Raw genomic sequence first — 54333 nt, forward strand, 5'->3', positions numbered from 1 at the left:
CGGAAAAGATCGGCGGGTCCAAAAAACCGTTCGGCGAGCCGGCAACGCCGATTGCCTTCGAGGCAGCCCTTGTCGTCTCGGCCCTGTCGCTGCTTGCGCCAGGTGCCGCCGAACGGCTGAAGATTTGCCCCAATTGCGGATGGCTGTTCATGGATCGGAGCCGCAACTCAAGCCGCCTCTGGTGCGACATGGCGGTTTGCGGAAATCGGCGCAAAGCCAGCCGCCATTACAAGCGCCGCATCGCGCAAAGGGAGGTCGACAATGTCTAGAAAATACGCAAATTCGCTCGCTCTGGCTGTAGGCGTGGTTGCCGCACTTACGCTTGGCGCCTGCCGCGATACCGGCAAGGAGGCGCTTTTCCAGGTGACCGGCCGGCTGGTCGTCTTCAACTACCGCGAAGCCATGCTCACCTATCTGGTGACCCTCAAGCCGCTGAAGCCGATCGAGGCGGGCCAGACGGCGGTGACGACCATGGACAATCCGGCGGGCGGCGCGCCCTTGGTGTTCAGCCAGAAACTGTTTGTCGGCCATACCAAGGTGACGATTGAAAGCCCGTCGCTGGAATGCGTGGTGAAGGACCATCCCTACAAGGTCTCCATCCGCATCAACGGGGCCGACGGGACCGTGCTTCAGGACATCGAAACCACCATGGTATCGGCCCAGGACGAGGCCATGCTGCCGGATCGCAAGCTTGTCGTCGGCCCCGGCTACGATCCCAATCCCGAACTCAAGGGCCACCCGGACGGCAAGCTTCCCGGTGGCCGTGGCGTTGCCTGTCCTGCCTCGACCTGATCGTCGCAGCGCGCTTTGTCGCCTCGATTTTGTTTGACCTGTCCGGTAAGGGGATGAAGACTGGCTTCGACGTTGACCGTGACTCGAAGTCCGGTCTTCGCAGGAAGTTGCCCGATGACGCTGCACGATGTCGCGCTCGACGACAAGTTCGACCTTGCCAGGGAGCACGTCTTTCTTTCCGGCGCGCAGGCGCTTGTGCGCATGCTGCTCATGCAGCGCGAGCGCGACCGGCGCGCGGGGCTGAACACGGCCGGCTTCGTTTCCGGCTATCGCGGCTCGCCGCTCGGTGGGCTGGATCTGCAGCTGTGGAAAGCCAAGGCCCAGCTCGCCGCCTCCGATATCGTCTTCGAACCCGGCCTCAATGAAGAACTTGCCGCCACCGCCTGCTGGGGCTCGCAGCAGGCCGAGTTGATGGGCGAAGGCAAGTATGACGGCGTGTTTTCGGTCTGGTACGGCAAGGGGCCGGGCGTCGACCGCTCCGGCGACGTGTTTCGCCACGCAAATCTCGCCGGGTCGTCCAAACATGGCGGCGCGCTGGCCCTGATGGGCGACGACCATATGGCGGAATCGTCCACCAACGCGCACGCAACCGAATTCGCCTTTGTCGACGCGATGATCCCGATCCTCAATCCGGCCGGCGTTCAGGAAATGATCGATTACGGGCTCTACGGCTTTGCGCTGTCGCGCTTCGCCGGCACCTGGGGGGCAATCAAATGCGTCAAGGACAATGTCGAATCCACCGCCAGCGTCGACGCCTCGCTCGAACGCCTGAACATCGTCCTGCCCGAATTCGACATGCCGCCGGGTGGCCTCAACATCCGCAACGAGATTAATTTCCTCGGCCAGGAAGAGCGCCTGCATGAATACAAGCGCGACGCCGCCAGCGCCTTCATCCGCGCCAACGGGTTGAACCGGCTGATCTATTCGGGCGGGCGCAATCCGAAGATCGGCATCATTACCGTCGGCAAGAGCTACCTCGATGTGCGGCAGGCGCTGGAGGATATCGGCATCGACGAGGCGGAGGCCAACCGCCTCGGCATCTCCCTGTTCAAGGTCGGCTGTCCGTGGCCGCTCGATTTCCAGCACATAGCCGATTTTGCGCGCGGCCTCGACACCATCGTCGTGGTCGAGGAAAAGCGCTCGCTGATCGAGGTTCAACTGCGCGAAAATCTCTATGGAACGGCCGTGCAGCCGACCATCGTCGGCAAGAAGGACGAGCGCGGCGACTGGCTGTTCCCCGCCAAGGGCGCGCTCGATCCAAACGACATCGCCATCGCGCTTGGCGAGCGCATCCTGAAAACCATTGGCCATTCCGAAGAGATCGCTGGCCGCGTCGCGAACCTGAAGCAGTTCCAGGCGATGCTGGCCGACACGGTCGATGTCGGCTCGCGCACGCCCTTCTTCTGCTCGGGCTGCCCGCATAATTCATCGACCAAGGTGCCGGAAGGCTCGATTGCGGGTGCCGGCATCGGCTGTCACTTCATGGCGCTGTGGATGGACCGTTCGACGGTCGGCTTTACCCAGATGGGCGGGGAGGGCGCGCAATGGGTCGGGCAAGCGCCGTTCTCGACCCGCGATCATATTTTCCAGAATCTCGGCGACGGCACCTACAACCACTCCGGTGCGCTCGCTATCCGCTTCGCTGTGTCGGCCGGCGTCAACATCACCTACAAGATCCTCTACAACGATGCCGTCGCCATGACCGGCGGGCAACCGCATGAGGGCGGGCTGACCGTCGACATGATCGCGCGGCAGGTGCGCGCCGAGGGTATCGAGCGCATTGCCATCGTCACCGACGAGCCGGACAAATATGCCGGCCGTGTCGAATTTCCGGCCCGCTCCACCATCCATCACCGCGAGGAACTGGACTTCGTGCAGCGCGAATTGCGCGGCGTGAAGGGCGTGTCGGTGCTACTCTACGACCAGACCTGCGCCGCCGAAAAGCGCCGCCGCCGCAAGCGCGGAACCTATCCCGATCCCGACAAGCGCATCTTCATCAACGAACTGGTCTGCGAAGGCTGCGGCGATTGCGGCGTCAAATCCAACTGCGTCTCGATCCAGCCGGTCGAGACCGAATTCGGCCGCAAGCGCCGCATCGACCAGTCGTCCTGCAACAAGGATTTTTCCTGCGTCGACGGGTTCTGCCCGTCCTTCGTCACCGTGCATGGCGCGAAAATCAGGAAGGCCGACGGCATCGCCGGCAAGGCCGATCCGCTTGACGGCGTGCCGGAGCCGGTCCGGTTTGCGCTAGGGCGCGACGGCTGGGCGGGCATCATCGATGGCGTCGGCGGCACCGGCGTCGTCACGGTGGGCGCGATCATCGGCATGGCGGCGCACCTCGAAGGCAAGGGCTGCGGCATGATCGACATGGCCGGTCTCGCCCAGAAGGGCGGCTCGGTCTTCACCCATGTGCGCGTGGCGAACACGCCCGACGACATCCACGCCATCCGCGTCTCCGCCGGCAAGGCCGATCTCGTGCTGGGCTGTGACCTCGTCGTATCCGGCGCGAAGAAGGTGCTGGCGGCGGTGCGTGAAAACCACACGATCTTCCTGGCCAACACCGCCGAGATCATGCCCGGAGAATTTACCCGCTCGGCCGATTTCTCGCTGCCGACCGAACGCCTGAAGAAAGCGATCCGCACGGCTGCCGGCGAGGACAAGGCGCATTTCTTCGACGCCACGCATACGGCGACCGCTTTGTTCGGCAATTCGCTCGGCGCCAACATGTTCATGCTCGGCTTTGCCTATCAGCATGGCGGCCTGCCGCTGTCGGCGGAGGCGGTCGAGAAGGCTATCGACCTCAACGGGCAGGCGGTCGCCATGAATATCTCGGCCTTCCGCTGGGGCCGCCGCGCCGCGCACCAGCCGGAATTCGTCGAAAATCTGGTCGAGGGACCCGGCATGGCCACCGCGCCGGCACCGATCGCCGAGACGCTGGACGCCATCATCGCGCGCCGTGTCGCCTTCCTCACCGCCTACCAGAATGCGGCTTACGCCAAGCGCTATGCGGAGCGGATCGCGACGCTGCGCGCGGCCGAAGCCACCCTCGGCTCGACAACCGTCACCGAAATGGCCGCCAAGAACCTGTTCAAGCTGATGGCGATCAAGGACGAGTACGAGGTCGCGCGCCTCTACACCGACGGGTCCTTCGCCCGCGAACTGGCGAAGCAGTTTCAGGGCTATGACAGCATCGAATTCCACCTCGCGCCACCGATCCTGGGGCGCAAGGGCGCCGACGGCATGCCGAAGAAGTCCAGTTTCGGCCCCTGGATGATGAAGGCGTTTCGGGCTCTCGCGGCGTTGAAAGGCCTGCGCGGCACCGTCTTCGACATCTTCGGCTATCACGCCGAGCGCCGGCTGGAACGGGCGGTTCTGGCGCGTTATGAGGGCGACCTTGCCCTCATTGGCCGCCGGCTTGCCCCGCCTTCCATCGAAGCGGCGGCGGCGCTGGCCTCGGTGCCGTTGCTCATTCGCGGCTTCGGCCATGTCAGGCGAGCCTCCATCGAAAAGGCAGCGGCAGAGCGCGCGCGGCTGACCGAACGGCTGGAAGCCGCCTCGGCAGCGACGGAACTTCAGGCGGCCGAATAAATATACCCGTTGTTCACGCTATGGCGGTTTGCCCCGCTCTCCTTAGAGCGCCGTGCGTCCAATTGGACGCACAAAGGACGCTCTGACACTTTGATTGAGCATCGGGATAACCCGAAAACCGATTTCACTTTTCGGCCCGATGCTCTTGCCGGTTGCAACGCTTGCCGGGCGGGACCGCGCGGAGCTCTAAGTCTTTCTTAAGGCGGATGTGCCAGTTCTAGGCTCCCGGAGTGGGAACTGACGTGGCAGTATCGCGAAAAAAAGAACTTCCTGACGACGTCTATATCCCGTTCGTGGAAACCCTTTTTCGCGACGGGTTTACGCTCGCGATTGGAATTTCCGCTCAGGTTGCGCTGATCACGCTGGTTTGGATAAAGACCGGCAATCCGGCCTATCTGGCGGTTGTGCTCTGCTTGATGGTCGTGGGCGTCGTGCGCGTGCTGGACATGCGCAATTTCGCCTCGTTGCCGCCCTTGGCGACGCGCGCCGAAGCGCGCAGGCGCGAAAACGTCTACATCGTCTATGGCGGCATGCACGGTATCGTCCTGGGCTTGTTCTGCCTTGTCGCCATCATTTCGGCCGAGGACAGTTTCTCCGAAACCGCGGCCGTTTGCATAGCCTTGGCGACGGCGGCGGGCATTGCCGGGCGCAATTACGGCTCCCCGCGCATGGTCATCATCCTGATCGTCACGCTGACATGCCCTATGGCGCTCGCCTTCATTCTGCGCGGTGATTTCTACCACGTCACGCTTGGGCTTTTGTCCGCCACCTTCCTGCTCAGCATTCATCGCTATGCCGACATCGTCCGCGACGTGCTGTTTACCGCCATTTCGGCCGAAAAGCGCGCCAACCGGATCGCCGAGCGCTTCAATCGGGCGCTGAACACCATGCCGCACGGGCTGATCATGCTCGATCCCGACGGCTGCGTCGTGGTTGCCAATGCGGAAGCCGCGCACCTGTTGTCGCTGAAAATGCCCGATGCGCTGTTGGGCCGTTCGGTCCATTCGCTGCTCAAGCGTGGCATCGCCGGCAAGATGCTGACGCCGAAGGACAGCCGGTATGTCGAGGCGCAACTGACGCGTGCGCTTCGCGAGGGCAGGGACCGCAAGGTCGTCGTCGGTTTCGGCAACGGCCAGCACTATGAGTTCTCGGCGCGCGAGGGCAGCCAGGAACTCGGCGTCATCACATTCGAGGATGTGACCGCGCGCGTCGAAGCAGAGGAAAAAATCCGCTTCATGGCCCGCTACGACAGCCTTACCGGCCTGTCCAACCGCGCCTTCTTCCACGAGGCCGTCAGCGAAAGCATGGCGGCGGGCGACCAGAGCCGCCAGGTCGGCCTCGCAGCCTTCGACCTCGATGATTTCAAGAGCGTCAACGACACGCTCGGCCATCCCATCGGCGACGGCTTGATCTACGCCGTGGCGGAACGGCTGGCCACCTTCTCCGCTCCCGGTGTTTTTGTCAGCCGGTTCGGCGGCGACGAATTCATGATCTTTTTCGACCGCATCGAAAATGCCAGCCACATGACGGCATTGATGCAGGACATCTTCGCCACGCTTCAGGGTGAAATCGACGTGGCGGGGCATCTGCTGCGCATCCAGGCTAGCGCAGGCGTAGTTTTGTCGTCCGTGGCCAACACCAGCGTGGGCGAGATGATCGTCAAGGCGGACCTCGCGCTTTACCAGGCCAAGGAACTCGGCAAGAACGGCTGGCGGATGTTCGAGGCGTCGATGGATGCGGCCTTCCGCGACAAGCAGGCGATGAAGGCCGATTTGCGCAGCGCCGTCGAAGCCAAGGGGCTGCGCGTCGTCTACCAGCCGATCGTTTCCATGGCCACGATGCGCATAGTCAGTTGCGAGGCGCTGTGCCGCTGGGACCACCCGGACCTCGGCCCCGTCTCGCCCGCCGTCTTCATTCCGCTGGCCGAAGAGATGGGCATCGTTTCCGATATCAGCACATTCATGCTTCACGCGGCTTGCGCGGAATGCGTCGGCTGGCCGGAGCAGATCAGCGTTTCGGTCAACCTTTCCGCCAAGGACTTCCGCAACCGCGATGTGATCCAGAAAATTCGCGACGCGCTTGGCGTGTCGGGCCTGGCGCCGCACCGGCTGGAAGTCGAGGTTACCGAGACGGCCATTCTGGACGACAAGGTGGCTACGAGCGGCCTGATTAGCGAGATCAAGGCGCTTGGCGTGAAGATCGCCCTCGACGATTTCGGCACCGGCTATTCCAGCCTGAGCTACCTGCACAAGCTGCCGCTCGACAAGATCAAGATCGACCGAAGCTTCCTGATGGATGTTACCCGCAACCCGCGCTCGCTCCAACTGCTCAAGGGTATCGTGGACATGTCGCGTCCGCTCGGCCTTTCCGTCACTATCGAGGGCGTCGAAACCTTCGAGCAGCTCGAGATTCTCAGCCGGGACATCCGCCCCGACCTGCTTCAGGGCTTCCTGTTCGGGTCGCCGCTCAGCGCTCTGGGCATTGATACGATGTCGAGCACGGTCTGGCCGTTCGCCGAAGAGATGAAAGCTGCAAAGCGTAGCGGCAGTTCTTGAGAGACCGCGCTGCCGATTGCCGAGCGATTATTAAGGTTAATATTCGGTAAACGGCGTCTCTTTCATTTAAATCTTTACATGCGCGCCTCGCTGCCTACCCTTTCATTGCGGTGGAATACGGGGTGCGAAATGGATATTCGGCAGATGGTGCCCGACCCGGGCGCCGGCGATGCGGCGGCGCGTGATTTCGGAACATCCAGCTTTGCGAGCAAGGTGTTCTCGCTGTTGGAAAAGGTCGAGTATCGCCGGTGCGACAAGGGCGAGGATCTCGAGGACATCTACCGGCTTCGTTACAAGGCCTATCGGTCCAACGACATGGTTCCGGACGACGAGCGCCATTCGATCAGCGACGAACTGGACGAAACCGCGAACGTGCATCGCTTCGGCATCTATATCGACCAGCGCCTTCTCAGCACCATGCGCATCCATCATGTGACGAAGATCGAGCCGGCGTCGCCCTCGACCAAGGCGTTTGGCGATATCGTCCTGCCCATGCTCGATGCCGGTGACACCTTTGTCTGCATGAGCAGGTTCGCATCCGATCCCGAATGGACGCGCGTTTACCCGCAACTGGCCTATGTCACGCTACGGCTGGCCGGCATGGCCTGCTTCTACTTCGAGGCCTCCTATGGCCTTTCGACGGTGCGTGATGATCACGCAGGGTTCTACCGGCGCATCTACTATTCCGAACAGATCAGCGAGGCACGATCCTATCCCGGCGTCTTCAACAAGGTTGTCCTGTTCCGTACAAATCCCTACGCCAACAAGGAGCGCTATTATGCGCGCTTTCCGTTCTTTCGCTCGACGCCGATGGAGCGGCGCATGCTGTTCGAAACGCCGGGCAGGGGCGAGCTTGCGCCATTGACGATCCTGCCCACGGCCAAATATTTCCGCGAAGCGGCCTGATTTTTGCAAACCGGCCCGATTTTTGCAAACCGGCTCGGAGCTTTCGGCGGCCTTCAACGTTGTTGGACCGCGCAAACGAAACGCGGAGCTGAAAATGACCTTTTCCATCTTGACGCTGACGCCGTTGATCTCGCTGGTCGCGGGTGTCCTTATCCTGGTGATGCCACGGCTTTTGAACTACATCGTCGCCATTTACCTGATCGTTGTCGGCCTGCTCGGGCTGTTTCCCAATCTCGCACACTGAGCCGGCTTCGGCTGGCGTATTGATCTTGAAATTCGCCTCGGTGCCGATGCAACAAGTGTCGATTGGCCTGCAAGAAGTCTGTAACCAATCGGCTGGTGCGGCATCACACCCATTGCCCTACGCCCGGCTTTTCGCTATGTGCGCTTAAGACGATTTCGGAGGGTATTCTCATGGCTGATCACACACCGACCGGCCCGGTCGAATTGGGCGCGAATATGGACTACCCGGAGCATGAGCGCACCTATCACGGGTTTATGATGCTGGCCAAATACGGCTCGCTCTTCTGCGCCGCCGTTCTCATCGCCATGGCGTTCGGCTTCTTCACCTCGGCCGGGTTCTTTTCGGCGACAATCCTCTTCATCCTGATCCTGATCGTCGGCGGCTACATTCTCCGCTAGGCCTTTCGATCCGCTTCCAGCGCGCTGTTGCGGGCGCAGCCGGCGCCCTGCCGGACATTGAATGTCAGCCGAAAGGAACTTGCGGTGGGACAGACGGTATTTATCCCTCGTGAAGTCGATGCGACGGAAACACGTGTCGCGGCTTCGCCGGATACGGTAAAGCGGCTCGCAGCGCTTGGGCTCACCGTGATCGTTGAAGCTGGCGCCGGCACACTCTCGCGCATTACGGACGACGAGTATTCGAAAGCTGGCGCCGTCATTGGCAAAGCCTCGGATGTGGCCAAGGCGGATGTCGTGTTGAAGGTGCGCCGTCCCACCGATGGCGAGTTGAAGAACTACAGACAAGGCGCGGCGGTTCTCGCCACCATGGACCCTTACGGCAACGACGCGGCGGTTGCCGCTCTCGCCAAGGCCGGCGTCACCGCATTTTCTATGGAATTCATGCCGCGCATTACCCGCGCGCAGTCGATGGACGTTTTGTCCTCGCAGGCCAACCTGGCCGGCTATCAGGCGGTGATCGACGGAGCGGCCGAATACGACCGCGCGCTGCCGATGATGATGACGGCGGCGGGCACGGTGCCTGCCGCGAAGATCTTCATTATGGGTGTCGGCGTTGCCGGCCTTCAGGCCATCGCCACGGCGCGGCGTCTTGGTGCGGTCGTCACCGCGACCGACGTTCGCCCCGCCGCCAAGGAGCAGGTCGCCTCGCTCGGCGCAAAGTTCCTCGCGGTCGAGGACGAGGAATTCAAGGCGGCCGAGACGGCGGGCGGCTACGCCAAGGAAATGTCGAAGGAATACCAGGCCAAGCAGGCGGCACTGACCGCCGAGCATATCGCCAAGCAGGACATCGTCATCACCACGGCGCTGATCCCCGGCCGGCCCGCGCCGAAGCTGATCTCGGCGGCGATGGTGGCCTCGATGAAGCCGGGTTCGGTCATCATCGACCTGGCGGTCGAGCGCGGCGGCAATGTCGAGGGTGCGCAAGCCGGCAAGGTCGTGACCACCGCCAACGACGTCAAGATCGTCGGCCATCTCAATGTGTCGGGCCGTATCGCCGCTTCAGCCTCGCTGCTTTACGCCCGGAACCTTTATGCCTTCCTCGAGACGCTGGTCGACAAGACGACCAAGCAGCTTGCCATCAACCGCGAGGACGATCTGGTCAAGGCGACCATGCTGACCGATGGCGGCAAGATTGTGCATCCAGCCTTCGCCAAGGCCGAACAGCCGCGCGTCGAGCCGGCAGCCATTCCCGCAACGACCATGGTCGCCGACGCCTCCGCGCCGCGTGCCAAGGCAGCGTCTAAAAAGACTGCCGCCGCGAAGAAGCCGATGCCAAGCAAATCGAAGGGGACCGCATGATGGAAGCCTTGCAAAAAGCGCTTGACCAGCTCGACCAGGCGTCCGCCGCCGTGCGCATGGCCATCCAGGATCTGGCCACCGCCGGCCCCGGCGATGCGGCGGCCAATACGGCGCATGCGCTGTCGGGCGGCGCGATCGACCCGTTCGTGTTTCGCTTCGCCATTTTCGTGCTGGCGATCTTCGTCGGCTATTACGTGGTGTGGTCGGTGACGCCGGCCCTGCACACCCCGTTGATGGCCGTCACCAACGCCATTTCCTCGGTCATCGTGGTGGGCGCGCTTCTGGCGGTTGGCGTATCGGCGGCGGGGGCGGCCACCGGCTTCGGCTTCGTGGCGCTGCTGCTGGTCTCGGTCAACATCTTCGGCGGCTTCCTGGTCACCCAGCGCATGCTCGCCATGTACAAGAAGAAGGAAAAGTGAAGTGAACGCGAACTTCGCCTCTTTCCTCTACCTCGTTTCGGGCATCCTGTTCATCCTGGCGCTGCGCGGCCTGTCGCATCCGACCACCAGCCGCAAGGGCAATACCTACGGCATGGTCGGCATGGGTATCGCCATCGTCACCACGCTGGCGCTGGCGGTTCCGTCGCCAAGCGGCTTCGGCCTGATCGTGCTTGGGTTGGCCATAGGCGGCGGTGTCGGTGCCTATATCGCGCGCCGCATCGCCATGACGGCCATGCCGCAATTGATCGCGGCCTTCCATTCGCTGGTCGGTTTTGCCGCCGTCATGGTGGCGGCTGCCGCCATCTATGCGCCGCACAGCTTCGGCATCGGCGAGGTCGGCTCGATCCACGCGCAGGCGCTGGTCGAAATGAGCCTTGGCGTGGCCATCGGCGCGATCACCTTCACCGGCTCGATCATCGCCTTTTTGAAGCTCGACGGGCGCATGTCGGGCAAGCCGATCATGCTGCCGGCGCGACACGTCATCAATATCCTGCTGGCGCTGGCGCTGGTCGTGTTGATCGTGCTGCTGGTCGCCACGGAAGCCAAGCTCGTGTTCTGGCTGATCGTCGCCGTCTCGCTGGTGCTTGGCGTGCTGCTGATCGTGCCGATCGGCGGCGCGGACATGCCGGTCGTCATCTCGATGCTCAATTCCTACTCCGGCTGGGCAGCGGCGGCACTGGGCTTCACGCTCGGCAATCTGGCGCTCATCATCACCGGCGCTCTGGTCGGCTCGTCCGGCGCGATCCTGTCCTACATCATGTGCAAGGGCATGAACCGCTCCTTCATCTCGGTCATTCTCGGCGGCTTCGGCGGCGATGCGGCTGCCGCGAAAAGCGACGACGGCATCGAGCGCACCGTCAAGCAGGGATCGGCCGACGACGCCGCCTACCTGATGATGAACGCCCAGAAAGTTATCATCGTGCCGGGTTACGGCATGGCGGTGGCGCAGGCGCAGCACGCGCTGCGCGAAATGGCCGACAAGCTCAAGGCCAACGGCGTCGAGGTCAAATACGCTATCCATCCGGTCGCCGGCCGTATGCCCGGCCATATGAACGTGCTTCTGGCCGAAGCCAATGTGCCCTATGACGAGGTGTTCGAACTGGAGGACATCAACTCCGAATTCGCGCAGGCCGACGTCGCCTATGTCATCGGCGCCAACGACGTCACCAACCCATCGGCGCGCGACGACAAGTCCTCGCCGATCTACGGCATGCCGATCCTCGACGTCGACAAGGCGCGCACCTGCCTTTTCGTCAAGCGCTCGCTCGGCTCCGGCTATGCCGGCATCGACAACACGCTGTTCTACAAGGACGGCACCATGATGCTGCTCGGCGACGCCAAGAAGATGACCGAGGAAATCGTCAAGGCGATGGATCACTAGGCAACGCGAATTGCGACCATGAAAAAAGCCCGGCTTCGCGCCGGGCTTTTTCGTTGCGCAGCGGTGTCAGCGTTGGGCGAGGTAAAGCGTCTCCTCGTCGTCGCGCTGCTGGCCGCCGAGGACTGCGGCGGCACTGGCGATAAACGCGCCGATGACCAGCGAAAGAGCAGCGATCAGCGCGAAGGTAGCCGCCGCCTTGCGGGCCGTATCGGCGGCCTGCTGTGTCTTAACCTTGGTGTCCTCCACCTTGGCGAGCATGGCGTCGACGCGCGCCTTGGCGTCCGCTTCGGAAAGACCCGTGCGTGCCGCCACCAGTTGCGACAGATAGGTCTTGTCTTCGTCGGAAACCGTACCCTCGGCAGCACTGGCGATGAGGATGCGGGAGGCTTGCGCGGTGGCTGCCGCGTCGCCTTCGCTACCTGGAGCCGTCAGTTTGGCAGGGTCGGATGGCCGGAACAGCGAATCGACGAAATAGGACGTTGCATTACCAGCATTGTCGCCAGCGCCGCTTGACGAGGCCACGGTCGAAGCGCCCTGGGCAACGCCCGAGACGACGGTCGAAGCCGCTTGCACGCCGCCGCCGATGAGGGATGTGAGCGCCGACCCCAGGATGCCCACGACGAGAAGCGTGGCAAGCGCCCATGCCAGGAAGCCGTGCGCGGTGTCGCGAAAATAGGTCTCGTCGGTATGGACGCCGACCCATCGGGTACGAAGCCGCCCGGTCAGGTAGCCGCCAACGCCCGACGAAAGCCATTGCACGACCACCAGCCAGACGGCCGTGGACGCGGCAAAGGTGGTGATGCTGGCGCCTGAACCCGACCATGGCGATACCATGGTGAGGCCAAGGCCGGAGCCGAGCAGCATCAGGATGAAGGTCAGTGTGGAGGCCGCGAATGCGCCCGCGATAATCGGCCCCCAGCTGACGGCGGAGGATGACGATTCGACGGGTCCGGCGACTTCCACGGCGGAAACGGTGGCTTGCATGGCGCCCACCTATCGCAGGAACAGAAGGATAAGGATGATGATCGGAATAGGAATACCGAGCAACCAGAGCAGAATACCGCGACCCATGACAATCTCCTGTTACGATGGTGAGGTGCATGCTCACAATGTGACAGGCGACTTTCCGTTCCGATCGGCCGGTTGAAATTTACACCGAATCTGATCGCCAGAGCGCGGCACAGCCTGCCGCGCGCCGTTACGCTGCGCGGTCAGATGTCGAGATTGGCGACCGACAGGGCGTTGTCCTGAATGAATTCGCGGCGCGGCTCCACCTCGTCGCCCATCAGGCGCGTAAACAGCGAATCGGCGCCGGCCGCATCGTTGACCCTGACCTGCAGCAACGAGCGCACATTTGGATCGAGCGTGGTTTCCCAAAGCTGCTCGGCGTTCATTTCGCCCAGCCCCTTGTAGCGCTGCATGGTCAGGCCCTTGCGGCCGGTGGCGAAAATGGCGTTGAGCAGCGCCAGCGGCCCGGCGATCGTCTCCGACACTTCCTTACGCCGCAGCACGGGCGGCTGGTCGTAGATTTCGCCGAGGCGTGGCGCATAGCGGTCGAGCTGGCGCGCATCGGCCGAGTTGATCAGCGCCAGGTCGAGATGCGCGTATTCCTTGACGCTGCGCACGGTGCGCTCGAACACATAACCGCCGACGCCCTCATTGGAGGTCGACATGCGGCCGGTCCAGCCGCGTTCGGTCTCCTCGGCGATGATGTCGAGGCGCTTTGCAATCCGTTCGGCCATCTGGTTTGCATGGGCGAGATCGACAAAGGTTTCCGGGTTGAGACCCCCGGCAATCGCCGCCTGCTCGACCACCGCATGGCTGTAGCGCGTGTGCAGGCCGTTGATGAGATGGCGAACGGCCAGCGCGTCGTCGATGACGGAACGCAGATCCTGACCGATGCGCACTTCGCCCGAGCCCAGCGTCAGCGAGGCTTCTTCCAGACCGGAGCCGATCAAAAATTCCTCGAAGGCGGCTTCGTCCTTGATGTATTGCGAACTCTTGCCGCGCGTCACCTTGTAGAGCGGCGGCTGGGCTATGTAGAGGTGGCCGCGCTCGATCAGTTCCGGCATCTGCCGGAAGAAGAAGGTCAAGAGCAGGGTGCGGATATGCGCGCCGTCGACGTCGGCGTCGGTCATGAGGATGATCTTGTGGTAGCGCAGCTTGTCGGCGTTGAACTCGTCCTTGCCGATCGAGGTGCCAAGCGCCGTAATCAGCGTGCCGATCATCTCGGAGCCGAGCATGCGGTCGAAGCGCGCCCGCTCGACATTGAGGATCTTTCCGCGTAGCGGCAGGATCGCCTGGTTCTGGCGCGAGCGCCCGCCCTTGGCCGAGCCGCCGGCCGAGTCACCCTCGACGATGAACAGTTCGGACTTCGCCGGGTCTTTCTCCTGGCAGTCGGCCAGCTTGCCCGGCAGCGAACTGACGCTGAGCGAGCTTTTGCGGGTGATGTCGCGCGCCTTGCGCGCCGCCTCGCGCGCCGCCGCCGCCTGGATGACCTTCTCGATCACGATCTTGCCTTCGCTCGGATGCTCTTCCAGCCAGGTGCCGAGCGCCTCGTTGACGAGGCCTTCGACCACCGGGCGGACTTCCGAGGAAACCAGCTTGTCCTTGGTCTGCGAAGAGAATTTCGGATCGGGAACTTTTACCGAAAGCACGGCCGTCAGCCCCTCGCGGCAATCATCGCCGATCAGCCCGACCTTTTCCTTCTTGGTCAGGCCCGAGCTTTCGCCATAACCGGTGATCTGGCGTGTCAGCGCGCCACGAAAGCCGGCCAGATGGGTGCCGCCGTCGCGCTGCGGAATGTTGTTGGTGAAGGCCAGCACGTTCTCGTGGTAGCTGTCGTTCCACCACATCGCGACTTCGACGGTGATGCCGTCGCGCTCGGCGCGGATGGCGACGGGCTTGTCGAGCAGCGGCTTCTTGGCGCGGTCGAGATATTTGACGAACTCTTCCAGCCCTCCGTCATAGTGCAGTTCCTTGTGCACCACGTCGGCGTGCCGCTTGTCGGTCAGCAGGATACGCACGCCCGAGTTCAGGAAGGCCAGTTCGCGCAACCGGTGTTCCAGCGTTTCGAAGTCGAAATCGATCATGGTGAACGTGTCGGTCGAGGGGAAGAACGAAATCTCCGTCCCGCTGCGGCCCTCATAGGTGCCGGGCAGATTGTTTTCCTCATAGTCCCCGGTGACTTTAAGCGGCGCATCGGCATTCCCGTGCGTAAAACTCATTTCGTGGATATGACCATGGCGGCGGATCTTCATCTTCAGCCACGAAGAGAGCGCATTGACCACAGAGACGCCGACGCCGTGCAGGCCGCCCGAAACCTTGTAGGAATTCTGGTCGAATTTGCCGCCGGCATGCAGCTGCGTCATGATCACTTCGGCCGCCGAAATACCTTCGCCGGTGTGGATGGCGGTCGGAATGCCGCGCCCGTTGTCCGCCACGCTGACCGAACCGTCAGGGTTGAGCGCCACTGAAACAAGATCTGCGTGACCGGCCAATGCCTCGTCGATGGCGTTGTCGACCACCTCATAGACCATGTGGTGCAGGCCCGAACCGTCGTCGGTGTCGCCGATATACATGCCGGGCCGCTTGCGGACGGCATCCAACCCCTTCAAAACCTTGATGGAATCGGCGCCGTACTCATCTGGCACGCCAGTGGCGGTGTCGGTCTGGTCGCTCATGAAAATCCGTTCGATTGCTGCAGCTTAAAGCGCTCGGAAAAAGGGCCGCGAATCGCGGCCCGATGCTCACCCAGATATAGGCCTTTGCGGCCGATTTTCCAAGGTTTGCAGGCATTTGAGCACAGATTGCGAGCCGGCTGGAACCGCCGCTCGAAATCACGCCGCGAACGGTCGATGAACTATGCGGCGCTCCGCAGCGGCTTCAGCGCTTCGCTCCAGCGCAGAAGCTCGTCCAGCATGATCTTTGCGCCCGAAAGCACTTGCGCGCCCGGATTGAAAACGCCGCTGTCGTCCCGCAAATTCGAATGCATCGGCAGCACCACAGCCTCCGGGATCGGCATCACCTTGACCGTGGTCAGCAGCGGCTTGACCGCCTGCACCGAGCGCATGCCGCCCGAGACGCCGCCATAGGAGAGGAAGCCGGCCGGCTTGTAGGCCCATTCGTTCGACAGATAGTCGACGGCGTTTACGATCGCGGGGGCGGCGAAATAATTATACTCCGGCGTCACGAACACGAAGGCATCGGCGGCGTCGATCGCCTTCGCCCACGCTTTGGTGTGCTCATGCTCGTATTTGCCGAGGCGCGGATGATGCGGCTCGTCCAGGATCGGCAGGTTGAAGGCCGCGATATCCGTCAGCACCGGCTCGAACCCGCCATGCGCGCGCGCTAAACCCTCCAGCCATTCGGCGTAGACCGGGCCGACGCGGCCGGGGCGGGTGCTGCCGACGATGATGCTCAATTGGTGCTTCAAGGTAAACTCCTGATTGTAGGTGGTATCCGTTGGTGACTGTCATTTATGACGGATGATCCTATCGGGCAAGCAGGCACCTTTTGGTAACTCATCGGTCACGTGGACGTTGCCTCGCCTCCTCCCTACATTGGTTGCATATCGGAGAACGCCATGGACGCCCGGCCCGCCCCCTTCGTTCCGCCAGCACCGAAGCCGCGCACCTCGCCGCCCTCGGCGCTGGAGATGATCCGCATCGTCCACCGCAACCCGCTCGAATTGTGGGGCGAGGCGACCTACAACGAACCGTGGATTTCGGTGAACGGCATCGGCGGTCCGCTGGTCATTGCCAACGATCCCGGCCTCATCCGCCATGTGTTGGTCGACAACGCCAAAAACTACAAGATGGCGACGGTGCGCCAGAAAATCCTGCGCCCGATCCTGCGCGACGGCCTGCTGACGGCCGAGGGCGAGGTGTGGAAGCGCTCGCGCAAGGCGATGGCCCCAGTGTTCACGCCGCGCCACATCTTTGGGTTCGCGCAGCCGATGCTGAAGCGCACGCTGGAGTTCGTGGAGCGCTACGAGGACGGCACGGTCTCGGAAATCGCCCACGACATGACCATGCTGACCTACGAAATCCTCTCCGAGACGCTGTTTTCGGGCGAGATCGCGGGCGAGAAGGGCACGTTCGCGCAGGATATCGACCGCCTGCTGGAAACCATGGGCCGGGTCGATCCGCTGGATCTTCTGCGCGCGCCGGACTGGCTGCCGCGCCTGACCCGCATCCGCGGCCGCAAGACCATGGCCTATTTCCGAAAAATCGTTACCGACACGGTTTCGCTGCGCGAGGATCGGCTGAAGCGGGATCCAAATGGTGCACCGGAGGATTTTCTCACCCTGCTTCTGCGCGCCGAGGGGCCGGACGGGCTGACCCGCGCCGAGGTCGAGGACAACATCATCACCTTCATCGGTGCCGGGCATGAAACGACGGCGCGCGCGCTCGGCTGGACGCTCTACTGCCTGGCCGAGGCGCCGTGGGAGCGCGAGCCGATCGAGCGCGAGATCGACGCCGTGCTGGCTACTGAGCCGGACCCGGCCAAATGGCTGGACTTGATGCCGCTGACCCGCGCGGCCTTCGACGAGGCGCTGCGGCTCTACCCGCCGGCTCCCTCGATCAACCGCGAGCCGATCGAACCGGAACACTACAAGGATTTGTACATTCCGCCGAAAGCCGCTGTGCTGGTGATGCCGTGGGTCATCCATCGCCACCGCAAGCTGTGGGACCAGCCGGACGCCTTCATGCCGGAGCGCTTCCATCCCGGAAACCGTGAAAAGATCGACCGCTTCCAGTATCTGCCGTTCGGGGCAGGGCCGCGTGTCTGCATCGGTGCGGCGTTCGCCATGCAAGAGGCGATCATCGCGCTGGCGGTGCTGCTTTCGCGCTTCCGCTTCGACGCGACACCGGAGACGAAGCCATGGCCGGTCCAGAAACTGACCACGCAGCCGCAGGGAGGCTTGCCAATGCAAGTAACACGACGATGACCAGGGCCTATAAGGTGCATATTACCGGGCGCGTGCAGGGCGTAAGCTTCCGCTTCTGGGCGCGCGAAGAAGCCGAGCGGCTTGGCCTAAAAGGCTGGGTGCGCAACGAGCCGGACGGCTCGGTCGCAGCCCTCGTCGCCGGGCCGGACGGCGCTGTCACACTCATGCTGGAGCGGTTCTGGCAAGGGCCGGCCGGAGCCGTCGTGGCCGATGTCAGGACGGAAGCGGCCGACAGCACCGATGCGCCGACCGGGTTCCGCATCGCCGGCTAACGCGCGGTTGTAGGCTCGAAAATCTATTCCTTGACGAAGGGCTTTACCTCGCCCTTCAGCTTGATGGTCAGCGGCTGGCCGTAGCGGTCCTTGGATTTCGGCGTGGCGACGCGTATCCAGCCTTCGCTCACGCAATATTCGCTGACGTCTTCGCGCTCCTTGCCGTTGAAGAGGATGCCGACGCCGCGCTCAAGCGCTTCGGCATTGTAGAACGGGCTGCGCTCATCGATGCTCATTCTGTCGGGCAGGGTCATCTTCAATCTCCGGTAGGCCGGCTAAGACCGGCAAGCCGGCGATAACCGGCAGCGGTGACGGTTTCAAGTCCGAAAGGGTCTATTTCAGCTGCGTCCGTGGAAAACATTCTCCACATGCACCGGCCAGCGCCACGGCAACACCGCCACCATGTCGAAGCGCACCGACAGCCTGCCATAGTCCGGTTGGCGCGACAGCCACAGATCGGCCGCCCCCTCGATGCGCCGTTCGGATTCGCGGGCGATGGCCTGCATCGCCTCGATCAGCGTCCTGCGCGCCTTGACCTCGACGATCAGCACCAGATCGCCGCGCCGCGCGATCAGGTCGATCTCGCCGAGTTTTGTGCGGTAGCGGCGGGCGAGGATGCGAAAGCCTTTCAGCCGCAAAGCCAGCGCCGCCAACCCTTCGCCACGATGCCCGCGCCGATAGGCCGATTTGCGCCGAGCCAGCGTCTTTTGCCGTTCGCCTCGCTGGTCAGCCACCGCCGCCTTCAACCTTCCTTCAACTCCAGCAGCCGCCGATAGAGCGCCTGCTTGTGCCCGCCTGTCATTTTTGCCGCTTCGCCCGCCGCCTTGGAAGCCGGCATCTCGCTTGCCAGGGCCAAAAGCAGCCGGTCGATATCCGCCGGTTCTTCCACGGTTGTTTCCGGCGGGCCGACGCAGATGACGATTTCGCCTTTTGGCGTATCGGCGGCCGAATAGTGATCGGCCAGCGCCTGCAATGTACCGGGGCGCATCTCCTCGAAAGTCTTGGTCAGTTCGCGCCCGATCGCGGCCTTTCGCGCGCCGCCATAAGTCTCGACCATGGCGGCCAGCGTATCGGCAAGCCGGCGCGGCGATTCGAAGAAGATCAGCGTCGCCGGCACCGCTTTCAGTTCCTGAAGCCGCGTCAGCTTTTGCCCCGCCTTCACCGGCAGGAACCCGGCGAACAGGAAGGCGTCGGAGGGCAGGCCGGAGGCGGTGAGCGCCGCGAGCGGGGCGGAAGCGCCGGGGATCGGCACGACGCGGATGTTCTTCTCCTGCGCCTCGCCGACCAGCCGGTAGCCGGGATCGGAAATCAGCGGGGTGCCGGCATCGGAAATCAGCGCCACGCTTTGCCCCCGTTCAAGCGCTGCGATCAGCTTCGGCCCGGCCTCGGCCGCATTGTGTTCGTGATAGGCGGTAGTGCGGCGGCGGATGCCGTAGCGTGAAAGCAGCACGCGCGAAACCCGCGTATCCTCGCAGGCGAGAATGTCGGCGGCGGCCAGCGTTTCCAGCGCGCGCAGCGTGATGTCGCCCAGATTGCCGATCGGCGTCGCCACCAGATAGAGCGCCGGCTCGAGCGGCCGGGCGGTCATTTCCGTTTGCCCGATCACATAGCTGTATTTGATCGCGTCGCCGATCATGCGGACCCCTTGTTTCGCCCTGTGTGGCACGGCTTGGCGCCGCTTGGCAAAGGTGCGCCCTTTTCAGCGCGCCAGATCGGCCACCACCGCATCGAGCACGATCATTCCGGCGGGCGTGACGCGCAGGCGCGAATTGCCGACCGGTGCGACCAGCCCTTCCTCCTGCAGCGTCGACAGCCGCGTCGAAGACAGGCCGCGCCCCGAATATGTCTCGTAGCGGGCAAGATCGATGCCCTCGACCAGCCGCAAGCCCATCAACAGGAATTCGTCGGCCTCTTCCGAGCGGCTGAGGATCTCGCCGTCGACCACGCCGTGCCCCTTGGCCTCGACCAGATTGGCCCAGGTCTCCGGCATCTTTTCAGCAATCGTCACCACGCGGTGGCCGTTCTCGACAAAGCGGCCATGCGCCCCGGGACCGACGCCGACATATTCGCCGTAGCGCCAATAGGTGAGGTTGTGCCGGCTTTCCGCGCCGGGCTTGGCGTGGTTCGAAATCTCGTAGGCCGGCAGGCCGCGTGCCGTGGTGATCTCCTGCGTGATTTCATACAGTTCGGCGGCATGGTCGTCGTCGGGAATGGCGAATTTCTTCGCCCGGTGCAGGGCGTGGAACGGCGTGCCTTCCTCGATGGTCAACTGGTACAGCGACAGATGGTCGGCTGCGTGGCCGATGGCCTGCTCAAGCTCGGCCTCCCATGCTTCCGGCGTCTGGCCGGGCCGCGCATAGATCAGGTCGAACGACAGGCGCGGGAAAATCTCGCGCGCCAGCCCGATGGCCACGAGCGCCTCCGACACATTGTGCAGCCGGCCGAGAAAACGCAGGTCCGTATCGTTCAGCGCCTGCACGCCCAGCGACACGCGGTTGACGCCGGCGGCGCGGTAGCCGCGAAAACGCTCCGCCTCGACGGAAGAGGGGTTGGCCTCCAGCGTCACCTCGATGCCAGCCGGCACCGTCCAGTGTTTCGCGACCGCCTCCAGCACCGCACCGACCGTTTCCGGCTTCATCAGCGAGGGCGTGCCGCCGCCCAGAAAAATGCTGGTGACCTCGCGCGGCCCGGTGCGGGCGCGCATGGTGGCAAGCTCCGTCTCGAAGGCGCGGGCAAACCGCTCTTGATCGACCGGCTGGTGGCGGACATGGCTGTTGAAGTCGCAATAAGGGCACTTGGCCGCGCAGAACGGCCAGTGGATATAGATGCCGAAACCGGGGGATCGGTCGAGTTTCATCATCATTCCGAGCCGAGCCTTGCCAGCCTTGCTTGCGCAAATTTCTGGAAGGCCCGCGCCCGGTGCGACAGCGCATCCGGTTGTCCTGGCTTCCAGCCGTGTTTTTCCTGCGCCGACATTTCCCCGAACGTCTTGGCGTAGCCGTCCGGCAAGAACACCGGATCGTAGCCGAAGCCGACATCGCCGCGTGGCGGCCATACAAGCTGGCCTTCCACCTCGCCGCGATAATATTCGGCCTCGCCATCGGGAAACGCCAGGCAGATGACCGCCACGAAGCGGCCGGTGCGGGCCGCCGGTTCCTTCGCGCCGACTTCCTGCATCGCCACTTCGGTGCGCTGCATGGCCATGCCGAAATCGCGCGTTCCCTCGGGCGTTTCGGCCCAGTTGGCGGTGTAGACGCCGGGCGCGCCGTCGAGCGCGTCCACGCACAGGCCGGAATCGTCGGACATCGCCGGCAGGCCGGTGGCGCTGGCCGCCGCGAACGCCTTGATATAGGCGTTTTCCTCGAAGGTGGTGCCGGTTTCGTCCGGCTCGGGCAGGTCGTATTCCTTGGCCGATTTCGCCTCGAAGCCGAACGGCCCCATCAAATCGGCGAATTCGCGCAGCTTGCCTTCATTATGGCTGGCGACGACGATTTTTTTCCCATTGAGAGAATGCATCACAGGTTCCAGATTCTTGGCTCAGTGAATTCCAGCGAATTGCCGGAGGGATCGCGAAAATAGATTGAGCGGCCACCGCCTGGCCACTCGAAATCGGCCTCGATAGCGATGGTTCTCGCCTCGAGATGGATCTTCCAATCCGCGATTTCCTCAGCCGTGGCGGCAAAGCACAGATGACCTTGCCCGGTCGTCCCATGTGGCGGCACCGGCAGCCTCGCGTCGGGCGAGGGCGGCTGGCGCGTCGCCTCGGCATTGAACAAGAGCAACACGCCCGATCCGCATTTGAAAAAGACGTGGCGGTTGGCGACGCTCGCGATCTTTTCCAGCCCCAGCACCTCGGCATAAAACGCTTCCGCCGCATCGAGATCGGTGACGTACAGCGCGGATTCGAGGATGGCGGAGGGGGTCATGGCGTGACGCTGCCCCTCACCCCACCGCCATTTTCTGCAGATCCACCAGCCGCGCGATGCCCTTCTTGGCCAGTCCCATCAGCGCGGAAAACTGTTCCTCGGAGAACGGCTCGCCTTCGGCGGTGCCCTGGATTTCCACGATTCCGCCCTTGCCGGTCATGACGAAATTGGCGTCGGTGCCGGCGGTCGAATCTTCCGGATAGTCAAGATCGATGACCGGCTGGCCATCATGGATGCCGCAGGAAATCGCCGCGACATGGTCTTTCAGCACGCGCTGGACGCTCGCCATCTGGCGCGCTTCCATCCAGCGCAGGCAATCGTAAAGCGCTACCCAGCCGCCGGTGATCGAGGCGGTGCGGGTGCCGCCATCCGCCTGGATGACGTCGCAGTCGACGGTGATCTGCCGTTCGCCCAACGCTTGCAGATCGATCACGGCGCGCAAGCTCCGTCCGATCAGCCGCTGGATCTCCAGCGTGCGCCCGCCCTGCTTGCCGGAGGACGCCTCGCGGCGCATGCGGTCGCCGGTCGAGCGCGGCAGCATGCCGTATTCCGCCGTCACCCAACCCTTGCCGGAATTGCGCATCCAGCCCGGCACCTTTTCCTCGAGGCTCGCCGTGCACAGGACATGCGTGTCGCCGAACTTGATCAGGCAGGAGCCTTCCGCATGCTTGGAGATGCCGCGTTCGAAGGAGATGGCACGCATTTCGTCGAACTGGCGTTTGGAAGGGCGCATTCGGGCATCTTTCTCGTGAGTTTGGAAATCCTGGCCGGCTTGTAGCCGCATGAGAAGCAAGGCGCAAAGGAAAAGGCCCTCGACGCACCCCGGCTTGCGTCCCCGGCATCCACCTCTATATCCTCAGGACAGAGGTTTTTGCTCCGATGACCAAGCCGATCACCGATCCGAACATGCAGTCGCCGGCGTTGCAGTCGCTCGACATGCGCTCGCGCGATATTTTCCGGCGCATCGTCGAATCCTATCTCAAGGACGGCGAGCCGGTCGGCTCGCGATCGCTGTCGCGCATCTTGCCCTCATCGCTGTCGCCGGCCACCGTGCGCAACGTGATGAGCGATCTGGAGCATCTCGGCCTGATCTATGCACCGCATATCTCGGCCGGACGCCTGCCGACGCAGACCGGGCTTCGCTTCTTCGTCGACGCTTTCATGGAACTGGGTGACCTGTCCGACGAGGAGCGCCGTTCCATCGAAGCGCAGGTGAAGGCGTCCGGCTCGGGCATGACGCTTGAACACATGCTGACGGACGCCAGCCAGATGCTGTCGGGCATGTCGCGGGGTGCGGGCCTTGTGCTGACCGCCAAGAACGAAGTGGCGCTGAAGCACATCGAATTCATCCAGCTTGAGCCGACCAAGGCGCTGACCGTGCTCGTATCGCAAAACGGCGATGTCGAAAACCGCGTCGTCGATCTGCCGGCCGGCATAACGGTTTCGCAGTTGCACGAGGCCTCGAATTTCCTCAACGCCCATATTCGCGGTCGCACGCTGGCTGAGGCCAGGGTGGAGATCGCGCGCCTCAAGGAGGAGACCAGGCTCGCCCTCGATTCGCTGTCGCAAGGCCTGGTGGAAAAGGGACTGGCGGTATGGGCCGGCACCGAAGGCGGCCTGCCGGCGCGGCTTATCGTGCGCGGCCGCGCCAATCTGCTGGAAAACGTCACCGCGCAGGCCGACATCGAGCTTCTGCGCCACCTGTTCGAGGACATGGAGACGCAGGAAGGGCTGATGCAACTGCTCGACCTTGCCGAGCAGGGCTCGGGCGTGCGCATCTTCATCGGCTCGGAAAACAAGCTGTTCTCGCTGTCCGGCTCGTCGCTGGTGGTCGCGCCCTATCGCGACAAGGACGCCCGCGTCGTCGGCGCGCTTGGCGTCATCGGGCCGACGCGCCTGAATTATGCGCGCATCGTTCCGATGGTCGACTATACGGCGCAGCTTATTTCCCGCATGCTGCGCTGATCGTATCCGGCTCTGCAGGGAGACAAAAATGGCGCTCGAACAGTTCAAGGCCCAGATTGCCCTCTTGATGGAAGAGATGATCAACCAGCCGCAGGATCAGCACGAAATTCAGGAACAGCTCCGGGAAAAGTTGTCGGAGATGCGCGCCATGGGCATGCCGCTGCCGGCCGATCTCGTGCAGTTGGAAAAGCGATTGGACGACGATTTTTACGAAGCGGGAACCTGATCCCCGCCATCCGTGTCCTCCGGTCTTCTTGCAGCAGGCCGTTCACATCCTCGTGCGCAACGGAACGGCCATGGCCTCGGCCGGTTTGCCTTCCTGGTTCACTTCATGGAGACAGCGATGCACCGCCTCGCCGCCCTAAGCGCCATCGCCGCGCTTTTTCTTGCCGCTGGAGCGGCCTACGCCCAGCAGGCGGACGATACTGTCCTGAAAGGCGAAGCCGCGTTTGGCGACTGGCGGCAGGATGGGCCGGGCGTTCGCCGCCTGATCCGGCCGGACGATCTGCAAAAGCCGTTCGTGACGGAATCGGCTTCGAACAGCGCCGACAAGGTGGCGATGCCGAAGGACGCCCGGCCGCACTTGCCGCCGGGTTTTTCGGCCGAGTTGATCGCATCCGGCCTGCGCAGTCCGCGCGTCGTGCGTGTAGCGCCGAACGGCGACCTTTTCATCTCGGATTCCAGGGCCAACCGCGTGCTGGTCTATCGCCTGGGCGACCCCGGTGAAAAGCCCAGGGACGCGGTCTTCGCCAAAGGCCTGCACCAACCCTACGGCATAGCCTTCCATCCGGCTGTAGATCCGCAATGGGTCTATGTCGCCAATTCCAACAGCGTCGTCCGCTTCCCCTACAAGTCCGGCGACCTCGAAGCGTCGGACAAGCCGGAAACCGTCGTCGCCGGCATTCCCTCGAACCATCACTGGACGCGCGACATCGCCTTCTCGGCGGACGGCAAGACGCTTTATTTGTCCGTCGGTTCCGGCTCGAACGTGGCCGAAGACATCGGCAGCGCGCCCGCCGGCGGGCTCGAGGCATGGACGGCCTCCGCGCCGCTGGGAGCCGCCTGGGGTTCGGAGCAGGGCAGGGCCGAAGTTCGCGCCTTCGACCCGGACGGCAACAACGAGCGGGTCGTTGCAACGGGTTTGCGCAATTGCTCCGGCATGACGGTACAGCCGGCCACGGGCGCGTTGTGGTGCGTTGTCAACGAGCGCGACGGGCTGGGCGACAACGTTCCGTTCGAATACGCCACGACCGTCCGGCAGGGCGCGTTCTATGGCTGGCCGTGGACTTACATCGGCGAGCACGAGGACCCGCGCCATGCCGGCGAGCGCCCCGATCTTGCCGGCAAGACCACGGTGCCCGACGTGTTGATGCAGGCGCATTCGGCACCGCTGAACATCGCCTTCTATGAGGGTGCAAATTTCCCCGCCGACTACAAGGGCGACGCCTTCGTTGCGCTGCATGGTTCGTGGAACCGGGGTGCGCGCACGGGCTACAAGGTGGTTCGCCTGAAATTCAAGGACGGCAGGCCGACCGGCGAGTACGAGGATTTCATGACCGGCTTCGTCGTTTCCGACGCACAGGTGTGGGGCCGTCCGGTCGGCGTGGCGGTCGCGAAAGACGGCGCGCTCATCGTTACCGAGGACGGTTCCGGCACGATCTGGCGCGTCGTCCATGACGCTCCTAAAAGCTGACGGCCGGCGGCCGGTTCAATCGGATGCCTGACGCGCCTGACGGGCATGTCGATGACCCGTGCAGGAATATTATTCCGTCTGAATACAGAGTTCGGAAATGACTTTCCTTGAACGGGTAGCTTTAAGCACGCCATCCACTCGGATTTTCTCGCCTCCATCTCTATCATGCCGCCGCGACAGCCTTATTAGCCCGACGACCCGGAGAGACACTCGATGACCAAGCCTGCCACTCCTGCGCGTGCGCCCGGCCGCGGCCGCGTCTATAATTCCATCACCGAGACCATCGGCGACACGCCGCTGGTGCGGCTCGACAAGTTCGCTGCCCAGAAGGGCATCGTCGCCAAGCTGATGGCCAAGCTCGAATTCTTCAACCCGATCGGCTCGGTCAAGGACCGCATCGGCGTCGCCATGATCGAGGCGCTGGAGGCCGAGGGCCGGATCACGCCCGGCAAGTCGACGCTGATCGAGCCGACATCCGGCAATACCGGCATTGCGCTGGCTTTCGCCGCCGCCGCCAAGGGCTACAAGCTGATCCTGACCATGCCGGAAACCATGTCCATCGAGCGCCGCAAGATGCTGGCGCTGCTGGGCGCGGAACTGGTGCTGACGGAAGGGGCCAAGGGCATGAAGGGCGCCATCGCCAAGGCGCAGGAACTGGCCGCCTCCATTCCCGGCTCGGTCATTCCGCAGCAATTCGAAAACCCCGCCAATCCTGAAATCCACAGGGTCACCACCGCGGAGGAAATCTGGAACGATACCGAAGGCGGCGTCGACATCTTCATTGCCGGCATCGGCACCGGCGGCACCATCACCGGCGTCGGCCAGGTGTTGAAGGCCCGCAAGCCTTCGGTGCAGATCGTCGCCGTCGAGCCGGCTGCATCCGCCATCCTGTCCGGTGGCCAGCCCGGCCCGCACAAGATTCAAGGGCTGGGCGCGGGTTTCGCCCCGAAAATCCTCGACACCTCCGTCTATGACGAGGTCGTCACGGTTTCGAACGAGGATTCCATCGCCAATGCACGGCTCGTCGCGCGGCTTGAAGGCGTTCCGGTCGGCATCTCCGCGGGCGCTGCCCTTCAGGCGGCCATCGTCGTCGGCTCGCGCCCGGAAAATGCCGGCAAGAACATGGTCGTGGTGATCCCGTCCTTTGCCGAACGATATCTCTCCACCATCCTGTTCGACGGCCTCGGCACCTGACCACGCGCCGCCTCCCTGCCAGCGTCCGGGATGGCGGTCGAAAAACATCGTTCTACGATGCAATTATCGGTTGGCATTTGACGAACGCTGTCTAAACTCGCCCGTCCAGCGCCGCTGACGGTGTTGCGAGATTGATAACGAGGCATGTCGGGGAGGAATTGCATGCAACATTTCAGGACCAGACTGATCGCGGCCGGTGTCGTCGCGTTTTCACTCGGCGCCGGCGTCGCTTCCGCAGCGGCTCAGGAGTTCATCAACGTGCTGACCGGCGGCACCTCGGGCGTTTATTATCCGCTCGGCGTCGCGCTCTCGGAAATTTATAGCAAGAACATCGAAGGCGCCCGCGTCCAGGTGCAGGCGACCAAGGCTTCCGTCGAAAACCTCAACCTGCTTGAGCAGGGCAAGGGCGAGATCGCCTTCGCACTGGGCGATTCGGTCAAGTTCGCAGCCGAAGGCAACACCGAGGCCGGCTTCCGTGGCAAATTGGAGAAGTTGCGCGGCATCGCCGCCATCTACCCGAACTTCATCCAGATCGTGGCCAGCAAGGAATCCGGCATCAAGACGCTGGCCGACCTCAAAGGCAAGAGCCTGTCGGTCGGCGCGCCGGCATCCGGAACCGAACTCAACGCGCGCGCCATCCTGCAAGCCGCCGGCATGAAATACGAGGATCTCGGCAAGGTCGAATACCTGCCCTTCGCCGAATCGGTCGAACTCATCAAGAACCGCCAGCTCGACGCCACGCTTCAGTCGGCCGGCCTTGGCGTCGCCTCGATCCGCGATCTTTCGACCTCGCTGCCGATCAACGTCGTCTCGGTGCCGGCGGCGGATGTCGAAAAGATCGGCTCGCCCTATATCTCGGTCATGATCCCAGCCGGCACCTATGACGGCCAGACCGAGGACGTACCGACGGCTGCCGTCGGCAATTTCCTGGTCACCCAGAGCGACGTTTCGGACGAGACGGCCTATCAGATGACCAAGCTTCTGTTTGAGCATCTCGATCAACTCGTCGCGGCGCATGCCGCCGCCAAGGGCATCGACGCCGCCAAGGCGCTGGACGGCATGCCGATCCCGCTGCACCCCGGCGCCGAGCGCTACTACAAGGAAGTCGGCCTGTTGAAGTAGTTGACGGCATCCTTGACAAGCTCTTAGCACCTCCTCTGGCCGGCAGGCTGGAGGAGGTGCCTTGGATTTAGCGCTCCGGCAAGAGGAATGCATTCGATGAGCCAAGCCGTAAATCAGGCCGCCGAAAACCCCGAAATCATCCACATGCCGGAGGTCGAGGAGCATGTAGAGGGCCTGCCGCCCGGCTTCGGCGAAGGGATGATGGGCAAGGTCGCTTTCCTGATCGCGGTCGCCTTCTCCGCGTTCCAGATCTATACCGCCGCCTATGGCAATCTGCCGAGCCAGGTGGTGCGGGCCATGCATGTCGGCTTCCTGCTCCTGCTCGGCTTCGGCCTTGTCGCCAATCTGCGCACGACGTCCAGGGCCGCCAAGATCCTGTTCTGGACCCTTGGCATCCTCGGCTTTCTGACCGGCGTCTATCACTGGGTTTTCTACACCCAACTGATCATGCGCTCCGGCTTCCTGACCGTGCCGGACCTGATCGTCGGCAGCGTGCTGGTGGTGCTGGTTTTTGAGGCGACCAGGCGGCTGATGGGCCTGCCGCTCGCCATCATCGCCTTCCTGTTCCTCGCCTATTGCTTCGTCGGCAACCATCTGCCGCCGCCCTTCATCCATCGCGGCTACGATTTCTCCCAGATCGTCGATACCTTCGCCTTCGGCGTGGAAGGCATCTACGGCACCCCGGTCTATGTCTCGGCGGCCTATATCTTCATCTTCGTGGTCTTTGCCTCCTTCCTCGAACGGGCCGGCATGATCGCCCTGTTCAACGATTTCGCGCTCGGCCTCGTCGGCACATGGCGCGGCGGCCCAGCGCAGGTCTGCGTGCTTTCGTCGGCGCTGATGGGCACCATTTCCGGCTCCGGGGTCGCCAATGTCGTGGCGTCCGGCCAATTCACCATTCCCCTGATGAAGCGCTTCGGCTTCCGCTCCGCCTTTGCCGGCGCCGTCGAGGCAACCTCGTCCATGGGCGGCCAGATCATGCCGCCGGTGATGGGCGCGGTCGCCTTCATCATGGCCGAGACGCTGAACATTCCCTATGCGTCGGTGGTCAAGGCCGCGATCATCCCGGCCATGCTCTATTTCGGCGCTTGCTTCTGGCAGGTGCATCTGGAAGCCGGCAAGCAGGGCCTTTCCGGCATGGACAAGGCGTCGTTGCCCAACCCGTGGACCGCGGTGCGCCTGCATTGGCCGCTGGTGCTGCCGCTGGCGGCGCTGGTCTATCTTTTGTTCGCCGGTTACACGCCGATCTTCGCCGGCACCATGGGGCTGGCGCTGACCGTCGTGCTGATCCTTGGCACGCCGCTGGCGGCGTCGATCGGACCCTTTGCGTTCCGCGTGGTGTTCTGGCTGGCGCTTGGCGTGGCCGCCGCCTCCTTCATGGAATACGGCGTCAACATCCTGGCGCTGGTCATCCTGGCTCTGGTCGTTGCCTGCCTCATGTTCAACGGCGGACGCCAGACGCTGCGCATCTGCGTGGATTCGCTGGCCGAAGGCGCCAAGAACGCGCTGCCCGTCGGCATCGCCTGCGCCATCGTCGGCATCATCATCGGCACGCTGACGCTCACCGGCATCGCCTCGACCTTCATCGGCTGGATCATCTCCATCGGCGAGAACAATCTGTTCCTGTCGCTGGTGCTGACCATGCTGACCTGCCTGGTGCTCGGCATGGGCATCCCCACCATCCCAAACTACATCATCACCTCGTCGCTCGCCGGCCCCGCACTGTTGTCGCTCGGCGTGCCGCTGGTGGTCAGCCATATGTTCGTCTTCTATTTCGGCATCATGGCGGACCTCACCCCGCCGGTGGCGCTGGCCGCCTTCGCGGCCGCGCCCATGGCCAAGGAAAGCGGCCTGAAGATCGGCGTGCAGGCATCCAAGCTGGCGATGGCCGGCTTCGTCGTGCCGTTCATGGCCGTCTATACGCCGGCCCTGATGCTGCAGGACCCCGGCCCGATTGCGGCAGCCTACGGTTATCCGGTCGAGGTGGTCTATATCGTTGCCAAGGCCTGCATGGGCATCCTTTTGTGGGGCGTTGCCGCTGTCGGCTTCCTTTTTGCGCCCGCCGCCTGGTGGGAGCGCATCGTCGCCTTCGCCGCCGGGCTGCTTCTGGTGCTGGCCGTTCCGCTGACCGATGAACTCGGCTGGGCGCTGGCCTTCGCCTGGATCGGCTGGCACTGGTGGCGGGCGCGGCAGACCGCTGCCGTCGCATGAGCCTCTGCATCCTCGCGGCCGGCAAGGTGACGGTGCTTGCCGCGATGGCTTTCACGCTGTCGTGGACGCATTCGGTGGAAAAAACCCGCTGGCGGGAGTACTGGAAGGTGACGCCCACCGGCCTTCAGGTCGTGGAGGCGCGCATTAAGGGGTCGGGAGCCGGCATGGACCCGCCCGAAGGCTCCGTCCTGAAAGATGGCTGGTGGGTTTACGCGCCGAAGGTAGCACCGCTCAAAAGGCTGGTGCTGGCCGCCTCAGGGGCGACCGGCGGCGGCTGGTCGCTCTGTACGCCAACTGGTTGTACGATGATCGGCGAGCGGTCGGGCGACCCGACCGTTGTGACCGTTTGCGGCGATCATGGCGAGGCTCAATGAGCGCTGATGCCGAGAGAATGGCCGCTCCGCGCGCAGGCCGGGCCGGGGCCGCGCATGTAGTAGCGCTCCGGCCGATAGGTCGGCGAAACGAACTCGCGAATGGCGGCGGCATAGCCCGCGATGTGGCTCCAGATACGCATGTTACTCAAGTCCCTGTCCCGATTTTCGGATGTCCCGTCCGATTGCGAACATCCTAGCTCGCAAGCATGAATAGTCGGTGAACCTGATGTTAACTTTCGGCTGAAACCGCGTCGCTTCGTGGCGGGAATGCGGCAAATCCGGGGTGTTTTGGTGGGTTTTGACGCCATTGCCCGGACTGTGCCTTTTCCATCACATTCCTTTCGGCTGATCGGTGGATAGCACCCTTATCCGACGACGCCCGGCATTCACCCCAGAAACACTTTCGCAAATTCCATCCTGCCTTTGGGCGAGAACGTCACCACGCGGCTGCCCTTCTCGCGGCGCGCCCATCTTTCGGCGATGATCCTGTCGAGGATGGCCGCACCCAGCGTACCGGCAAGATGCGAGCGCCGCACGCTCCAGTCGAGGCAGGCGCGGCACACCGGCCGCCGTGATTTCGCTGGCGCATCAAGGTCGATGCCGATGGCGCGGAAATGCGAAGCGCCGTGCTCGCTCAACCTGATTTCGTCGCCATCGCGGACCAGCAGTCGCCGTTCCAGAAAACCGTCCAGCATTTTCACCGCATGCTCACCCGCCAGATGATCGTAGCAGACGCGCGCCTCGCGCAGCGTCGCTTCGCGCGGGCCGGGCCGCGCCCGTCTTGGCCCAAGCGTCGCGGCAACGCCCATGATCGCCTCCAGCATGCCGGCGACCTGGGGGCCGGCCAGCCCGTAATAGCGGTGCCGGCCTTCGCTCGCTACGCTCAACAGTCCGCCCTCCAGCAGTTTGGCAAGATGCGAACTCGCGGTGGGCATGCCGATGCCCGCTTCCTGCGCCAGTTCGCTGGCGGTCAGCGCCGTTCCCGTCATCAACGCCGTCAGCATGTTGGCGCGCGCCGGGTCGCCGACAAGGTTGGCGATGCGGGCAAGATCGGGTCCGTCTTTCATGGTTCGCTCTCCATCGAAGTATTGAAGGCAGAGAACCACTATTCTCGGGCGAGATCAAGGAGCCAGCCATGACCGAATTTCACCTCGCCCGCCCACAACCGGCCACGCGCCCGCGTTTCCGTTTGTTCGGCTTGCGCGGCCTGTGCGCGTGCATCGGGCGCACCTACGACCGCCATTTGCAGCGGTGCGATCTGGCCGAGATCGACGACCGCATGCTGTCCGACCTTGGTCTGACGCGGGAGGACGTTCGCCGCGAATGCGCCAAATCGTTCTGGCGGCTGTAGTCAGGCCCCGATCAGGCATTGCCGATCAGCACGCCTGCCGCGAATACCAGCGCGCCGCCCAGAACCACCTGGAAGGCGGCGCGCAGGAACGGCGTCTGCATGTAGCGATTCTGAATGAAGGCGATCGCCCACAGTTCGAAGAACACCACGATGGCGGCCACGATCGTCGCCGTCCAGAAATGCGGGATGAGATAGGGCAGGGCATGGCCAAGCCCGCCCAGCGTCGTCATCAGCCCGACCGTCAGGCCGCGCTTGCTCGGCGAGCCGCGCCCCGACAATTTGCCGTCGTCGGAGGCGACCTCGGTGAAGCCCATCGAGATGCCCGCGCCGATCGAGGCCGCCAGCCCGACCAACAGCGTCTGCCAAGTGTCATGCGTGGCGAATGCGGCGGCGAAGATCGGCGCCAATGTCGAGACCGAGCCGTCCATCAGCCCGGCCAGCCCCGGCTGCACATAGGTCAGGATGTACTGGCGACGCTCCGTCGCGGCTTCCCCGTCGCGCACATCGCCCGGCACCAGCTTTTGTTCGAGATGCTGCGCCAGCGTTTCGTGGCGCTGTTCGGCCGCCGCCAGATCGCCGAGAAGTTTGCGGGTCGAGGCGTCGGTGGTGCGCTTGGCGGCCTCGACATAGAAAAGATAGGCCTGCCGTTCCATCGTCTCGGCCTGCGCGCGCACCGTGTCGATGCCAAGCGGCCGCACAAGCCAGTCGGGCCGGCGTTCGTAATAGCCTTTGACATGCTCGCGCCGGATCAGCGGAATGCGTTCGCCGAAGCGCTTTTTGTGCAACTCGATGAGGGAAGCGCGGTGGCCATCTTCTTCGACCGCCATTGCCTCGAACATCTTGGCCGACTGCGGAAAGCTTTCCGCCAGCCCGTCCGCATAGGCGCGGTAGATGCGCCCGTCGTCTTCCTCGGAAGAAATGGCGAGCGCCAGCACTTCCTGCTCCGACAGCGAATCGAAACGGCGACGGCCAAAGCCCATAACACGGGAAAGCATGATAGCGGTTCTCTAGTTTAGAATAATTCTAAACTAGAGAATGAGCCCGCCGAGGTCAATTGGCGATCGTTCAGGGGGTCCGGAATTTTCGCCCTCAAAAATGAAAGAGACCCTTTTTAGCGGCGAAGCGCCACTTATATAGGGAAACCTAAGCCAATAGAGAAAGGCAGCCGCATGACGGCCAAGCAACACCACAAGGCATTCGAGGCGAAGCCCGTGCTCGATCTCATTGCCTCCATCGAGGCGGATATTCAGCGCCTGAAGGGCATGATCGAGGCCGAGGTCGAACGGTTCGATCCGGCCAATCCGCACAACAAGGCGCCCGACGGCAAACTGACCGAGGAGGGCGTGGAGTGCTGCTACCGCCTGTTCGACGAAGGCAAGTCGCGCTATTCGGTGGCGCAGCAGATGAAGATATCCTTCGCCGCCGCCACGCACCGATTCAATAGCTGGCGCAAAATCGGCGGCGAAAAGCGCAAGCGCGCGCTGTTGGGGTGAAGGGAGTGTGCAGGCTCGTCGGCGGGAGTGGGATTTGCCTAGGCCACTTGGGCTGAATGGTTTTGCATGCCAGCCGGCCCAGGTTTCTGCCAAGGCGCCCCCACCCCCAACCCACTAGGGGGAGGGGGAATCAAGCGGCAACTGTCACAATATTAGCGGCTTACGAACGACTGGTCGCATCAGTGTTCCCCTCCCCCTTGTGGGGAGGGGTTCGGGGTGGGAGTGCCGCCGGCAGAACGGCTACCGTTGAGTTGCTCTCAACTGTCTACAGCCAACGAACCCGGTGCTTTACCCGATCACGCCGCAGCGGCGGTCGCGGCGGTCGAAGCTGACGATCACGCGATTGCCGTTTCTTGAACGGCCGGCAACGTCGATGGTGCGGCGGCCGACATCGGCGATGCGCGCGCGTCGAATGCCCATCCGTTCGGCCTTGTCCAGCGCCCGGTCCGGCGTGCAGCCGCGGTCGTGCCGGCGGCTCTCGCGATTGTCGTCGCGGCGGTCATTGCGATCACGCCGCCGGCAGTCCTCGCGGTCCGGATCGCAATTGTCCCGCAACTGCATGGTCGGGCCGTCGCGGCCAAGGTGAAGTTCGATGTCTTGCGCCGAGGCGGCGCTGAACGAGAAGGGCAGGCTGGTTGCCGCAAGGGCTAGAGCGAGCGTCGCAGATGTGATGATCTTGTGCATGGTCTGGTTCTCCTGTGCTCAGCCATAACGGCGGCGAGGGCATCCGGTTCAAATCAGATTTTAGCGGTTTTGAGATATATTGCGTGATGGCTTTGCCTTTTGCCGGCGGCTGTTGTTCCAGCGGTGGCGATCGGTTGGCCGTTTGCCGGCGCGGCCTACTTTCCAATGGCGCGTCGCGGTGGTTTTCGTGCACAAGGGCTGCTCAGGGTCTGTTTGATAATTCGCCCTGCCGAGGCATCTGGCGTGGCTTTCGGGGTCGCCATCGGCGGCGAGCGAAGCGTACTACAGTACGTGAGCACCGGAAGCGCAGAAAACCACGCCAGATGGCCGGCAGGGTAGAATTTCCAAATAGTCTCTCAGGATTGAACAGCAGGAGCCACGCATGCCCGCCATACCCGCCCCTCCCGGAATTTCCGAAATTCGCGCCGCAGCCACCCGCCTTGCCGGCCTGGCCGTCGAGACGCCACTGCTGGAATCGCCGATGCTGAACGAGCGTTTCGGCGCACGGCTTCTGTTCAAGCCGGAAGTGCTGCAGCGTACCGGTTCGTTCAAGTTTCGAGGCGCCTACAACAAGATTTCCTCGCTGTCGCCGGAAGAGCGCAGCCGGGGCGTCGTCGCGTTTTCGTCGGGCAACCATGCGCAGGGCGTGGCGCTTTCGGCCGGCATGTTCGGCATCAAGGCGGTCATCGTCATGCCGTCCGATGCGCCGGCGATGAAAATCGCCAACGTCCGGGCCATGGGCGCGGAAGTCGTTCTCTACGACCGTATCCGCGAAGATCGCTCAGCCCTTGCCCAGGCCTATGTCGACAAGGGCATGGTGCTGGTGCCGCCCTATGACGACCCGGCCATCATTGCCGGGCAGGGCACGATCGGCCTCGAACTGGTAGCCCAGGCCGAAAAACTCGGCGCGAAACTCGATACCGTCGTGGTGCCGTGCGGCGGCGGCGGCCTTGTCGGCGGCATTTCCGTTGCGATCAAGCATGCCTCGCCCGCGACCATGCTCTGGGGGGCGGAGCCGGAGCATTTCGACGACACCCGCCGCTCGCTGGCCGCCGGAAAGCGCATTGGCGTCGAGCCCGGCCACACCTCCATCTGCGATGCGCTGCTGACGCCGGAGCCGGGCGAAATCACTTTCGAGATCAACCGCCACAATCTGGCCGGCAGCGTCGCGGTTACGCCAAAAGCCGTCGCGGCGGCGATGCGCGATGCGATGGCATATCTGAAGCTGGTGGTCGAGCCGGGCGGCTGCGTGGCGCTTGCCGCGTTGTCTTCGGACGAGATCGACATCGCCGGCAAATGCGTGGCCGTGGTTTTGTCGGGCGGCAATGTCGATTTCGGGCTCTATGCGGACATCATCGCGGGCAAGCCGCCTTACGATTCAGTGGAAAGCTTCGCCAATCGCTAGCGTCGAGTTCCGTCGCACCCCCCTCTGGCCTGCCGGCCATCTCCCCCGCAAGGAGAGAGATCAGACTGCCGCGATTTTGTCGTTCATTCTGCGATGTCGAAAATTGTCGGATATGCCGAAGAGATTGATCTCCCCCCTTGCGGGGGAGATGTCCGGCAGGACAGAGGGGGGCAACGTAGAGCACCGACCTTAGGATACTGACCGTAAATGTCAGCAGCGGCATTGATATCTGCATACGTGACACGATATTCAGCCTTCTTCCAACGTCCCTTTTCAAGCAGCAGTTTGTCTCCATGCAGCCCATCATTGCCATTTCCGGGGTCTCGAAGACCTATGCGAGCGGGTTTTCCGCGCTTAAGACGATCAATCTCGACATAGAGCGCGGCGAGATTTTCGCGCTGCTCGGGCCGAACGGCGCGGGCAAGACGACGCTGATCTCCATCGTCTGCGGCATCGTCAACCGCTCGTCTGGCACGGTGACGGTGGACGGCCACGACATCGGCACGGATTATCGCGCCGCGCGCAGCCTGATCGGGTTGGTGCCGCAGGAACTGACCATCGACGCCTTCGAGACGGTGTGGGCAACCGTCAGCTACAGCCGTGGCTTGTTCGGCAAGCCGGCCAACCCGGCTTTCGTCGAAAAGGTGCTGCGCGACCTGTCGCTGTGGGACAAGAAGGATGCCAAGGCGATCACGCTTTCCGGCGGCATGAAGCGCCGGCTGATGATCGCCAAGGCACTGTCGCACGAGCCACGGGTGCTGTTCCTCGACGAGCCGACCGCCGGTGTCGATGTCGAACTTCGCCAGGACATGTGGGCGATGGTCCGGCGGCTGCGCGAGGATGGCGTCACCATCATCTTGACCACGCATTACATCGAGGAAGCGCAGGCGATGGCCGACCGCGTCGGCGTCATCAACCATGGCGAGATCATTCTGGTCGAGGACAAGGACGAGTTGATGCGCAAGCTTGGCCGCAAGCGCATGGTGCTGGAACTGCGAAAGCCTCTCGACGCCATCCCAGCCCCGCTCGCCACTTACGGGTTGGAGCTTTCCGCCGATGGCCAGCAACTGACCTACACCTATGACGACCAGAGCGATCGGCCGGGCGTCGCCTCGCTGCTGCGCGACCTCGCCACCGCCGGCATCGAGTTCCGCGACCTCGAGACGAAGAACAGTTCGCTGGAGGAAATCTTCGTCAATCTGGTCAGGAGCGCCGCATGAACCCGCGCGCCGTCTGGGCGATCTACCGGCAGGAAATGGCGCGCGCCTACCGCACGCTGCTGCAGAGCATCGTCTCGCCCGTCATCTCCACCACGCTCTATTTCGTCGTGTTCGGCTCGGCCATCGGCTCGCGCATCACCGAGGTCGACGGCATCAGCTACGGCGCTTTCATCGTGCCGGGGCTGATCATGCTGTCGCTGTTGACGCAGTCTATCTCCAACGCCTCCTTCGCCATCTATTTCCCGAAATTCGTCGGCTCCATCTACGAACTTCTGTCCGCGCCGGTGTCCTATCTGGAGATCGTGCTCGCCTATGTCGGCGGGGCGGCCACCAAGTCGATTGCGCTTGGCCTCATCATCCTGGCGACGGCCACGCTGTTCGTGCCGCTGCACATCCAGCACCCGTTCTGGATGCTGGGTTTCCTGGTGTTGACGGCGGTGACGTTCAGTCTGTTCGGCTTCATCATCGGCATCTGGGCCGGCAGCTTCGAGCAGTTGCAACTGGTGCCGCTGTTGATCGTCACGCCGCTTACCTTCCTTGGCGGCAGTTTTTATTCGATCGACATGCTGCCGCCGGTCTGGCGCACGGTCACGCTGTTCAACCCCGTCGTCTATCTCGTCAGCGGGTTCCGCTGGAGCTTTTACGGCAAGGCGGACGTGTCCATTGGCGTCAGCCTGGGAATGACGATCGTGTTCCTGCTTGTGTGCATCGCCATCGTCAGCTGGATTTTCCGCACTGGCTACCGGCTCAGGAACTGACTTCGTCTCTTGACCGCGACCAGCGCTTCGGAAACAAGGCTGGGCTGGTCATTTCGAGGCGGACAATAAAATGAGTTTCTGGGGCCTGTTTCAACTCGGCCTGTCGACGGGGGTGTTCCTGCTGGCGGCGACCGTGGCGAAATACTGGGGACTTGCGCCCACGCTTGGCAAATTGCTGCTGACCCTGGCGCTCTACTCGCTCGGCAACCTCATCATGCTGCGCCTGATCCGCGAATTCGGCATGGGTGTATCGCTCAGCCTGTCGGCGGTCATACAGCTTGTCGCCGTCAATGCCATCGCGCTGGCCTTTTTCGGCGAGCGCCTCAATTCATTGCAGGCAATAGGCCTGGCGCTCGCCATCGTGGCGGTGGGGCTGATCACGCTCGGGCCATATTTGCAGGGCCGATGATGCCTGAAAAGCCGCAGGATTGAGATGACAGGCCGGCATTCGGGTAGGATCAACGCTTCCACCGCCATGGCCGTGCTGGTGGCGATTGCAGGCACACTGGGCTTCGCCGTGCTGATGTGGGTAGCAGCAGCCGTTCCGCCGCATGCCTTCGACACGCAGATGCTGCTTGCCTTTCGCCAAGCCGGCCATCCGGACATGCCAATCGGACCTTTATGGCTGCAAGAGGCGATCCGCGACCTGTCCAGCCTGGGCAGCGTGATCGTGCTTTTGCTGGTCATGGCCGCGGTCATTTTCTACCTGCTATTGGTCCGCCGCTTGGCTGCCGCGCTGTTCGTCTTCCTTGTGCTGGCCGGCGGCCAGGTCCTGTGCAACGCGCTCAAGCTTGTCGTGGACAGGCCGCGCCTCGATCTCGTTTCGCATCTCAGCCACGTATCGACGCTGTCTTTTCCGAGCAGCCACGCGATGATGTCGGCCGTGACCTACCTGACGCTCGCGGCAATGGCCGGCAGCTTCCTGCCCGGCCGGATGAGCCGGATCTACCTGCTGGCGCTTGCGCTGCTGGTCACGCTCGCGGTCGGCACCAGCCGCATCTATCTCGGCGTCCACTGGCCGTCCGACGTCCTTGCCGGCTGGTGCGCCGGCTTTGCCTGGACAGCCATCTGCTGGCTGGCGGCAAGGTTCTGGAACTGGCTGCCCTGAAAACATACCGGCAACCCTATCCTTCAGAAACCCCGGCCGCCGCCGGCTTCGCCCAAATCAGCGCCTTGTAGTCGAAGCCGTATTCCAGCGTCGGCTTGACGATGCGGAAATAGGGCGAAAGGTCGAAATCGCGCGGCGTAAACAGCGAATAATGCCGGATATGCAGGATTTCCTGCCGTGAATAGTTCGACTGCGCCGAAGCACGGCCGGGGGCGCGGGTGATTTCCGGCAGGATCGGGTAGGCGATTTCGCCATAGGCCTGCGCGATCAGCGTCGAGCAGATGGCGCGGGTCGGATCGCCCGAGCCGAAGGCGATCATGCGGCGGCGCCAGCGCACCGGCACCGGTGGCGTCGGCAGGAAATAGCGCAACATGTCGAAAATGTTCTTCAGATCGTAGCGCAGGCCGATCTTGCCGGTCATGAAGGCGACCATGCGGTCGCGGTCGTCCGGCGAAAGCCCGCTCGCGCGGCAGATACGCGTATTGTAGGTGCGATAGCGCGACAGCGGCACCGCGACGCAGCCTTCGCCGAGCGTCACCTCGATCAGGCGAGGCCGCTCCGAACCGTCCTGCGGCTCCGGCATGGCGTCGCCGATATAAAAGGCCGCATGCGACCACGTCGATTGCGTCAGGTACTTGATCGCCGCTGAAATCTTCTGGTTGCCCTCGACCAGAAGGATGTCGCCGGGTTCCAGCGCGCGCCGCAGCGTTTCGGGATCGGAGGGCGTGTAGGGTTCATAGCCGGAGGATTCGGCCTGCAGCCGGCCTGCAATCCATCGACCCAGCCGGTCGAGCAGCGTGTCGGTAACCCCAGTCATTCAGTATGCGCCGGGCGTGAAGGCCGCCCGCCAAGCCTTTGCCGCCGGGTCACCGCACCAGCTCCGGAAAGCCGTTCAGCGCCAGCGATGCGTTGGAATAGCGGATTTCGCCTGTCACCTCGCGGTCGAGCCAGACGGGCAGCATCGCGTCCGCCACCCGGTCCGGCGTTTCCAGTTCGGCAACGATCAGGCCGTCGAGATCGCCCGAAAAAACGTCGACCTCGTAGAGATAATCCTGATGACGCACATGATGCCGGGTCTTGGTGATGACGGTGCCGATGGCAAATGCCATCATTTCCTTCGCCTCGTCCAGCGGCACCGCATATTCGAACTCGTCACGCTCGGCGAGGTCGGAGCCGAATTTCAGCGTCAGCTTGGCGGCCTTGCCGTTGCTGATGCGCAAGCGGATCGAGCGTTCCGCCGAAATCGCCAGATAGAACTGGACGATGGCGATTTTCTTCTCGACGCCGGCAAGCCACGACGCATCCTTCAGCAGAAATTTTCGTTCTATTTCCTTGGCCATGGCCGACTAAAGCCCGGCGTGCCGCTCAAATCAATTGCGGCAGCGGCAAATTTGGAGAGAGGCGTCTCAATTGACATTAATCAATCGATTGATTAAATAAGGTGATGGCCAAACCCACGACGAAATCCCCGGTGCGCGCGCTGTCGCCTGAAGCGACCCGCGCGACGTTGATTCTTTCGGCGCTGAGGTTGTTTGGGCGATATGGCTACGACGGCAGTTCGACGCGGCAGATCGCGGCCGACGCCAGCGCCAATATCGGTTCCATCGCCTATCATTTCGGCAGCAAGGAAGGGCTGCGCATCGCCGCTGCCGACCATATCGTGGAAACCATCCAGGCCATTGCCGGCCAATCGCTGGGGCCGCTGGATGGGCAAGTCGCCACACCGGAAGGCGCGCGCGAAAAACTGTTCGCAGTGCTCGACCGCATGGTGACGTTCCTTGTCGCCAGTCCTGAAGCCGGCGAAATCGTGCAGTTCATCTTGCGCGAGATGGCAAGCCCGTCGCCGGCGCTGGACCGCATCTATGACGGCGTGTTCGAGCCAACGCATCGCCGCCTGTGCCTTCTGTGGGAGCAGGCGACCGGCGAACCCGCCGAAAGCGATGCGACCAAACTGACCGTATTCACGTTGATCGGGCAGATCGTCTATTTCCGCATCGGCCGCGAGGCGGTGCTGCGCCGCATGGGCTGGAGCGGCATCGGCGCGGCGCAAGCGGCTCAGGTGGCGGCGGTTGCCGCCAACAATCTCGGCGTCATCCTGGATGCCCGAAAAGGGCCCGGATCGAAGGGATTGGGATCAAAGGGGCAAGGTTCATGAGTTTCCTCTGTTCGATACCGCTTGCCGTCCAGTTGTTTTCGGCATGCGCGCCGGCCGCCCCGCTCGCCGTCGGCTATGTCGAGGGTGACTACGTGCTGCTGGCGCCGATCGAGGTGGCGCAGGTCGAGACGATTTCGGTCAGGCGCGGCGACCGCGTCGAAGCCGGCGCGCCGCTGGCGACGCTGGAAAGCGACGACGCCAGCATAGCCGTGGCGCTGGCCGAGGCGGCGCTGGCGCAGGCGAAGGCCCAGCTTGCCGATTTGCAGGTCGGCAAGCGGCCGGAGGAGATTGCGGTGCTGGAAGCAGCACTGCGCTCGGCGCGCGCTCAGGTCGACGACGCCAACCGCACGCTGGCGCGCACAAAGGACCTGTTGCAGCGCAACGTCGCCACCCAGGCGCAGTTCGACGATGCCACCACGCAGGCGGAGGTTACGCAGGCGGCGATCGGCCAGGCCGAGGCCAATCTGGCGGTCGGGCGGCTGCCGGCACGGCCGGAAACCATCAAGGCAGCGGAAAATCAGGTCAAGCAGACGCAGGCCGCGCTTGACCAGGCGCACTGGCGGCTTTCCCAGCGCACGCTGACCGCGCCGGCAGCGGGCCGCATCGACGACGTAATCCGCAATCCGGGCGACACGGCAGGCCCGAGCGCGCCGGTCATCTCCATGCTGCCGGACGGCGCGGTCAAGCTCACTGTCTATATTCCCGAAGCCGCGTTTTCCTCGATCAGGATCGGCACGCTGCTCAGCGTACACTGCGATGGCTGCGGGCCAGATTTGAAGGCCAGGGTCAGCTATGTTTCGCCCGACCCGGAATTCACCCCGCCCGTCATCTACTCGCTCGAGAACCGGCAGAAGCTGGTCTATCTGGTCGAGGCCCGCCCGCAGGGCAATGCCGGGGCGTTGCAGCCGGGGCAGATCGTGGATGTGGGGCTGGTGAGCGAATAGGGAAGTAGCGAATAGAAAGTTTGGTTCGAGAGTGAAAATGTCGAGATTGTTTTTCCCTATTGGCTATTCGCTACTCCCTATTCGCTCGCATGCCAGAGGCATGCGCTAATGAACGTCATCGACGTGCACGGCCTGGTCAAGCGGTTCGGCGACAAGACCGTCGTCGACCATGTGACGATGAACGTGGCGGAGGGCGAGATCGTCGGCTTTCTCGGGCCGAACGGCTCGGGCAAGACCACCACCATCCGCATCATGTGCGGGCTTTTGACGCCTGACGAGGGCGAAGGCACCGTGCTTGGCCTCAACATCCGCACCGACAGCCTGAAGATCAAGCGCGAGGTCGGCTACATGACGCAGCGCTTCTCCTTCTATGAAGACCTTACCATCGGCGAGAATCTCGAATTCGTGGCGCGGCTTTACCAGTTGAAGCCACTTGGCGACTACGTATCGGATACACTGGAGGACCTCGGCCTCACTTCGCGCCGCAACCAGCTTGCCGGCACGCTTTCGGGCGGCTGGAAGCAGCGGCTGGCGCTCGCCGCCTGCATCATGCACAAGCCGAAGCTGCTGTTACTGGACGAGCCGACCGCCGGCGTCGATCCGAAAGCGCGGCGCGAATTCTGGGACGAGATCCACCGGCTGGCGCGCGGCGGCCTGACCGTGCTGGTTTCCACCCACTACATGGACGAAGCCGAGCGCTGCCACCGCATCAGCTACATTTCCTACGGCAAGATGCTGGCGACCGGCACGGTCGACGAGGTCATCCGCGACGCGGGGCTGACCACGTTCGTCGTCACCGGGCCGAAACTCAACGAGGTCGCGGCAGCGCTTGAAGGCAAGCCCGGTGTTGACCAGGTGGCCCCGTTTGGCACGACGCTGCACGTCGTCGGCTCCGACGAAAAAGCGCTGAAGGCAGCCCTTGCCGATGTCGAGAAAAATCATCAGGGCGTAAAGGTGACGCCCGGCGAAACCAGCCTGGAAGACGTGTTCATCCAGTTCATGGCCGGCTCGAAGGACAATATGGGATGATGAGGAGCGGTTCGCGAAGCGAACGAAAAGCCCCCAAATGGGCTTTTCGAGTGACGAATGCCCGAGGCCATAGCCGAGGGCCGGATGAGATGGTGCTGCTATGAACGCCGTCTTCTCCCTCGCCCGCCTCAACGCGCTTTTGGCCAAGGAATTCATCCAGATGCGGCGCGACCGCGTCACTTTCGCGATGATGTTGGGCGTGCCGCTGATGCTGTTGATCCTGTTCGGCTTTGCCATCAACAACGATCCCAAGCGCCTGCCGGCGGCCCTCTTGGCGATGAGCAGCGACCAGTACAGCCGCGCCATGGTGGCGGCGCTGGAAAATACCGGCTACTACCGTTTCGACCATATCGTCGAGACCGAGGCCGAGGCCGATTTCCTTCTGGCTCGCGGCGACGTTTCCTTCGTCGTCACCATTCCCGCCGATTTCGGCCGGCGCGTCGAGCGCGGCGATCATCCGCAAATCCTGATCGAGGCGGACGCGACCGATCCGTCGGTGGCGTCCGGCGCTATCTCCACGCTGGGAACGGTCGCCGGACAGGCGTTGCTTCGGGCGCAGGGCAGGCAGGATCAGGCGGCCGAGAACGCCGCCAGCCAGCTCGATGTGGTCGTGCATCGGCTCTACAATCCCGAAGGCGTCTCCCAGTACAACATCGTTCCGGGCCTGCTCGGCGTCATCTTGCAGATGACCATGGTGATGATGACGGCGGTGGCGCTGACGCGCGAAACCGAGCGCGGCACCATGGAAAACCTGCTGGCCATGCCAACCAGCCCGCTGGAAATCATGCTGGGCAAAGTGCTGCCCTATGCCTGTGTCGGCGCGGTGCAGGTCATGGTGGTGCTGATCGCCGCCAAGCTGCTGTTCTTCGTGCCCTTTGTCGGCGGCCTGCCGCTTTTGCTGTCCAGCATCTTTGTCTTCGTGCTCGGGCTTGTCCTGCTCGGCTATTCCATCTCGACCGTGTCGCGCACGCAGATGCAGGCCATGCAACTCACCTTCTTTTTCTTCCTGCCGTCGATCCTGCTTTCCGGCTTCATGTTCCCCTATCGCGGCATGCCGGCCTGGGCGCAGACCCTTGGCGAGATATTGCCGCTGACGCATTTCCTGCGCATCGTGCGCGCGGTGATGCTGAAAGGCGCGGAACTGCCGGCCATCGCCACGGAGATCGTCTGGCTGGTCGGCTTTGTCGTGCTGTTTGCCGGCACGGCGCTGGTGCGGTTCCGGCGGACCCTGGATTGAAATGGAACAAAGCTGGCCCGTCCGGGTTCACCTACTCCAATTCGAATGAGGGAAAACCATGCTCAAACTGATTTCCGCCGCCGCTGCCGGCCTGTTGTTGATGGGCAGCGCGGCAACAGCGCAGGATGCCAACAGGTTTCCGCCGCAGAACGCCAAGAAACTGTCCGAAATCGTGGCCAAGGTCGAGCAGCGCCAGGGCTTTCGCTACATCAGCGAGATCGACTGGGACGACGGTGCCTATGAGGTGACTTATTACACCACCGACAAGGCCAAGGTGGAGATCAAATACGATCCGCTGACCGGCGAGCCGAAATAGCGGGTATTCTACAGCCATCCATTGGCAAAGCCCGCGCGCCGCAGGCCGGCGATGACATACGGGCAGCCCCGCATCAGCTTCCAGATGAAGTCGCTGCGGTAGTTCTCGATCATCAGCGCGATCGGTCCCTGGTTGATGCCGACATGCTCCGGCGCCTGCCAGCCGCGCGGGTTGTCGTCGCTGCCGCCCAGTGTCGGGTTGAAGCTCGCGGTAAAGCCGTAGCGATGATCGTCCTTCAGGCCGATCGTGTGGAAATGGGTCAGCGCCGGCAGCACGATTTCCGGCGCGAAAGGCAGCGACGCGACCGTCGCCCAGGGCGAAATGGTGCCGTCGTCGGGGCCGAAGGGTACGCCTCGGGCGCGGTATCCGTAAAAGCGCCGCGCAGCTCCGTCTTTGTTTACCCCCTGCGGTCCCGGTCCGTCGCTTGCCGTGATGCCCCAGCAATCGGCATGGTAGCCCTCGAATCCGCGCGGATTGTTGATGGCGTATTGCTGCTGCACATAGGTGGCCTGCCGGCTGTTTTCGAAATAGTCGCTGCCATGCTCGCGCATGAAGGCGTCCTGGATGCCGCGAAAGTCGATCCAGATGTGCGACATCTGGTGGATGAACAACGGTCCGGCAAAGAGAAACTCGCGCCCGTAAAGCTTTTTCCAGCGGTAGCCGGTCAGCCATGCACGGTAGCTTTCGGCAGTCAGCGGATGGGTGGGCGAGCCGAGGCCCAGAATGTAGAGGATCAGCGCCTCGTCATATCCAATCCAGTGATAGGGCAGGAAGCCGCGTCCCGGCCGCCAGCCCATCGTCACCGCAGCGTTGCCGTCCTGCGCCCATTTCCAGTCGACACGTCGGTAGAGCGCGTCGGCCAGTTTCCTGATCTCCGCTTCTTCCTCTTCGTCCTCGCGAAAATAGGCGGCGGCAACGAGAATGCCCGCCATGAGAAGGGTGGTGTCGATGGTGGAAAGTTCGCAATTCCAGGCGCGGCGGCCTGTCTGCATGTCCAGGAAATGGTAGTAAAAACCCTTGTAGCCGGTCGCGTCCTTTTCCGGCCCCTGGCGACTGTTCCAGAAGAAGCGCAACGTCGCCAGCGTCCGTTCGCGAGCGTGATGGCGGGTCATGAATCCCCGCGCCACCGCCACCGGATAGGCGGTAAGCGCCATGCCGACCGCCGCGATACTGGCCGGAACGCCGGGGCGCGTCCGGTCGGCGATCAACCCGTTGGCCGGATTGCACTCCTCCAGAAAGTAGTTGAACGAAATCTTCTGGAGAGCCGCCAGCCGGTCGTGGTCGAGCGCCGCCGCGTGGGTCGTGCCGTGCAAATCCCGATTATCCCAATTATTCCTTGGCCTGAGCCATCACCAATACCGGCTTGTCCTGATAAAGCACGGGGAAAATCTGCTTGAGGTTCTCGACCTTGGGCAGGTCGTTATAGACGATATAGGGATAGGTCGGGTTGAGCGTCAGGAAATCCTGATGATAGGCCTCGGCGGGATAGAAGGTTTTGCCGGTTTCCAGCGTCGTCACGATCGGTTGGTCGAACGCCTTCGCCTTGTCGAGTTGGGCGATGTAGGCTGCGGCGATCTTTTTCTGGCTGTCGTTCGCCGCGAAAATGGTCGAGCGATACTGCGTGCCTTGGTCCGGTCCCTGATAGTTCAGTTGGGTCGGGTTATGCGCGACCGAAAAATACACCTGCAGCAACTGGCCATAGGTGATTTCAGACGGCTGGTAGGTGATCTTGACCGATTCCGCGTGGCCCGTGCGGCCCGAGCCGACCGTCTCGTAGGAGGCTGTATCGGCGCTGCCGCCGGTGTAGCCGGACACGGCGCTGTCGACGCCTTTGACATGCTGGAACACGCCCTGCACGCCCCAGAAGCAGCCGCCGGCAAACACCGCCGTTTCGGTGCCGGATGCGGCCTGTTCGTCCATAGTCGGCGCCGGGATGACCACCGCGTCCTCGGCGGCTTTCGCCGGCATCTGCCAGAAGGCGAAGCCGGCCGCAGAGATCGCCAAGGCAACCAGCACGGTTCCGGTAAGGCTGGACATGCGGCTTGCTGTCGAATTCAGTCGTTTCGTCATGGATGGCTCCAATCGTGTATTTGGGGACAATCATACGGCATCAATCGGGCGACATCGCCTCACATTCCTGTGCGTGGCTTCGTCTTGGCCCTGGTGGAGGAACGGCCGTCCTTCGCAGTGGGCAGGGACGGCCCGATACAGGCGAACTGAACACGCGCCACGCCCGATCGCTGAATATCGATTGTTCCTAGTTCGCCTTGGTGGCGTCGCAGGCCTTGGTCGCCGCGTCTTTCTTCATCGTGTCGGTTTCCATGGCCGCCTTGTCCATGCACTCCTTCATCATCTTTTCCGCCTTCATCGCGTCGGCCGGTTTCATCGCGTCGCCCGGCTTCATCGCGTCGGTTTTCATGCTGTCGGCGGGTTTCATTGCATCGTCGGCATAGGCGGCAGCGCCGGCGAAAAGCACGCTCGAAGCAAGAGCGAAGGCGAGCGCGGGAAGGGTGGTCCGGGAAATGTACTTCATTGCAGTCTCCTCTGGGTGGTTGGCGTCTCTGACGGGCGCCGGCATTTTGCGGCGCCGCGGGTGCGGCGTTGCGCAAATCTTGCTGGTCGGCTGCCTTTCTTGCTGGCAACGCATTCATCGGCATTTCGCGGGCCAGCCGCCGTTGTTACCGCTGCCAGGCAACACAGTTTCGTGATCGTTGGCTGCATTGCTTGGACATTTCCGCTGCTGCCCGTAACAGCGAGCGTCGGCGGCCGAATAATAAGGGAGACCGTGTGCGGATCGCTGGCGAAGCCGAACTTGCCGCGTTGCTCAGGGCTTCAATTGCTGGAGATGAGCGGGCCTATGCGGCTTTCCTGGCTGAGGTCGCTTCGCGGGTGCGCGGCTTTGCGCGGAAGCGATTGTCGCTGGGTGGTATCGACGCAGAGGACATCGTGCAGGAGACGTTGCTGGCGATCCATCTAAAGCGCCACACCTGGAGGCAGGATGCCGCAGTCCTGCCTTGGGTATTCGCAGTCGCCCGGTTCAAGATAATCGACGCATTTCGCCGGCGCGGTCGCGCTATGGAAATAGATATAGCGGACTTTTCAGAAACGTTGGCCGAACCCGAGAGGCAGAGCGTCAGCTCTCGGGACATCGGCCGGGTAATAGAGACTTTGACGCCGGTCCAAAGGACGGTCGTGCGCGCCATATCTGTCGAGGGACGCTCTATTGCCGAGACCGCCAAGTCCGTTGGTATGACGGAGGCCGCCGTCCGTGTCGCATTCCATCGGGGTTTGGCCGCGATCGCAAAACGGTTCGGGAACGATTGACATGAAAACCGACGATCTTATCGCCACCCTGGCCATAGACACACGAGCGACAGGACCGTCATTCGGCTTGGCGCTTGCCGGCGCGATTGTCATCGCCCTCCTGTTGGCGGCGGCGGTGTTTTTCAGCTTGCTTGGACCTCGCCCCGATTTTCAATCGGCCGTCGAGACGCCCCGCTTCCTGCTGAAGATCGCCATGGCTGTGACCTTGGCGATAACAGCGCTTGCCTGTACGGCGGTGCTGGCTCGGCCGCAGGCAAGCCCACGCATTGCAGGCCTTCTTGCCTTGGCTCCGGCGCTGCTGGCAATGACTGTGCTCGGCGAGATGATGGTTGTGCCGCCATCGGGCTGGTATGTCCGCTGGATCGGGACCAACAGTACGGTCTGTCTCCTGTTCATACCGCTGATCGGCATCGCCCCGCTTGCCGTTCTTCTCGCGGCCCTGCGCCGTGGAGCGCCGGCCAGACCTCTTTTGTCGGGAGCCGTGGCCGGTCTTCTGGCCGGAGGCATCGGAGCCGGCTTCTATGCCATCCACTGTCCCGACGACTCGCCCCTGTTCGTCGCCACTTGGTACAGCGTGGCAATTGCCTTGCTTGCCGTCCTCGGCGCAGCAGTCGGCAGGCGTGTATTGCGCTGGTAGGTCGGGCCGCTCCTACTGCGTAAGCACAGTTTCGGACGGGCGCTTGTTGAAATCGCATTTGCCGGTCACGAAATAGGAAAAGTCGGCATGTTCGGCCATGTCGTCGTCCGAACCGCCATCTTCCCAGGCTTGCTTGCTGGTCTTGCCGCATGGAACGGCGGTAAAGATGTCGACGACTTTTTTCTGTTCGACCTGGAGCATCTTGCCGTCCTGGATGTCCGGATTGCCGATATACAAATGATCCGACGTTTCCGGGTCATCGGATTTCAGCTTGTTGGTCGGCTGCAATCCGTTGGTCTTGTACACATCCATTTGCAGGTACAGGCTGTTCATCTGGCTGACGTCAATCACCGCGCCCTCGTTGCTGGGCGGGGGGCACGTCGTCTGGAAATAGATTTTCTTGCCGTCTTTCCGCTGCGCATCGTTTGTAATTACCCCTGCCGGAGCATTGTTGGTGTCGCTTACTTTAGTATCGCATGTTTGAGACTGTATCGGTTCAAGTTTTTCTTTTCCAGACACAGTTGTAATTTTATTGACAACGGTCGTGCCGTAGCCTTTCGGCTCGGATATAGTCTCATTTTTTCCACCATACTTATAGGTATAGTTGTATTGTTTGTAGGTATAATCTATCTCCAGGAGCTTTTGCGCTTTCGTTTCGCCAAACTTCACGCCATACAGATATATCTTCTTGCTCCACCAGCCCGAAGCCAGGTCGATCTTGAACGTGGCTTCGACCAAGGCCGGCGTCTTGTTGACGGATGTCTGGACGCCAACCGGCACGGCTTTGATCATGGCAAGCTGCATGAAGTTGGTAGGCATGGCGTATGTTGCCGATGCCTGCAGGTTGACGGTGCCGTCCGCGCCAATGGAAAAGGCATTGAGCGCTGCCGCGCCGTTGCCGCCATTGCCGAGGAACGCTGCCTGCAAGGCCGTCTGGCGGTCGGCGCGCGATGCATCCTTGGGCATGGTGACGATCGACAGGCTGGCGGCGTCAAGCGCGCTCTGCATGTCCGCTTTCGTCGTCGTGGCCGATGTGTAGTCCACCGACAGCCCGACCGCGAGCAGCAGCGGCAGCAGCGAAAGAGCGAAGATCGGCACGAGAGAGCCACTCTCGGATGCAAGGAATTTGGATCGGTTCGACAGCATGATAGCCCCCGGAAACAGTCTTGGCCGCCGATTTACCATGCAGGTCGCGAATTTCGCGCTAACAAATTTGGTTACAATTTAATGTTTTGCCGTTCCCGCATGCCCGCCTGAAGCCGCCCCGGTCGCCGCTTCCTGCGTGCTTCCGTCGTTTGCCGGCCCCCATTGCTGCTGCCCATTGCCGCTGCTTGTCTTGCCTGCTAAAGCGCGCGCCATGAGCACACCTATCTCCCACATCCGCAATTTCTCCATCGTCGCCCATATCGACCATGGCAAATCGACGCTTGCCGACCGGCTGATCCAGCTGACCGGCGGCATGGATGCGCGCGAAATGGCCGGCAAGGAGCAGGTGCTGGACTCGATGGACATCGAGAAGGAGCGCGGCATCACCATCAAGGCGCAGACGGTGCGCCTGAAATACCGCGCCAACAATGGCGAGGACTACATCCTCAACCTGATCGACACGCCCGGCCATGTCGACTTCGCCTATGAAGTCTCGCGCAGCCTCGCCGCCTGCGAGGGTTCGCTGCTGGTCGTCGACGCCAGCCAGGGCGTCGAAGCGCAGACGCTGGCCAACGTTTATCAGGCCATCGACAACAACCACGAGATCGTCGTGGTCCTGAACAAGATCGACCTGCCCGCCGCCGAGCCCGAGCGCATCCGCGAGCAGGTCGAGGAAGTCATCGGCATCGATGCCTCGAAAGCCGTGCTGATTTCGGCCAAGTCCGGCATCGGCATCCCCGACGTGCTGGAGGCCATCGTCAACCAGTTGCCGCCGCCGCGCGAGGGCGACGCCAAAAAGCCGCTCAAGGCGATGCTGGTCGATAGCTGGTACGACGCCTATCTCGGCGTCATCGTCCTGGTGCGCGTCATCGACGGCGTCATGAAGAAGGGCCAGACCATCCGCATGATGGGCACCGGCGCCAAGTATCTGGTCGAGCGCACCGGCGTGTTCACGCCCGCCCGCGTCGCCGTGGACGAACTCGGCCCCGGCGAATTCGGCTTCATCACCGGCTCGATCAAGGAAGTGGCCGACACCCGCGTCGGCGATACCATCACCGAGGACAAGCGCCCCACCGACAAGGCGCTGCCCGGCTTCAAGCCGGCGCAGCCCGTGGTGTTCTGCGGCCTGTTCCCGGTCGACGCCGCCGACTTCGAGGATCTGCGCGCCGCCGTCGGCCGGCTGCGCCTCAACGACGCCTCCTTCTCCTATGAAATGGAAAGCTCGGCGGCGCTCGGCTTCGGCTTCCGCTGCGGCTTCCTCGGCCTCTTGCATCTGGAAATCATCCAGGAGCGGCTGGAGCGCGAGTTCGACCTCGACCTGATCGCCACCGCCCCCAGCGTCGTCTACAGGCTGAACCTCTCCGACGGGACGCAGAAGGAACTGCACAACCCCGCCGACATGCCCGACGTGATGAAGATCACCTCGATCGAGGAGCCGTGGATCCGCGCCACCATCCTCACCCCCGACGATTATCTCGGCGCGATCCTGAAACTCTGCCAGGACCGGCGCGGCATTCAGGCCGACCTGTCCTATGTCGGAAAGCGCGCCATGCTGGTCTACGACCTGCCGCTGAACGAGGTGGTGTTCGATTTCTACGACCGGTTGAAGTCGATCTCCAGGGGCTACGCCTCCTTCGACTACCATTTGACCGACTATCGCGAGGGCGACCTCGTCAAGATGTCGATCCTCGTCAACGAGGAGCCGGTCGACGCGCTGTCGATGCTGGTGCACCGCACCGCCGCCGAAAAACGCGGCCGCGTCATGTGCGAGAAGCTGAAGGAACTGATCCCGAACCATTTGTTCAAGATCCCGATCCAGGCCGCCATCGGCGGCAAGGTCATCGCCCGCGAGACGATCTCGGCGCTGCGCAAGGACGTGACCGCCAAATGCTACGGCGGCGACGTCTCCCGCAAGCGCAAGCTGCTCGACAAGCAGAAAGAAGGCAAAAAGCGCATGCGCCAGTTCGGCAAGGTCGATATCCCGCAGGAAGCGTTCATCCAGGCGCTGAAGATGGGGGACTGAGCGGTTCGGCCCTTTGGGCCGAACGCATAGACCTGGTGGGTCTATGCGAGCGAAAGTCCGGGTGGGAGGTGCCGCAGGCACCGGGTCCCACCCCGGGGGGTGGCGCTAGTCAGCGCATACCTCTCTTTTCTTTTTTTACCAAGTGACCACAGGCCACGAAAAGCCAATTGCTTGGCTTTTCGAACTTCGAACGCCCTGAGCCTGCGAAGGGCTGGGAAGCCGGGGGCGCCGGGCCTCCTTCCTCGCACCCTTGGGGAGAGGTGCCGAGCGCAGCGAGGCCACCTTCAGCGACCTGAAACGACGGCCGGGTTTATTCATCGCGAATTCTATTTTTCATCCAAATGCAATCCAAGGTTGTTAAAAGTGGCAATAATCGCTTGCGGCCTCTATTGTAATATGCCATTATTATGATAATATTCCTATGGTAAACGCAATGGTTGCATTGAAACCAATTCGATACACGGCCCATGCCTCGACGGTCATGCAGGAGCGAGAACTGGAAAAAGCATGGGTGGAGGAAACGGCGCGAGCACCGTCCTGGGTTGAAGCCGACCCGATACAGGATGGGGTTGAACGCCGATTCAGAGCGGTTTCCGCGCGGCAAGGGCGTATATTGCGTGTCGCCGTGGTGGAAACACCTGAGGAAATGCGTATAATATCGGCGTTCCTTGACCGCCGAGCGAGGTCTAAATGACGCCTAAATTTGAATATGATCCGGAAGCCAATGCGGCTTATATCCGGTTTTCCTCGGAGAAAGTCCTCGAAAGCGAAGAGGTTTCCGACGGGATTGTTCTCGACTACGACACCGAAGGTCACATCGTTGGCATGGAAGTGCTTGACGCCCGCCAGAACTTGCCGCGAACTATGCTGGAGCAGGCGGCCTAGGGCACATCGTTTTACCGGCTACCCTCATTCTGCAGGCAAGACGAAAAGGCTCGCCAACTCCGGCAAAGCCTCATAATCCAGCGCGATCAGCGCTTCCTTCTTCACCCGCGACCATCCCTTGATCTGCCGCTCACGCTCGATGGCGTCGGTGATCCGGTCATAGGTCTCGGTGAACACCAGCACCACCGGCCGCCGCTTCCTAGTGTAGCCGTCATAGACGCCCTCATTGTGCTCCCACACCCGAGCGTTGATCTCCTGCTTGGTCAGCCCGGTATAGTAAGAGCCATCGGAGCAACGGACGATGTAGACGGTGATTTCCATGGGCTGAGGGGACTCTATGTTCTGTTACGTCATGATGAGCCTGTCGAATAAGGAGGGCAACATGGGCCAGGCAACTAAGGCCTCATTGCTCGAAGCCGCTGCCCCCCCCCTGCACTACTAAACCCATGAGGCCACAGACTTTATAAGGCTGTGGTGAGGTGTGAATCTCTGTTTTGGCACTTAGGAACGTTTATGGATCGATAAAGCCTTTGCCTTTTATAAATTGTGGTTGCTAATCTGGATTAGCTTCCCGTGACGATAGGCCGAGTCGGTTCTTTGAGGGCACATGATCGGTAAGATTGTACTTCGACCAAGTGTTCATATTGGTGAACCTGCCGCAGAAGATGACTCGAAATTCCTGGATGAGTGCTTTGTTGGCCTGCCAATAATCGCGCAGTTAAGGGATATTGCCTCGTCGAAATGCATCCTTCTTGGTAGGACCGGGTCCGGCAAGACCGCCATATTAAACCACATTGAAGTTTCTAGCGATCATTCGATTCGGATAGATCCAAAAGATATCTTTTGATTACATTGCAAATTCAAATATAATATCTTTTCTTGTAGATAACGGGTGTGACCTATCTGTTCTATTTCAATTGTTATGGAAGCACATATTATGCACCAAGGCAATTCAGTGCTATTTTGAGAATAGGGGCTTGTTCCAAAAAGCAATTGATCGGCTGTCCGATTCGAAAATGAAGGTCAGACAGTATTTGGAGCAGTATTCTGATAAATTCTGGGTTGAGCACGATGAGGTGCTCCGTGAGATATCGGATGGCTTTGAGGCGAAGCTCGCGAGTGAAATCAAGGCTGCGTTGGGAGTTGACTACGCTAAGGTAGAGTCTGGGTTGAGTTCAACATTGACTTTATCTGGGTCTCAAAAAAAGGAGATAGTTGCCAGGACAAAAAAGGCGGTTTCCGATCTCCAGATAAGGGATTTATCGAGAGCGATCGATACGCTCAACGAGATCATGGAGAACAAGCAGAAGAATTATTATGTTATTATCGATGATTTAGATTTAGATTTGGCTGATAATAATATCAAATATAGTTTGATCAGATCGTTAATAGAGGCCGCAAAAAGTTTCAGAAAACTTAGGAATGTTAAGGTTATTATTGCTCTTCGTTCTGACTTGTATGAAATATCTTTGCTTAGTGACGATTCTGATAGTCTGCAGCCTGAAAAATATGAGGGTATAATTTGTGAAATAAAATGGCGCCCGCAGGAGTTACGGCAGGTCGTTGAACGTAGAATCGAGTATTTATTCAAAAGTGTCTATACCAAACAGGGAGTAAAATTCTCGGATGTATTCCCTGGAGCTATTCGAAAGCAGCCAACCTTTGATTATTTAATAGACAGAACGCTATTCCGGCCTAGAGATGTAATAGCTTTTATAAATGTCGTACTGGATCGAGCCGCCGGCTCCGCGAGCGTCACACCCAAGATTATCACCGATTCGGAAGCGGAATACTCGAAAAAAAGGTACGAGGCGCTGTGCAGAGAATGGGCAATATTACATCCACACCTCCGGTTGTACCTCGGGTTCCTCAAAGGTAGGACTGGCCGAAATGAGCTTAGCGAGATTGCTACGAGAGAGATTATTATCGATATATGCTTGGGTATTGATGACGCCTATAAAAATGGCCAACACAAGGATAGCGTGGTTAGGCAATGCGAAATCTATGCCAAGCGTGAGAATCTTTCTAAGATTCGGGAAGTCGCGACATCATTGATGGCTGTGCTTTACAAAGTGGGCGCAATTGAATTGAAGTTATCCAAAGGGGATATCTATCGAGCCTGTTACCGAAATGAAACTGTGATATTGCCCGACCAAATTGCCATCGACGCGGCTTTCTCGGTGAGCCCAATGCTATGGCGAAGCTTAGGTATTACGCCAAATCTCGGATAGAAATTGTACCTGGC

The 54333-nt window shown here is 62.1% G+C and carries 58 protein-coding genes (1 of these 58 cut by a window edge); 37 read left to right on the forward strand and 21 right to left on the reverse strand.

Annotation, left to right across the window (positions count from 1 at the left end; genetic code table 11):
* From ACX3P0_RS04815 to ACX3P0_RS04860, 10 genes are all read left to right on the forward strand, one after another.
* On the forward strand, positions 1-269 hold the end of the coding sequence (locus ACX3P0_RS04815; protein WP_459086935.1) for a CGNR zinc finger domain-containing protein. The gene continues 340 nt to the left of window position 1, outside the view; the window shows 269 of its 609 coding nt (coding positions 341-609); its start codon lies beyond the left edge, outside the window; its stop codon occupies positions 267-269.
* Complete coding sequence (locus ACX3P0_RS04820; protein ID WP_459080709.1) at positions 262-792, forward strand: hypothetical protein; 531 nt, start codon at positions 262-264, stop codon at positions 790-792. Before ACX3P0_RS04815 ends, ACX3P0_RS04820 begins: the two co-directional genes overlap by 8 nt.
* Positions 793-906: 114 nt before the next feature.
* The gene (locus ACX3P0_RS04825) at positions 907-4380 is read left to right on the forward strand and encodes an indolepyruvate ferredoxin oxidoreductase family protein (protein WP_459086937.1); all 3474 of its coding nucleotides are present in this window, start codon (positions 907-909) and stop codon (positions 4378-4380) included.
* Positions 4381-4622: 242 nt separating this feature from the next.
* Entirely contained in the window at positions 4623-6935 is a 2313-nt protein-coding gene (locus ACX3P0_RS04830) for a putative bifunctional diguanylate cyclase/phosphodiesterase (protein ID WP_459086939.1), read from the forward strand.
* A gap of 129 nt (positions 6936-7064) precedes the next feature.
* Positions 7065-7841, forward strand: coding sequence for an N-acyl amino acid synthase FeeM domain-containing protein (locus ACX3P0_RS04835; protein ID WP_459086940.1), 777 nt, complete (start codon positions 7065-7067; stop codon positions 7839-7841).
* Positions 7842-7935: 94 nt separating this feature from the next.
* Positions 7936-8085, forward strand: a complete 150-nt coding sequence (locus ACX3P0_RS04840; RefSeq protein WP_459086942.1) for a DUF3096 domain-containing protein — start codon at positions 7936-7938, stop codon at positions 8083-8085.
* Between the two features lie 170 nt (positions 8086-8255).
* The gene (locus ACX3P0_RS04845) at positions 8256-8483 is read left to right on the forward strand and encodes an aa3-type cytochrome c oxidase subunit IV (protein ID WP_459086944.1); all 228 of its coding nucleotides are present in this window, start codon (positions 8256-8258) and stop codon (positions 8481-8483) included.
* An 84-nt stretch (positions 8484-8567) separates the two neighbouring features.
* The gene (locus tag ACX3P0_RS04850; protein ID WP_459086946.1) at positions 8568-9842 is read left to right on the forward strand and encodes a Re/Si-specific NAD(P)(+) transhydrogenase subunit alpha; all 1275 of its coding nucleotides are present in this window, start codon (positions 8568-8570) and stop codon (positions 9840-9842) included.
* The gene (locus ACX3P0_RS04855; RefSeq protein ID WP_459086947.1) at positions 9839-10261 is read left to right on the forward strand and encodes an NAD(P) transhydrogenase subunit alpha part 2; all 423 of its coding nucleotides are present in this window, start codon (positions 9839-9841) and stop codon (positions 10259-10261) included. The genes ACX3P0_RS04850 and ACX3P0_RS04855 overlap by 4 nt, the downstream gene beginning before the upstream one ends.
* Before the next feature lies 1 nt (position 10262).
* Positions 10263-11663, forward strand: a complete 1401-nt coding sequence (locus tag ACX3P0_RS04860; protein WP_459086948.1) for an NAD(P)(+) transhydrogenase (Re/Si-specific) subunit beta — start codon at positions 10263-10265, stop codon at positions 11661-11663.
* Between the two features lie 66 nt (positions 11664-11729).
* On the opposite strand, the gene ACX3P0_RS04865 is transcribed toward ACX3P0_RS04860, so the two are convergent.
* From ACX3P0_RS04865 to ACX3P0_RS04875, 3 genes are all read right to left on the reverse strand, one after another.
* A complete protein-coding gene (locus tag ACX3P0_RS04865; protein ID WP_459086950.1) occupies positions 11730-12647 on the reverse strand; it encodes a hypothetical protein in 918 nt (305 codons plus the stop codon).
* Between the two features lie 227 nt (positions 12648-12874).
* Entirely contained in the window at positions 12875-15346 is a 2472-nt protein-coding gene (gene gyrB, locus ACX3P0_RS04870; protein WP_459086952.1) for a DNA topoisomerase (ATP-hydrolyzing) subunit B, read from the reverse strand.
* 179 nt (positions 15347-15525) lie between these two features.
* A complete protein-coding gene (locus tag ACX3P0_RS04875; protein ID WP_459086954.1) occupies positions 15526-16098 on the reverse strand; it encodes an NADPH-dependent FMN reductase in 573 nt (190 codons plus the stop codon).
* 150 nt (positions 16099-16248) lie between these two features.
* Here ACX3P0_RS04875 and ACX3P0_RS04880 point away from each other — a divergent pair, with 150 nt between their 5' ends.
* Both ACX3P0_RS04880 and ACX3P0_RS04885 read left to right on the forward strand, forming a co-directional pair.
* Positions 16249-17616, forward strand: a complete 1368-nt coding sequence (locus ACX3P0_RS04880) for a cytochrome P450 (RefSeq protein WP_459086956.1) — start codon at positions 16249-16251, stop codon at positions 17614-17616.
* Complete coding sequence (locus ACX3P0_RS04885; protein WP_459086958.1) at positions 17613-17888, forward strand: acylphosphatase; 276 nt, start codon at positions 17613-17615, stop codon at positions 17886-17888. The genes ACX3P0_RS04880 and ACX3P0_RS04885 overlap by 4 nt, the downstream gene beginning before the upstream one ends.
* Before the next feature lie 23 nt (positions 17889-17911).
* Here the strand turns inward: ACX3P0_RS04885 and ACX3P0_RS04890 are convergent, their stop codons facing one another.
* From ACX3P0_RS04890 to rph, 7 genes are all read right to left on the reverse strand, one after another.
* Positions 17912-18142 carry a DUF3297 family protein gene (locus ACX3P0_RS04890; RefSeq protein WP_459080695.1) on the reverse strand — a complete coding sequence of 77 codons (231 nt, stop codon included), beginning with the start codon at positions 18140-18142 and terminating at the stop codon, positions 17912-17914.
* 84 nt (positions 18143-18226) lie between these two features.
* Positions 18227-18622, reverse strand: coding sequence for a YraN family protein (locus ACX3P0_RS04895; RefSeq protein ID WP_459086960.1), 396 nt, complete (start codon positions 18620-18622; stop codon positions 18227-18229).
* Positions 18623-18630: 8 nt separating this feature from the next.
* A complete protein-coding gene (rsmI, locus tag ACX3P0_RS04900) occupies positions 18631-19524 on the reverse strand; it encodes a 16S rRNA (cytidine(1402)-2'-O)-methyltransferase (protein ID WP_459086962.1) in 894 nt (297 codons plus the stop codon).
* A gap of 63 nt (positions 19525-19587) precedes the next feature.
* Entirely contained in the window at positions 19588-20751 is a 1164-nt protein-coding gene (gene hemW / locus ACX3P0_RS04905; protein WP_459086963.1) for a radical SAM family heme chaperone HemW, read from the reverse strand.
* Entirely contained in the window at positions 20748-21404 is a 657-nt protein-coding gene (gene rdgB / locus ACX3P0_RS04910; protein ID WP_459086964.1) for an RdgB/HAM1 family non-canonical purine NTP pyrophosphatase, read from the reverse strand. Before rdgB ends, hemW begins: the two co-directional genes overlap by 4 nt.
* Positions 21404-21814 carry a VOC family protein gene (locus ACX3P0_RS04915; protein ID WP_459086966.1) on the reverse strand — a complete coding sequence of 137 codons (411 nt, stop codon included), beginning with the start codon at positions 21812-21814 and terminating at the stop codon, positions 21404-21406. The genes rdgB and ACX3P0_RS04915 overlap by 1 nt, the downstream gene beginning before the upstream one ends.
* Before the next feature lie 16 nt (positions 21815-21830).
* Entirely contained in the window at positions 21831-22547 is a 717-nt protein-coding gene (rph, locus tag ACX3P0_RS04920; protein ID WP_459086968.1) for a ribonuclease PH, read from the reverse strand.
* Positions 22548-22693: 146 nt separating this feature from the next.
* Between rph and hrcA the strand changes: the two genes are divergently transcribed.
* From hrcA to ACX3P0_RS04955, 7 genes are all read left to right on the forward strand, one after another.
* The gene (hrcA, locus tag ACX3P0_RS04925) at positions 22694-23779 is read left to right on the forward strand and encodes a heat-inducible transcriptional repressor HrcA (RefSeq protein WP_459080688.1); all 1086 of its coding nucleotides are present in this window, start codon (positions 22694-22696) and stop codon (positions 23777-23779) included.
* Positions 23780-23807: 28 nt separating this feature from the next.
* Positions 23808-24005, forward strand: a complete 198-nt coding sequence (locus ACX3P0_RS04930) for a hypothetical protein (protein WP_459080687.1) — start codon at positions 23808-23810, stop codon at positions 24003-24005.
* 117 nt (positions 24006-24122) lie between these two features.
* Complete coding sequence (locus tag ACX3P0_RS04935) at positions 24123-25472, forward strand: PQQ-dependent sugar dehydrogenase (RefSeq protein ID WP_459086970.1); 1350 nt, start codon at positions 24123-24125, stop codon at positions 25470-25472.
* 213 nt (positions 25473-25685) lie between these two features.
* A complete protein-coding gene (gene cysK / locus ACX3P0_RS04940; protein ID WP_459086972.1) occupies positions 25686-26666 on the forward strand; it encodes a cysteine synthase A in 981 nt (326 codons plus the stop codon).
* A 162-nt stretch (positions 26667-26828) separates the two neighbouring features.
* Complete coding sequence (locus tag ACX3P0_RS04945) at positions 26829-27788, forward strand: TAXI family TRAP transporter solute-binding subunit (RefSeq protein ID WP_459086974.1); 960 nt, start codon at positions 26829-26831, stop codon at positions 27786-27788.
* 96 nt (positions 27789-27884) lie between these two features.
* Positions 27885-29999, forward strand: coding sequence for a TRAP transporter permease (locus ACX3P0_RS04950; protein ID WP_459086976.1), 2115 nt, complete (start codon positions 27885-27887; stop codon positions 29997-29999).
* Positions 29996-30373, forward strand: coding sequence for a DUF1850 domain-containing protein (locus ACX3P0_RS04955; protein WP_459086977.1), 378 nt, complete (start codon positions 29996-29998; stop codon positions 30371-30373). Before ACX3P0_RS04950 ends, ACX3P0_RS04955 begins: the two co-directional genes overlap by 4 nt.
* Here the strand turns inward: ACX3P0_RS04955 and ACX3P0_RS04960 are convergent.
* Both ACX3P0_RS04960 and ACX3P0_RS04965 read right to left on the reverse strand, forming a co-directional pair.
* Positions 30367-30522: a hypothetical protein gene (locus tag ACX3P0_RS04960; protein ID WP_459087875.1), complete on the reverse strand. Its 156-nt coding sequence runs from the start codon at positions 30520-30522 to the stop codon at positions 30367-30369. The two genes, ACX3P0_RS04955 and ACX3P0_RS04960, sit on opposite strands and share 7 nt — an antisense overlap.
* A gap of 237 nt (positions 30523-30759) precedes the next feature.
* Positions 30760-31440: an ArsR/SmtB family transcription factor gene (locus ACX3P0_RS04965; RefSeq protein WP_459086979.1), complete on the reverse strand. Its 681-nt coding sequence runs from the start codon at positions 31438-31440 to the stop codon at positions 30760-30762.
* 68 nt (positions 31441-31508) lie between these two features.
* Between ACX3P0_RS04965 and ACX3P0_RS04970 the strand changes: the two genes are divergently transcribed.
* Positions 31509-31724, forward strand: a complete 216-nt coding sequence (locus ACX3P0_RS04970; protein WP_459086981.1) for a DUF1127 domain-containing protein — start codon at positions 31509-31511, stop codon at positions 31722-31724.
* An 11-nt stretch (positions 31725-31735) separates the two neighbouring features.
* Here the strand turns inward: ACX3P0_RS04970 and mbfA are convergent, their stop codons facing one another.
* Positions 31736-32719 (reverse strand): iron exporter MbfA, encoded by a 984-nt coding sequence (gene mbfA / locus ACX3P0_RS04975; protein ID WP_459086983.1) that lies wholly within the window; start codon positions 32717-32719, stop codon positions 31736-31738.
* Positions 32720-32893: 174 nt separating this feature from the next.
* On the opposite strand from mbfA, the gene ACX3P0_RS04980 reads away from it, so the two are divergent.
* On the forward strand, positions 32894-33217 hold the full coding sequence (locus tag ACX3P0_RS04980) for a hypothetical protein (protein ID WP_459086984.1): 324 nt from the start codon (positions 32894-32896) through the stop codon (positions 33215-33217).
* Between the two features lie 288 nt (positions 33218-33505).
* On the opposite strand, the gene ACX3P0_RS04985 is transcribed toward ACX3P0_RS04980, so the two are convergent.
* The gene (locus ACX3P0_RS04985; RefSeq protein ID WP_459086986.1) at positions 33506-33901 is read right to left on the reverse strand and encodes a hypothetical protein; all 396 of its coding nucleotides are present in this window, start codon (positions 33899-33901) and stop codon (positions 33506-33508) included.
* A 382-nt stretch (positions 33902-34283) separates the two neighbouring features.
* On the opposite strand from ACX3P0_RS04985, the gene ACX3P0_RS04990 reads away from it, so the two are divergent.
* The 5 genes from ACX3P0_RS04990 (at position 34284) to ACX3P0_RS05010 (ending at position 38392) form a co-directional block, all read left to right on the forward strand.
* Entirely contained in the window at positions 34284-35306 is a 1023-nt protein-coding gene (locus tag ACX3P0_RS04990) for a threonine ammonia-lyase (RefSeq protein WP_459086987.1), read from the forward strand.
* A 293-nt stretch (positions 35307-35599) separates the two neighbouring features.
* Positions 35600-36526, forward strand: coding sequence for an ABC transporter ATP-binding protein (locus ACX3P0_RS04995; protein WP_459086989.1), 927 nt, complete (start codon positions 35600-35602; stop codon positions 36524-36526).
* The gene (locus ACX3P0_RS05000) at positions 36523-37284 is read left to right on the forward strand and encodes an ABC transporter permease (protein ID WP_459086991.1); all 762 of its coding nucleotides are present in this window, start codon (positions 36523-36525) and stop codon (positions 37282-37284) included. The genes ACX3P0_RS04995 and ACX3P0_RS05000 overlap by 4 nt, the downstream gene beginning before the upstream one ends.
* Before the next feature lie 70 nt (positions 37285-37354).
* Positions 37355-37693, forward strand: a complete 339-nt coding sequence (locus tag ACX3P0_RS05005) for a hypothetical protein (protein ID WP_459080673.1) — start codon at positions 37355-37357, stop codon at positions 37691-37693.
* Positions 37694-37717: 24 nt separating this feature from the next.
* Positions 37718-38392 carry a phosphatase PAP2 family protein gene (locus tag ACX3P0_RS05010; protein ID WP_459086993.1) on the forward strand — a complete coding sequence of 225 codons (675 nt, stop codon included), beginning with the start codon at positions 37718-37720 and terminating at the stop codon, positions 38390-38392.
* A gap of 16 nt (positions 38393-38408) precedes the next feature.
* Here the strand turns inward: ACX3P0_RS05010 and ACX3P0_RS05015 are convergent, their stop codons facing one another.
* Entirely contained in the window at positions 38409-39209 is an 801-nt protein-coding gene (locus ACX3P0_RS05015; protein WP_459086995.1) for a C40 family peptidase, read from the reverse strand.
* A gap of 49 nt (positions 39210-39258) precedes the next feature.
* Positions 39259-39732 (reverse strand): CYTH domain-containing protein, encoded by a 474-nt coding sequence (locus tag ACX3P0_RS05020; RefSeq protein ID WP_459086996.1) that lies wholly within the window; start codon positions 39730-39732, stop codon positions 39259-39261.
* Positions 39733-39836: 104 nt separating this feature from the next.
* Between ACX3P0_RS05020 and ACX3P0_RS05025 the strand changes: the two genes are divergently transcribed.
* From ACX3P0_RS05025 to ACX3P0_RS05045, 5 genes are all read left to right on the forward strand, one after another.
* Positions 39837-40547 carry a CerR family C-terminal domain-containing protein gene (locus ACX3P0_RS05025; protein WP_459086997.1) on the forward strand — a complete coding sequence of 237 codons (711 nt, stop codon included), beginning with the start codon at positions 39837-39839 and terminating at the stop codon, positions 40545-40547.
* Complete coding sequence (locus tag ACX3P0_RS05030) at positions 40544-41491, forward strand: HlyD family secretion protein (protein ID WP_459086999.1); 948 nt, start codon at positions 40544-40546, stop codon at positions 41489-41491. The genes ACX3P0_RS05025 and ACX3P0_RS05030 overlap by 4 nt, the downstream gene beginning before the upstream one ends.
* 108 nt (positions 41492-41599) lie before the next feature.
* Positions 41600-42520: an ABC transporter ATP-binding protein gene (locus ACX3P0_RS05035; protein WP_459087000.1), complete on the forward strand. Its 921-nt coding sequence runs from the start codon at positions 41600-41602 to the stop codon at positions 42518-42520.
* Positions 42521-42620: 100 nt separating this feature from the next.
* Positions 42621-43757 (forward strand): ABC transporter permease, encoded by a 1137-nt coding sequence (locus tag ACX3P0_RS05040; RefSeq protein ID WP_459080666.1) that lies wholly within the window; start codon positions 42621-42623, stop codon positions 43755-43757.
* Positions 43758-43815: 58 nt separating this feature from the next.
* Positions 43816-44073 carry a PepSY domain-containing protein gene (locus tag ACX3P0_RS05045; RefSeq protein WP_459087002.1) on the forward strand — a complete coding sequence of 86 codons (258 nt, stop codon included), beginning with the start codon at positions 43816-43818 and terminating at the stop codon, positions 44071-44073.
* Positions 44074-44081: 8 nt separating this feature from the next.
* On the opposite strand, the gene ACX3P0_RS05050 is transcribed toward ACX3P0_RS05045, so the two are convergent.
* The 3 genes from ACX3P0_RS05050 to ACX3P0_RS05060 all read right to left on the reverse strand — a co-directional run bounded on the left by ACX3P0_RS05050 (position 44082) and on the right by ACX3P0_RS05060 (position 46606).
* A complete protein-coding gene (locus ACX3P0_RS05050) occupies positions 44082-45386 on the reverse strand; it encodes a glucoamylase family protein (protein ID WP_459087004.1) in 1305 nt (434 codons plus the stop codon).
* A gap of 16 nt (positions 45387-45402) precedes the next feature.
* Positions 45403-46143, reverse strand: a complete 741-nt coding sequence (gene msrA / locus ACX3P0_RS05055; protein ID WP_459087006.1) for a peptide-methionine (S)-S-oxide reductase MsrA — start codon at positions 46141-46143, stop codon at positions 45403-45405.
* Between the two features lie 187 nt (positions 46144-46330).
* Positions 46331-46606 carry a pentapeptide MXKDX repeat protein gene (locus ACX3P0_RS05060; RefSeq protein WP_459080663.1) on the reverse strand — a complete coding sequence of 92 codons (276 nt, stop codon included), beginning with the start codon at positions 46604-46606 and terminating at the stop codon, positions 46331-46333.
* A 254-nt stretch (positions 46607-46860) separates the two neighbouring features.
* Between ACX3P0_RS05060 and ACX3P0_RS05065 the strand changes: the two genes are divergently transcribed.
* Positions 46861-47397 (forward strand): sigma-70 family RNA polymerase sigma factor, encoded by a 537-nt coding sequence (locus tag ACX3P0_RS05065; protein WP_459087007.1) that lies wholly within the window; start codon positions 46861-46863, stop codon positions 47395-47397.
* Between the two features lies 1 nt (position 47398).
* A complete protein-coding gene (locus ACX3P0_RS05070; RefSeq protein WP_459087009.1) occupies positions 47399-48034 on the forward strand; it encodes an NrsF family protein in 636 nt (211 codons plus the stop codon).
* Positions 48035-48046: 12 nt separating this feature from the next.
* Here ACX3P0_RS05070 and ACX3P0_RS05075 read toward each other — a convergent pair whose 3' ends face one another.
* On the reverse strand, positions 48047-49180 hold the full coding sequence (locus ACX3P0_RS05075) for a pilus assembly protein TadG-related protein (RefSeq protein WP_459087011.1): 1134 nt from the start codon (positions 49178-49180) through the stop codon (positions 48047-48049).
* A 211-nt stretch (positions 49181-49391) separates the two neighbouring features.
* Here ACX3P0_RS05075 and lepA point away from each other — a divergent pair, with 211 nt between their 5' ends.
* The 3 genes from lepA to ACX3P0_RS05090 all read left to right on the forward strand — a co-directional run bounded on the left by lepA (position 49392) and on the right by ACX3P0_RS05090 (position 52088).
* A complete protein-coding gene (gene lepA / locus ACX3P0_RS05080; RefSeq protein WP_459080659.1) occupies positions 49392-51203 on the forward strand; it encodes a translation elongation factor 4 in 1812 nt (603 codons plus the stop codon).
* Positions 51204-51636: 433 nt separating this feature from the next.
* A complete protein-coding gene (locus ACX3P0_RS05085; RefSeq protein ID WP_459087013.1) occupies positions 51637-51897 on the forward strand; it encodes a DUF4258 domain-containing protein in 261 nt (86 codons plus the stop codon).
* Positions 51894-52088: a DUF2283 domain-containing protein gene (locus ACX3P0_RS05090; protein WP_459080657.1), complete on the forward strand. Its 195-nt coding sequence runs from the start codon at positions 51894-51896 to the stop codon at positions 52086-52088. The genes ACX3P0_RS05085 and ACX3P0_RS05090 overlap by 4 nt, the downstream gene beginning before the upstream one ends.
* Before the next feature lie 24 nt (positions 52089-52112).
* Here the strand turns inward: ACX3P0_RS05090 and ACX3P0_RS05095 are convergent, their stop codons facing one another.
* Complete coding sequence (locus tag ACX3P0_RS05095; protein WP_459087015.1) at positions 52113-52409, reverse strand: GIY-YIG nuclease family protein; 297 nt, start codon at positions 52407-52409, stop codon at positions 52113-52115.
* Positions 52410-52957: 548 nt separating this feature from the next.
* Here ACX3P0_RS05095 and ACX3P0_RS05100 point away from each other — a divergent pair.
* Positions 52958-54319 carry a P-loop ATPase, Sll1717 family gene (locus ACX3P0_RS05100; RefSeq protein WP_459087852.1) on the forward strand — a complete coding sequence of 454 codons (1362 nt, stop codon included), beginning with the start codon at positions 52958-52960 and terminating at the stop codon, positions 54317-54319.
* The last annotated feature ends 14 nt before the right edge of the window (positions 54320-54333 follow it).

Source organism: Mesorhizobium sp. A556 (genome assembly GCF_054489545.1).

What these genes read in the sequence shown, in the direction of transcription:
- ACX3P0_RS05035 (WP_459087000.1), top strand. Translation starts at nt 41,600, where the DNA reads ATGAACGTCATCGACGTGCACGGCCTGGTCAAGCGGTTCGGCGACAAG.
- ACX3P0_RS05075 (WP_459087011.1), bottom strand. Translation starts at nt 49,180, where the DNA reads ATGCTGTCGAACCGATCCAAATTCCTTGCATCCGAGAGTGGCTCTCTC.
- rph (WP_459086968.1), bottom strand. Translation starts at nt 22,547, where the DNA reads ATGCGCCCTTCCAAACGCCAGTTCGACGAAATGCGTGCCATCTCCTTC.
- ACX3P0_RS04965 (WP_459086979.1), bottom strand. Translation starts at nt 31,440, where the DNA reads ATGAAAGACGGACCCGATCTTGCCCGCATCGCCAACCTTGTCGGCGAC.
- ACX3P0_RS04915 (WP_459086966.1), bottom strand. Translation starts at nt 21,814, where the DNA reads ATGACCCCCTCCGCCATCCTCGAATCCGCGCTGTACGTCACCGATCTC.
- ACX3P0_RS05030 (WP_459086999.1), top strand. Translation starts at nt 40,544, where the DNA reads ATGAGTTTCCTCTGTTCGATACCGCTTGCCGTCCAGTTGTTTTCGGCA.
- hemW (WP_459086963.1), bottom strand. Translation starts at nt 20,751, where the DNA reads ATGATGATGAAACTCGACCGATCCCCCGGTTTCGGCATCTATATCCAC.
- ACX3P0_RS05025 (WP_459086997.1), top strand. Translation starts at nt 39,837, where the DNA reads ATGGCCAAACCCACGACGAAATCCCCGGTGCGCGCGCTGTCGCCTGAA.
- ACX3P0_RS04935 (WP_459086970.1), top strand. Translation starts at nt 24,123, where the DNA reads ATGCACCGCCTCGCCGCCCTAAGCGCCATCGCCGCGCTTTTTCTTGCC.
- ACX3P0_RS05045 (WP_459087002.1), top strand. Translation starts at nt 43,816, where the DNA reads ATGCTCAAACTGATTTCCGCCGCCGCTGCCGGCCTGTTGTTGATGGGC.
- msrA (WP_459087006.1), bottom strand. Translation starts at nt 46,143, where the DNA reads ATGACGAAACGACTGAATTCGACAGCAAGCCGCATGTCCAGCCTTACC.
- mbfA (WP_459086983.1), bottom strand. Translation starts at nt 32,719, where the DNA reads ATGCTTTCCCGTGTTATGGGCTTTGGCCGTCGCCGTTTCGATTCGCTG.
- ACX3P0_RS05070 (WP_459087009.1), top strand. Translation starts at nt 47,399, where the DNA reads ATGAAAACCGACGATCTTATCGCCACCCTGGCCATAGACACACGAGCG.
- ACX3P0_RS04845 (WP_459086944.1), top strand. Translation starts at nt 8,256, where the DNA reads ATGGCTGATCACACACCGACCGGCCCGGTCGAATTGGGCGCGAATATG.
- ACX3P0_RS04985 (WP_459086986.1), bottom strand. Translation starts at nt 33,901, where the DNA reads ATGCACAAGATCATCACATCTGCGACGCTCGCTCTAGCCCTTGCGGCA.
- ACX3P0_RS04855 (WP_459086947.1), top strand. Translation starts at nt 9,839, where the DNA reads ATGATGGAAGCCTTGCAAAAAGCGCTTGACCAGCTCGACCAGGCGTCC.
- lepA (WP_459080659.1), top strand. Translation starts at nt 49,392, where the DNA reads ATGAGCACACCTATCTCCCACATCCGCAATTTCTCCATCGTCGCCCAT.
- ACX3P0_RS05020 (WP_459086996.1), bottom strand. Translation starts at nt 39,732, where the DNA reads ATGGCCAAGGAAATAGAACGAAAATTTCTGCTGAAGGATGCGTCGTGG.
- ACX3P0_RS04880 (WP_459086956.1), top strand. Translation starts at nt 16,249, where the DNA reads ATGGACGCCCGGCCCGCCCCCTTCGTTCCGCCAGCACCGAAGCCGCGC.
- gyrB (WP_459086952.1), bottom strand. Translation starts at nt 15,346, where the DNA reads ATGAGCGACCAGACCGACACCGCCACTGGCGTGCCAGATGAGTACGGC.
- ACX3P0_RS05005 (WP_459080673.1), top strand. Translation starts at nt 37,355, where the DNA reads ATGAGTTTCTGGGGCCTGTTTCAACTCGGCCTGTCGACGGGGGTGTTC.
- ACX3P0_RS04885 (WP_459086958.1), top strand. Translation starts at nt 17,613, where the DNA reads ATGACCAGGGCCTATAAGGTGCATATTACCGGGCGCGTGCAGGGCGTA.
- ACX3P0_RS04865 (WP_459086950.1), bottom strand. Translation starts at nt 12,647, where the DNA reads ATGCAAGCCACCGTTTCCGCCGTGGAAGTCGCCGGACCCGTCGAATCG.
- ACX3P0_RS04995 (WP_459086989.1), top strand. Translation starts at nt 35,600, where the DNA reads ATGCAGCCCATCATTGCCATTTCCGGGGTCTCGAAGACCTATGCGAGC.
- ACX3P0_RS04890 (WP_459080695.1), bottom strand. Translation starts at nt 18,142, where the DNA reads ATGACCCTGCCCGACAGAATGAGCATCGATGAGCGCAGCCCGTTCTAC.
- ACX3P0_RS04945 (WP_459086974.1), top strand. Translation starts at nt 26,829, where the DNA reads ATGCAACATTTCAGGACCAGACTGATCGCGGCCGGTGTCGTCGCGTTT.
- cysK (WP_459086972.1), top strand. Translation starts at nt 25,686, where the DNA reads ATGACCAAGCCTGCCACTCCTGCGCGTGCGCCCGGCCGCGGCCGCGTC.
- ACX3P0_RS04930 (WP_459080687.1), top strand. Translation starts at nt 23,808, where the DNA reads ATGGCGCTCGAACAGTTCAAGGCCCAGATTGCCCTCTTGATGGAAGAG.
- hrcA (WP_459080688.1), top strand. Translation starts at nt 22,694, where the DNA reads ATGACCAAGCCGATCACCGATCCGAACATGCAGTCGCCGGCGTTGCAG.
- ACX3P0_RS05040 (WP_459080666.1), top strand. Translation starts at nt 42,621, where the DNA reads ATGAACGCCGTCTTCTCCCTCGCCCGCCTCAACGCGCTTTTGGCCAAG.
- rdgB (WP_459086964.1), bottom strand. Translation starts at nt 21,404, where the DNA reads ATGCATTCTCTCAATGGGAAAAAAATCGTCGTCGCCAGCCATAATGAA.
- ACX3P0_RS04825 (WP_459086937.1), top strand. Translation starts at nt 907, where the DNA reads ATGACGCTGCACGATGTCGCGCTCGACGACAAGTTCGACCTTGCCAGG.
- ACX3P0_RS05090 (WP_459080657.1), top strand. Translation starts at nt 51,894, where the DNA reads ATGACGCCTAAATTTGAATATGATCCGGAAGCCAATGCGGCTTATATC.
- ACX3P0_RS05010 (WP_459086993.1), top strand. Translation starts at nt 37,718, where the DNA reads ATGACAGGCCGGCATTCGGGTAGGATCAACGCTTCCACCGCCATGGCC.
- ACX3P0_RS05060 (WP_459080663.1), bottom strand. Translation starts at nt 46,606, where the DNA reads ATGAAGTACATTTCCCGGACCACCCTTCCCGCGCTCGCCTTCGCTCTT.
- ACX3P0_RS04970 (WP_459086981.1), top strand. Translation starts at nt 31,509, where the DNA reads ATGACCGAATTTCACCTCGCCCGCCCACAACCGGCCACGCGCCCGCGT.
- ACX3P0_RS05095 (WP_459087015.1), bottom strand. Translation starts at nt 52,409, where the DNA reads ATGGAAATCACCGTCTACATCGTCCGTTGCTCCGATGGCTCTTACTAT.
- ACX3P0_RS04990 (WP_459086987.1), top strand. Translation starts at nt 34,284, where the DNA reads ATGCCCGCCATACCCGCCCCTCCCGGAATTTCCGAAATTCGCGCCGCA.
- ACX3P0_RS04820 (WP_459080709.1), top strand. Translation starts at nt 262, where the DNA reads ATGTCTAGAAAATACGCAAATTCGCTCGCTCTGGCTGTAGGCGTGGTT.
- ACX3P0_RS04980 (WP_459086984.1), top strand. Translation starts at nt 32,894, where the DNA reads ATGACGGCCAAGCAACACCACAAGGCATTCGAGGCGAAGCCCGTGCTC.
- ACX3P0_RS05085 (WP_459087013.1), top strand. Translation starts at nt 51,637, where the DNA reads ATGGTTGCATTGAAACCAATTCGATACACGGCCCATGCCTCGACGGTC.
- ACX3P0_RS04950 (WP_459086976.1), top strand. Translation starts at nt 27,885, where the DNA reads ATGAGCCAAGCCGTAAATCAGGCCGCCGAAAACCCCGAAATCATCCAC.
- ACX3P0_RS05000 (WP_459086991.1), top strand. Translation starts at nt 36,523, where the DNA reads ATGAACCCGCGCGCCGTCTGGGCGATCTACCGGCAGGAAATGGCGCGC.
- ACX3P0_RS04835 (WP_459086940.1), top strand. Translation starts at nt 7,065, where the DNA reads ATGGATATTCGGCAGATGGTGCCCGACCCGGGCGCCGGCGATGCGGCG.
- rsmI (WP_459086962.1), bottom strand. Translation starts at nt 19,524, where the DNA reads ATGATCGGCGACGCGATCAAATACAGCTATGTGATCGGGCAAACGGAA.
- ACX3P0_RS04840 (WP_459086942.1), top strand. Translation starts at nt 7,936, where the DNA reads ATGACCTTTTCCATCTTGACGCTGACGCCGTTGATCTCGCTGGTCGCG.
- ACX3P0_RS04955 (WP_459086977.1), top strand. Translation starts at nt 29,996, where the DNA reads ATGAGCCTCTGCATCCTCGCGGCCGGCAAGGTGACGGTGCTTGCCGCG.
- ACX3P0_RS05015 (WP_459086995.1), bottom strand. Translation starts at nt 39,209, where the DNA reads ATGACTGGGGTTACCGACACGCTGCTCGACCGGCTGGGTCGATGGATT.